The organism is Tunturiibacter psychrotolerans (genome assembly GCF_051013365.1).
Classification (GTDB): Bacteria; Acidobacteriota; Terriglobia; order Terriglobales; family Acidobacteriaceae; genus Edaphobacter; species Edaphobacter psychrotolerans_A.
This window is the reverse complement of the sequence record NZ_CP132941.1, coordinates 5,240,574-5,298,244: the sequence shown is the minus strand read 5'-3', so window position 1 is coordinate 5,298,244 and position 57,671 is coordinate 5,240,574. Positions and strand designations below refer to the sequence as shown.

The 57,671-nt window shown below is 53.2% G+C and carries 46 protein-coding genes (2 of these 46 cut by a window edge); 17 read left to right on the top strand and 29 right to left on the bottom strand.

The genetic code is table 11. The features are described 5' to 3' along the window. From RBB76_RS22650 to RBB76_RS22640, 3 genes are all read right to left on the bottom strand, one after another. Window positions 1-720 carry the 5' end (the start) of a hypothetical protein gene (locus RBB76_RS22650; RefSeq protein ID WP_429630972.1) on the bottom strand. The gene continues 996 nt to the left of window position 1, outside the view, so only the first 720 of its 1,716 coding nucleotides appear in the window; it begins with the start codon at window positions 718-720; the stop codon falls past the left edge of the window. 385 nt (window positions 721-1,105) lie between these two features. Continuing rightward, window positions 1,106-2,401 carry a T6SS phospholipase effector Tle1-like catalytic domain-containing protein gene (locus RBB76_RS22645; protein ID WP_429630974.1) on the bottom strand — a complete coding sequence of 432 codons (1,296 nt, stop codon included), beginning with the start codon at window positions 2,399-2,401 and terminating at the stop codon, window positions 1,106-1,108. Window positions 2,402-2,593: 192 nt separating this feature from the next. After that, window positions 2,594-6,124: a hypothetical protein gene (locus tag RBB76_RS22640; protein WP_429630976.1), complete on the bottom strand. Its 3,531-nt coding sequence runs from the start codon at window positions 6,122-6,124 to the stop codon at window positions 2,594-2,596. Window positions 6,125-6,757: 633 nt separating this feature from the next. On the opposite strand from RBB76_RS22640, the gene RBB76_RS22635 reads away from it, so the two are divergent. From RBB76_RS22635 to RBB76_RS22625, 3 genes are all read left to right on the top strand, one after another. Then, entirely contained in the window at window positions 6,758-7,282 is a 525-nt protein-coding gene (locus RBB76_RS22635; RefSeq protein ID WP_429630977.1) for a hypothetical protein, read from the top strand. Continuing rightward, on the top strand, window positions 7,279-8,649 hold the full coding sequence (locus RBB76_RS22630) for a S1 family peptidase (RefSeq protein ID WP_429630979.1): 1,371 nt from the start codon (window positions 7,279-7,281) through the stop codon (window positions 8,647-8,649). The genes RBB76_RS22635 and RBB76_RS22630 overlap by 4 nt, the downstream gene beginning before the upstream one ends. A 146-nt stretch (window positions 8,650-8,795) precedes the next feature. Beyond that, window positions 8,796-10,319: a trypsin-like peptidase domain-containing protein gene (locus RBB76_RS22625; protein ID WP_429630981.1), complete on the top strand. Its 1,524-nt coding sequence runs from the start codon at window positions 8,796-8,798 to the stop codon at window positions 10,317-10,319. Window positions 10,320-10,861: 542 nt separating this feature from the next. Here the strand turns inward: RBB76_RS22625 and RBB76_RS22620 are convergent. The 13 genes from RBB76_RS22620 to drmD all read right to left on the bottom strand — a co-directional run bounded on the left by RBB76_RS22620 (window position 10,862) and on the right by drmD (window position 30,031). Beyond that, window positions 10,862-11,158: an SOS response-associated peptidase family protein gene (locus tag RBB76_RS22620; protein WP_429630983.1), complete on the bottom strand. Its 297-nt coding sequence runs from the start codon at window positions 11,156-11,158 to the stop codon at window positions 10,862-10,864. 115 nt (window positions 11,159-11,273) lie between these two features. Next, entirely contained in the window at window positions 11,274-11,717 is a 444-nt protein-coding gene (locus RBB76_RS22615; protein ID WP_429630985.1) for a hypothetical protein, read from the bottom strand. Between the two features lie 459 nt (window positions 11,718-12,176). Beyond that, window positions 12,177-12,308 carry a hypothetical protein gene (locus RBB76_RS22610; protein ID WP_433963482.1) on the bottom strand — a complete coding sequence of 44 codons (132 nt, stop codon included), beginning with the start codon at window positions 12,306-12,308 and terminating at the stop codon, window positions 12,177-12,179. Window positions 12,309-12,636: 328 nt separating this feature from the next. Further along, entirely contained in the window at window positions 12,637-12,792 is a 156-nt protein-coding gene (locus tag RBB76_RS22605; protein ID WP_429630989.1) for a hypothetical protein, read from the bottom strand. A gap of 501 nt (window positions 12,793-13,293) precedes the next feature. Beyond that, a complete protein-coding gene (locus RBB76_RS22600; RefSeq protein ID WP_429630991.1) occupies window positions 13,294-13,467 on the bottom strand; it encodes a PEGA domain-containing protein in 174 nt (57 codons plus the stop codon). A 31-nt stretch (window positions 13,468-13,498) separates the two neighbouring features. Next, complete coding sequence (locus tag RBB76_RS22595; RefSeq protein ID WP_429630993.1) at window positions 13,499-13,786, bottom strand: hypothetical protein; 288 nt, start codon at window positions 13,784-13,786, stop codon at window positions 13,499-13,501. A 684-nt stretch (window positions 13,787-14,470) separates the two neighbouring features. Next, complete coding sequence (drmC, locus tag RBB76_RS22590) at window positions 14,471-15,283, bottom strand: DISARM system phospholipase D-like protein DrmC (RefSeq protein WP_429630995.1); 813 nt, start codon at window positions 15,281-15,283, stop codon at window positions 14,471-14,473. Between the two features lie 6 nt (window positions 15,284-15,289). Beyond that, the gene (gene drmB, locus RBB76_RS22585) at window positions 15,290-17,140 is read right to left on the bottom strand and encodes a DrmB family protein (protein WP_429630997.1); all 1,851 of its coding nucleotides are present in this window, start codon (window positions 17,138-17,140) and stop codon (window positions 15,290-15,292) included. Between the two features lie 10 nt (window positions 17,141-17,150). Beyond that, complete coding sequence (gene drmA, locus RBB76_RS22580) at window positions 17,151-20,690, bottom strand: DISARM system helicase DrmA (protein ID WP_429630999.1); 3,540 nt, start codon at window positions 20,688-20,690, stop codon at window positions 17,151-17,153. Between the two features lie 16 nt (window positions 20,691-20,706). Further along, window positions 20,707-22,704, bottom strand: a complete 1,998-nt coding sequence (locus tag RBB76_RS22575) for a DUF262 domain-containing protein (protein ID WP_429631000.1) — start codon at window positions 22,702-22,704, stop codon at window positions 20,707-20,709. A gap of 11 nt (window positions 22,705-22,715) precedes the next feature. Beyond that, window positions 22,716-23,378 (bottom strand): type IIL restriction-modification enzyme MmeI, encoded by a 663-nt coding sequence (locus tag RBB76_RS22570; protein ID WP_429631002.1) that lies wholly within the window; start codon window positions 23,376-23,378, stop codon window positions 22,716-22,718. A gap of 57 nt (window positions 23,379-23,435) precedes the next feature. Beyond that, window positions 23,436-26,873, bottom strand: coding sequence for an Eco57I restriction-modification methylase domain-containing protein (locus RBB76_RS22565; RefSeq protein WP_429631004.1), 3,438 nt, complete (start codon window positions 26,871-26,873; stop codon window positions 23,436-23,438). After that, window positions 26,870-30,031: a DISARM system SNF2-like helicase DrmD gene (drmD, locus tag RBB76_RS22560; RefSeq protein ID WP_429631006.1), complete on the bottom strand. Its 3,162-nt coding sequence runs from the start codon at window positions 30,029-30,031 to the stop codon at window positions 26,870-26,872. Before drmD ends, RBB76_RS22565 begins: the two co-directional genes overlap by 4 nt. 2,181 nt (window positions 30,032-32,212) lie before the next feature. Here drmD and RBB76_RS22555 point away from each other — a divergent pair. From RBB76_RS22555 to RBB76_RS22540, 4 genes are all read left to right on the top strand, one after another. Continuing rightward, window positions 32,213-33,433 carry a hypothetical protein gene (locus tag RBB76_RS22555; protein WP_429631008.1) on the top strand — a complete coding sequence of 407 codons (1,221 nt, stop codon included), beginning with the start codon at window positions 32,213-32,215 and terminating at the stop codon, window positions 33,431-33,433. Further along, window positions 33,433-33,978: a hypothetical protein gene (locus tag RBB76_RS22550; RefSeq protein WP_429631010.1), complete on the top strand. Its 546-nt coding sequence runs from the start codon at window positions 33,433-33,435 to the stop codon at window positions 33,976-33,978. Before RBB76_RS22555 ends, RBB76_RS22550 begins: the two co-directional genes overlap by 1 nt. 122 nt (window positions 33,979-34,100) lie before the next feature. Further along, complete coding sequence (locus RBB76_RS22545) at window positions 34,101-34,676, top strand: tyrosine-type recombinase/integrase (protein WP_429631012.1); 576 nt, start codon at window positions 34,101-34,103, stop codon at window positions 34,674-34,676. A gap of 225 nt (window positions 34,677-34,901) precedes the next feature. After that, the gene (locus RBB76_RS22540) at window positions 34,902-35,477 is read left to right on the top strand and encodes a PEP-CTERM sorting domain-containing protein (RefSeq protein ID WP_429631014.1); all 576 of its coding nucleotides are present in this window, start codon (window positions 34,902-34,904) and stop codon (window positions 35,475-35,477) included. 52 nt (window positions 35,478-35,529) lie between these two features. Here RBB76_RS22540 and RBB76_RS22535 read toward each other — a convergent pair whose 3' ends face one another. The 3 genes from RBB76_RS22535 to RBB76_RS22525 form a co-directional block, all read right to left on the bottom strand. Then, window positions 35,530-36,036: a hypothetical protein gene (locus RBB76_RS22535; RefSeq protein ID WP_429631016.1), complete on the bottom strand. Its 507-nt coding sequence runs from the start codon at window positions 36,034-36,036 to the stop codon at window positions 35,530-35,532. A gap of 327 nt (window positions 36,037-36,363) precedes the next feature. Further along, window positions 36,364-36,531 carry a hypothetical protein gene (locus RBB76_RS22530; protein ID WP_429631018.1) on the bottom strand — a complete coding sequence of 56 codons (168 nt, stop codon included), beginning with the start codon at window positions 36,529-36,531 and terminating at the stop codon, window positions 36,364-36,366. Between the two features lie 10 nt (window positions 36,532-36,541). Then, window positions 36,542-37,618, bottom strand: a complete 1,077-nt coding sequence (locus RBB76_RS22525) for a hypothetical protein (RefSeq protein ID WP_429631020.1) — start codon at window positions 37,616-37,618, stop codon at window positions 36,542-36,544. A gap of 661 nt (window positions 37,619-38,279) precedes the next feature. Between RBB76_RS22525 and RBB76_RS22520 the strand changes: the two genes are divergently transcribed. Then, window positions 38,280-38,543 (top strand): hypothetical protein, encoded by a 264-nt coding sequence (locus tag RBB76_RS22520; protein WP_429631022.1) that lies wholly within the window; start codon window positions 38,280-38,282, stop codon window positions 38,541-38,543. Window positions 38,544-38,693: 150 nt separating this feature from the next. On the opposite strand, the gene RBB76_RS22515 is transcribed toward RBB76_RS22520, so the two are convergent. Beyond that, entirely contained in the window at window positions 38,694-38,876 is a 183-nt protein-coding gene (locus RBB76_RS22515) for a hypothetical protein (protein WP_429631024.1), read from the bottom strand. Between the two features lie 495 nt (window positions 38,877-39,371). Between RBB76_RS22515 and RBB76_RS22510 the strand changes: the two genes are divergently transcribed. Both RBB76_RS22510 and RBB76_RS22505 read left to right on the top strand, forming a co-directional pair. After that, window positions 39,372-39,854 (top strand): hypothetical protein, encoded by a 483-nt coding sequence (locus RBB76_RS22510; RefSeq protein WP_429631026.1) that lies wholly within the window; start codon window positions 39,372-39,374, stop codon window positions 39,852-39,854. Window positions 39,855-39,972: 118 nt separating this feature from the next. Beyond that, window positions 39,973-40,227 (top strand): helix-turn-helix domain-containing protein, encoded by a 255-nt coding sequence (locus tag RBB76_RS22505; RefSeq protein WP_429631028.1) that lies wholly within the window; start codon window positions 39,973-39,975, stop codon window positions 40,225-40,227. Between the two features lie 3 nt (window positions 40,228-40,230). Here the strand turns inward: RBB76_RS22505 and RBB76_RS22500 are convergent, their stop codons facing one another. Next, window positions 40,231-41,430: a tyrosine-type recombinase/integrase gene (locus tag RBB76_RS22500; protein WP_429631030.1), complete on the bottom strand. Its 1,200-nt coding sequence runs from the start codon at window positions 41,428-41,430 to the stop codon at window positions 40,231-40,233. A 253-nt stretch (window positions 41,431-41,683) separates the two neighbouring features. Next, window positions 41,684-43,321 carry an MFS transporter gene (locus RBB76_RS22495; protein ID WP_429631032.1) on the bottom strand — a complete coding sequence of 546 codons (1,638 nt, stop codon included), beginning with the start codon at window positions 43,319-43,321 and terminating at the stop codon, window positions 41,684-41,686. Between the two features lie 555 nt (window positions 43,322-43,876). On the opposite strand from RBB76_RS22495, the gene RBB76_RS22490 reads away from it, so the two are divergent. Beyond that, window positions 43,877-44,893, top strand: a complete 1,017-nt coding sequence (locus RBB76_RS22490; RefSeq protein WP_429631034.1) for a tyrosine-type recombinase/integrase — start codon at window positions 43,877-43,879, stop codon at window positions 44,891-44,893. A gap of 1,089 nt (window positions 44,894-45,982) precedes the next feature. Here RBB76_RS22490 and RBB76_RS22485 read toward each other — a convergent pair. Continuing rightward, a complete protein-coding gene (locus RBB76_RS22485; RefSeq protein ID WP_429631036.1) occupies window positions 45,983-48,016 on the bottom strand; it encodes an AAA family ATPase in 2,034 nt (677 codons plus the stop codon). Further along, window positions 48,013-48,447: a hypothetical protein gene (locus RBB76_RS22480; protein ID WP_429631038.1), complete on the bottom strand. Its 435-nt coding sequence runs from the start codon at window positions 48,445-48,447 to the stop codon at window positions 48,013-48,015. Before RBB76_RS22480 ends, RBB76_RS22485 begins: the two co-directional genes overlap by 4 nt. Before the next feature lie 296 nt (window positions 48,448-48,743). Between RBB76_RS22480 and RBB76_RS22475 the strand changes: the two genes are divergently transcribed. Both RBB76_RS22475 and RBB76_RS22470 read left to right on the top strand, forming a co-directional pair. After that, on the top strand, window positions 48,744-49,175 hold the full coding sequence (locus RBB76_RS22475) for a hypothetical protein (protein WP_429631039.1): 432 nt from the start codon (window positions 48,744-48,746) through the stop codon (window positions 49,173-49,175). Next, on the top strand, window positions 49,175-49,696 hold the full coding sequence (locus tag RBB76_RS22470; protein WP_429631041.1) for a hypothetical protein: 522 nt from the start codon (window positions 49,175-49,177) through the stop codon (window positions 49,694-49,696). The genes RBB76_RS22475 and RBB76_RS22470 overlap by 1 nt, the downstream gene beginning before the upstream one ends. Window positions 49,697-49,749: 53 nt before the next feature. On the opposite strand, the gene RBB76_RS22465 is transcribed toward RBB76_RS22470, so the two are convergent. The 4 genes from RBB76_RS22465 to RBB76_RS22450 all read right to left on the bottom strand — a co-directional run bounded on the left by RBB76_RS22465 (window position 49,750) and on the right by RBB76_RS22450 (window position 53,046). Next, window positions 49,750-50,301, bottom strand: coding sequence for a hypothetical protein (locus RBB76_RS22465; RefSeq protein WP_429631042.1), 552 nt, complete (start codon window positions 50,299-50,301; stop codon window positions 49,750-49,752). Window positions 50,302-50,426: 125 nt separating this feature from the next. After that, complete coding sequence (locus RBB76_RS22460; RefSeq protein WP_429631044.1) at window positions 50,427-51,413, bottom strand: hypothetical protein; 987 nt, start codon at window positions 51,411-51,413, stop codon at window positions 50,427-50,429. Window positions 51,414-51,866: 453 nt separating this feature from the next. Beyond that, entirely contained in the window at window positions 51,867-52,241 is a 375-nt protein-coding gene (locus RBB76_RS22455; protein WP_429631046.1) for a hypothetical protein, read from the bottom strand. After that, window positions 52,207-53,046: a hypothetical protein gene (locus RBB76_RS22450; RefSeq protein ID WP_429631048.1), complete on the bottom strand. Its 840-nt coding sequence runs from the start codon at window positions 53,044-53,046 to the stop codon at window positions 52,207-52,209. The genes RBB76_RS22455 and RBB76_RS22450 overlap by 35 nt, the downstream gene beginning before the upstream one ends. Window positions 53,047-53,759: 713 nt before the next feature. Here RBB76_RS22450 and RBB76_RS22445 point away from each other — a divergent pair. Continuing rightward, entirely contained in the window at window positions 53,760-54,926 is a 1,167-nt protein-coding gene (locus tag RBB76_RS22445) for a tyrosine-type recombinase/integrase (RefSeq protein WP_429631050.1), read from the top strand. A gap of 137 nt (window positions 54,927-55,063) precedes the next feature. Here RBB76_RS22445 and RBB76_RS22440 read toward each other — a convergent pair whose 3' ends face one another. After that, complete coding sequence (locus RBB76_RS22440) at window positions 55,064-55,306, bottom strand: helix-turn-helix domain-containing protein (protein WP_429631052.1); 243 nt, start codon at window positions 55,304-55,306, stop codon at window positions 55,064-55,066. Window positions 55,307-55,958: 652 nt separating this feature from the next. On the opposite strand from RBB76_RS22440, the gene RBB76_RS22435 reads away from it, so the two are divergent. The 3 genes in view from RBB76_RS22435 to RBB76_RS22425 are tightly spaced (at most 4 nt apart) and all read left to right on the top strand, a layout consistent with a single transcriptional unit that may run on beyond the window. Next, window positions 55,959-56,879: an AAA family ATPase gene (locus RBB76_RS22435; RefSeq protein WP_429631054.1), complete on the top strand. Its 921-nt coding sequence runs from the start codon at window positions 55,959-55,961 to the stop codon at window positions 56,877-56,879. Next, window positions 56,876-57,349, top strand: coding sequence for a lytic transglycosylase domain-containing protein (locus RBB76_RS22430; RefSeq protein WP_429631056.1), 474 nt, complete (start codon window positions 56,876-56,878; stop codon window positions 57,347-57,349). Before RBB76_RS22435 ends, RBB76_RS22430 begins: the two co-directional genes overlap by 4 nt. 4 nt (window positions 57,350-57,353) lie before the next feature. Then, a protein-coding gene (locus RBB76_RS22425) for a hypothetical protein (RefSeq protein WP_429631058.1) crosses the window boundary here: on the top strand, window positions 57,354-57,671 show its 5' portion. The gene runs 630 nt beyond the window's last position; the window shows 318 of its 948 coding nt (coding positions 1-318); the start codon lies at window positions 57,354-57,356; its stop codon lies beyond the right edge, outside the window.

Sequence of the window (57,671 nt, the reverse complement as noted above, 5' to 3'; positions counted from 1 at the left end):
CAAAAACTTTGCTCCCGTACACGTCACGGACTTATGGATCGTCGTGCCCAGCATCCGGACCTCGCCATGGCATTCGAAGCCCTCGGCCAGGTAAACATCCCCTTCTATCGTCGCGTTGTCCAAGCTCAGCGCATCATTTTCGGCGTTGAGCTTTGCACCATGGCACTCCAGGTTGCTTTCAATCGTAGCGTTGATAAATCGAATCTCGGCGTCGAACTGTGTCCGATACAGAAGTACTGGACCATGCACGACAACTCCGTCCGCATCTATGCCCTTGGACAGCAAACAATCGGCGATATTCACGGCCCGGGTCTCCGATCCTTCCAACCTGAGCGTGCCCGTCATCGTACAGCGACGAAAGTCCAGAGCCGGAAGCTGAAGGTGCTCACCTAAATCCAGGTCCCCCGTAATCGTCGAAGAATAGACACGAAGCCCCCTCGCGTGGATGTACGGTCGGGCTTCCGGAGCCGTAGCAAGCCAGGACAAAAAGTTCGCTCGTACTTTGGGGCGTGGAGTGTTCTCGTCGTAGGGACCTTCAGGGCGCGTTGCCGTGTCCTCAGGCGACGGTAGATCGAACGGGCTCGCCGTATCATTGAGCACCGCGATTTCGGCAGCAGTCAAAGTTCCGTCGAAATTCTTAAGGCCCAGCTTGGTCAGCTTCTGACACGCAGTCAGACCTTGAGAGTCATGCCGGTTTAGCCACCGGTCGAAAAGAGCCATATGGGATTCTCCTGGAATGCCTTGGGTCTGACACTCTAACCACCAGGGCAGCTTTGTCAAATTCCCGTCAAAAGTGATTGTTGATAAACGGGCGCCTCGGCATTTGCGAGTTTCATATTAGCCGATGCCTCGCGTGTTCGAGGAAGGTAGCGGAAGCTTCGTTCAATTGCGATTCAGCACGTGCTCCCCTCGGGTAGAAAGGGGATGTTTTAAGAACTCCCCTCTTTTACGCTGAGCTCGTCCGGCGTTTGTATTAATGATCTAAACTTCCTCAACGATCTACTTGTCGCCTTCTTCAACCCGGCCGCAATCGTTTTGGCCACCACTACCTTCGTACCCTTCTTCGCGATCGGCTTCGGCTGCTGCCCTCGCGAGCGGAGAGTCCTCAGACTTTTTGAGGGCTTCTCTTATCTGGGCGGTAAACGCCGTACTTCCCCTTTTCAAGTTTGTCGGCAACTTTCGTATGGTAATCGAGGGCCGATAACCTCTTGAAGTCTTCTATGCAGTTGCGATCGAGATTCTTCGGCTCGTAATCGATCTTGGCGAGGCGATGTCGCAAACTAGGATGGAGAAGAGATCCATCGGGGATCTCGCGGCTATGTGGCCACGGGGTGAAGCGCCATCTTTTCTTGCCGTCTTGGTCGAAATACTTGTGAGGAAAAGCCTCAAGCAGAGCCCACTTGATGGTGAGTGATTTGTGTAGCCGGTTTTCACCCTTGGGTGGCCTGTTCATCTGTGCCAATCCAGGGTAGCGAGGTGAAGACTCTCCGAAGATAGCGCTGCGCTTTTCTTCATTTATCTCAAGGCCATCTTCTTCAGCGTCGCTAAGGATCCATCGGAGGGCCTCGAGAGCTGGAGAAGACTCGTCCTGTTTGTAACTCCCGCCAACGTCGGAGTGGACACCAGGGAACCAAGCCTGAACGATGTCCTGCTCCTGATCGTTTGGATTTGAGTAGTTCTCAGTGAGTACCGGGGTAAATGGCGGCCCGAGGGGCTTGCCGAGCAGATTCGCCTGGAAGAAGCAGCGACGTTCGTCGACGGAGACCGCGTGTCGCGCTTTTCGAACGATCGAGTTCTGGCCATCGTAAAGGAGCTTCACGGGGTCGTAGAGGCCGCCGACGGACGAAACGGTATCCCATAACCCCATGAAGTGAATAGGAACTGTACGGGAGAACGTTTCACGGAAGCCATCCGATAGGCTGTCTGTCGCTATTTGTTTTCGGTCACCTTTGTTGAATGCATCCCGACTCCTTGCTGAGTACATGGCAAGTAGGTAAGGAAGGTGACCCTCGTTGCCTTTGCAGAGTAGTCCATAAACGCGGAGAGCGCCCGCTAGAGCGCGAATCGTATAAGCTCCGCGTGAAAATCCGAACAGATAGATGTGATCGCCGTCTGCACAATGGTCCATCAGGAAGCGGTAAGCGTCGGCCATATTGTCGGTGAAGCCTATCCCGAAAGCTAGACCGCCGAACATGGAGACTTTTCTGCCGACCCAGCTTGTGTGTCGCGGGTCTCCCATGGTGCCTACGCCAGGATGATAGTAACAACGCTGTCCCGCGTTGACATTCAGGCACGTGTAGAGTTTGACGACGTTCGAGTTGTCACCACCGTATTTGTTGCCCGTCCCATCACAGCAGATGACTACATTCTTTGGGCTCTTAGCGCGAAGCAGTTGTGCCATAATGCCTCCGAAAATCGTGTCATTCAAAGGGCGAAGCTCGATGCTCTTCCGAGTGGGAAGACTGAGTCCTTCAACTAACCTGATGTGAGGTTGATTTCGATCATCCAAAATCTATTCACATCGAAGATGGTGAGCTCGCTGCAAGAAAGAAGAGAGACCCTTTAGTAAAATAAGATCTTCCCTTCCAGTGGACTAATGAAGAAGCGGCCGGAGAAAAGAATAGGCGAAGTTAGCGATGCTCGGAAACTGAGAGGTTAGAAGCGCAATGAGAGGGAGCCCACCGACGGCTAGTAGATGAAAGAGCAGCTGCCCATAGTTCACTTGTCCGGGCGCACTGCTCTCTAATCGGCTTAGCATCCCATTCCTCTGGAACTGCACCATCATCGCGCCAACTCCAATAAGCAGGGCTACGAGAGTCAATATGAGTAATCCTTGGATCAGACTACGTCCTTCGAAGGCGTAAAACATGACCGAGAGAACTGCGAGCACATAACCGTAAGCGACGAAGCAGATCAGCAAGCCAATATGAAGCATTGCATACCGGACTAAGGCAACCAGTCTTAGCGCCAGGTAGTCATCTAAATCCTCCATGCTTCGGGTTCGGTTCGCTCTAGGACTTAGCAAAGATTCAGCGGCAGAATCCATTAAAATATTCAGAGATCCGCTGAGAGAGTCGATCTGGCCTGGTACCAGTTGACGATGATGAGCATCCTTTTCCACGAAAGCATCAAACTTGTCCTGCGCATCTTTAGCCTCAGAAGAAGCCGCTCCCTTGATTTGATCAATACTCTCAACTGTTTTCCTCAGCACACTAAGAGACTTCTCGGCCCTCACCAGATCCCAGATCTTGATCCTAAGCGTACCGTCGTCACCAATACGCTTGAAAGCGTCGGCCATCGGTGTCATCTCGAGCCAATCGAGAAGCTTTCTAAGGTGGTCCCATATCGACCACGCCTGGTAGCAGGTCATGGCGACAGTAAGAAGAAGCATGCCTACGCCCCAGATCAAAAACCACACATAAAAGCTATTCCCATCGAAACCATTCACGCTATGGCGCAGCAGCAGGGCGACTACCGCTGCAAGTAATAAGCTTGTCCCTTGGACCGAGAGTCTAGTCGGAGTCAACTCGTCGATACAAATCTGGAGCGCGTGCACTCTGGCATGAAAACGCTTATCCTTTAATCCCATTGCGAAGACGAGATGAGCCTTTCGCGAGTTGGCCCAGTCAAGCCGTCTGAGATTTGTACAGCCCCATAGGAAGTAGCCGACGAGGATCACCGTGATCGGTAGGACAGGGGATAACCCGCCACCGAGTTGCGTAAAGCGGTCTAGCAATATGCCACCGGCCGCGCGATCGAAATTCAGGGAGAAAATCATACCTGTTGTCCAGACGGCAAATACACTTGCAATCAACATCTGCGCCACTGCTATTTCCTTCGTTTTTGTCGATCCGAGCTTCTTGTGGCTTCGGATGAACTGAACGAGATAGAAGCATGAAAGGAATATTGTTCCTTCAGTCGCGAAGGCTAGCGGACACAAAAGTACCGACAACCGACCGTCGTTGGTGCCACTGCTACTGTTTTGCGCGTAAAGCAAATTGAAGCCTAGTCGTGCAGCCAGAAGATTCAAGAGCATCAGTTGGTTGTTGATGACAAAGAGAAGATACAAACGATGAGGCTCCCACTCCGGGGACACTCTACCGGGGTAGCTCAACGTCCCGTCTATCCGACGGCGCGATCCATAGAGACATCGGAGATGCCCGGCGTTCAGGCATAACAAACCGAATAAGAAAGCAAGGAAAACGCCCGGAGGATTAGTATGCTCTCGTGGAGTCAGATATTCCGAGGGTTCACTGTGGTCAACCGTTCCATTCGGGTTTGCCGAGCTCTGAGCAACAAAGCATGGAAAGTGAGGCGTTGCCGACACATGCTTATCTTGCGCTATAAGTCTGAAACCACTGCCATCTACTGCCGTGAGTAGAAAGCATGACTCACCCGTCCCTGCAACCTCGGCCTGTGTATTATCCTCTAGTAACGTTTCGACGGTCAGGAATTCACCTGCTTGGCGGCTACTTTCAAACGACAATGGTGGACTCGGGCTTGATTGCCTGCTTGCCGTAGGTCCCCCCGGATCATAGATGTCAGACATGCCCGATATAGTCGGAATGGCACTAACGGCGAGGGTCCCCGTCAGGTCTACGAAGTGTGGACGATCCAGTTCGAGCATGTCTGTGTCAATTGTGACTACCCGAATATCCGGCAACTTGGTATGCAAATACTCCAACAGGTAAATACGATCCAGGGGATTACTCGCGCTAATGACAACTGCTCTGATTCGATGGGCGAGCATTTCTTGCACCGACTCCGTAAGTGAACTTGCGACTTCTGCTGCCTCTTGCTCGGATCCGAATGCTGGTGGTGAATCACGGTCGATTGGCTCAGGAGCAGCGAGTTTAATCGGCATTGAATTGCCTGGAAGATTGATGTACTTTGACCCATTCTTCAGAATCCTTGCGCTCTCTTCATCGCTCAAAGTTCTTAGCGAAGACAGGTCCCGTGGAAAATGCAATTGCAGACCGTACTTACTCTTATGCTCCTCATTTCCATCCGCATTGGCTACTGGGTTGAACTGCCCGTTACCGAACGCGCTCTCATCTTCACTAAGCTCGGCAACAAAATGAGAAGAGTAACCTAGACTCCCCAGAAACCCGAGTGCTGCCTCATTCGCTTCGTCTGAACGAAGCGTTAGCGTACGGAGGCGACAGAGTGACAGATCTGAACAGAATCTCTGGAATTCGCCAATATAGTCCTGTCCAGAAGCATCAGGTGATACTAAATTGGCGACGAGAGGATGAGACACATTCTTGTGCTCGTCGCTGATCCTCTTGAGAACATCCTGAATCGGTTTGAAAGATGCAGAAAAATGGGGTCCGGCTATGTCCAGCTTCCGTTCGGCGCTTGACCCGGAATCAAATTGGTTCAACTGCTCCGCATAATAGAGAGCATGAGCTAATTGAATTCGGTTAGCTCCTGAGGTCGGGGTCTCACCAACCATCAAAACGAAAAGACGATCCGTTGTATTTTGCCCGTCTTCCTTACGAAAGCAAAGTATCCCCGGCTCTTGGTGTCTTCTTATCTCAGCTTCACTGTCGTTGGCTTTATCAGGAGTCCAATCGTTCGGTCTCCATGGAAACCAATAGCGCGTGTAGAGGTAGTGTTTGGCCGCAGCCGCACTCTGGATCGCTACGATGTCGCGATCGAAGTCTAGACGCATCTGGGTCGCATTTGGATCTGGCACCATTGCGATCACAACGCGCAGCCGGTCTCCGTCTGGTACGCACTCCGACAAATCTCCAACCATGTGTTTGCGAACATTGAACTTTTCTGTTTCCGGCTCATTCTTTTTCGAGCGGATCTGGCGCGTAATCTCGACGGTTCCTTCCTCCGCTTCTTCAGGGACGTGATGGCCTTTGATCCCCCGCTCTTGAGCAGGATCTTCTCCATGGTCGAACTCCGTCGACGCATACTCCTGGCAAAAAGCGTACCAGGGGCCGTCTTGATTGGATGTAATGTCAGCATGGGAACCGACTGACGCGACGACAGGCGGGTTTCCTCTAGGTACGTCTGCGGTTTGATGGGTAGTGGGTAATCCAACGGCTAAAAACGTCGCGGCTAACGCCGCTCCGCCGAAACCAGCAACGACTGGACCACGCCTATCGTCCATTGAAGTGCCTCGATACCGCATTAGTGCTGGATCGAGAGCATCCGTTACATAAAAATGTAACTTAGTCCCCACTAACGGCTGTACCGCCACGCGTGAATGTAACGGAGGATAACTGTCTCTTTTTCGAGCCCCTCTTGAGAGAGAATGGCCTTTAGTCGAATCCAAATCATGTTCACGCACCGGAGTGTTTTTCATTTTGAATCAGAAACTTTAGAGAAAGAAGGGGGGGACGCGAAAAACGGGGAACCGAATCGTAAATATCCACTAGGTAGTTATCAAGAGAGAAGAGAAAAGGTTTCCATACGAATCGAGCCCACCCGGGGTAAAACCGACATTTGGTTTTGGTCCGGAAGAACGACCGTCCCTGCCTCGTCCCCGCTTGGATGAAATTTGCTCCCTTGCAGCGGTATGCGTAGTGGCACTTTGGGTATCCACCTATATCAGTCTGGAAAGGTCCGCGTATTCGCTCACACGAACTAGGCCGGTCAACGGGCCCCCTTAAAATCTTGCATTCTTACACCTGATCGCGTATGTTTGCGCCGATAGCTCCCAAATCTAATAGCTGTGACGGTTGCCATGTTCCTCGTCGTTGGTTTCTTCACCTTGGGATTACTAGTCGGAGCTCTTACTGGCATGACCGCTGAGAGCGTGGTGTCTCAGCTCATCGGATTACTGTTCGCCGTGATGGGCGGCTCTATCTTGGTCACTCTCAAGAATCTTTCGGCCGACGAACGCCGAACAGCCGGCGGTTTGCTGACAGCGTTGTGTTTAGGCACTTTGATCGGAGCCACCTCTGGAATTCTTGCTGTTCAGTACCGATGGCTAAGCCCTGAGATCATCACCAGCTCAAAATCAAACACCGATGAAAGCAAACCCGCGCCCCCCGTTGTGAGCGGGCCCGTTGCCAGCGTTGGCAACAACACTCCTGCCAGAGTTGTTCAATCTGAGCCCACTGATAAGCCAATCGGTCAAAATACTAATCAGGCAGCGTCTGTCGGGCCCGCGCGAACCGGACCGTGCAACGAACCAAGCCCGTATCTGCGCGACAAGCTTTTGTCGGCTGCCACAGCTATCGACGTCAAGCGCTCCGCCAATCTGATTTCTGATACGGATGCTTACAAGCAACTTCGTTCGCAACTTCAGACGGAACTGAAATGATAAATCTGCGATGGTGTGGCTCCTTCTTCGTTTTAGCTTTTCTCGTATCGACGTCGTCCGGTGCTCAAACACCTGTGACATCCTTGGTCGCAATCTTTTCGACTCTTCCCGATACACGTATCGGTGTTGGGACTGGCTCCTTCATTAGCAGCGACGGCAAAGTCCTAACTGCATTTCATGTGGTGGACAACGCCAAATCTCTCGAAATCACATACGCGGGCAAACCTTATACCTCCATTACTGTCTTGGGGGTCGACCCGGATCACGATCTCGCACTTCTAAAGGTCAACGATTTCGACTTGCATCCCGCCTACCTAGATCTCGCTACAAGCGCGCCGAGCTTTATCGGTGGAGAGAGTGTTACCATCTACGGCCATTCAGCCCAAGTCTTCAATCAAACAATTCCCGGTACGGTCTCTCGCAACTTAGTGCTATCTCAGGAGATAAGAGATCCCAAGAGCAGCCAGCACATCTTTGCTCTCGAAAATATCCCACTGCTTCCACTTAACACGGTCATATTCGGGGGCCTCAGCGGAGGCCCGGTCTTGCGCGACGGAAAGGTCATCGGCATCGTCTCCGGTAGCTTGACCGAAGGAGGCTCCATCGCTTGGGCTATGCCTGTCACACAAGGATCGGTCGATGCGATGAAACAAATCGGTCGTCCCGCCGGCGCTTTCGATTGGCCCGCCTTTCGTTTGATGGCTACTAATGTACACACTCTCAGAGCGGAGATTACACTGAGCGGCAGTCTCGCGAGAGCCCTCGATCAGTACATTTCTATAACATCCGTGCTATCCACTCAGGAGGCCGAAATGAGAAGAGCTTGTAGGTTGGCTCGTCTTGGTGTTGAGACCTCTCTCGCGAAGACGGAAGATTTGTTGAGAAAAAGCCCAAACATACTTCTAGGTAGTATCCCCAATGACGTTCAGATCGATTTTATTATGCCATTCGCCTCCACAATTCCGGCGTGTTCCACCGCCATCAACAGCCTGCCTCCGCTTCTGGTCACTGCAAATCAGGCATTAGAGAGCATCGGAGACCCGCTTGGAGATTTTATCGAGAGATTGCCGCTTACCAAGCGTAATGAAGAACTCACCACTGAGGCTAGGTCAAATCTCAGTCGGAGTATCGCTGAAGCGCTGCGGGCAAGTGCTCAGTTTAAGATGAAAGTGCTGTCAATGCCTCGGTACGCCGATGATGCTCCCCTGTCTGGAATTCGTGACTACTTTCAGCAAGAAGCAAAGGTTCTTCAAATATTCTCCGCAGACACCGGCGCAAGCGGGATGACGGAAGCAGTTTCAAAGTATGTTGAATTCGATCGAATTATTGAAACCCTCTTTCAGGCCGACTTACCAAATACTCAGTAAGGTGGCGCTATATGGTCCAGTATTGCTTCTGCGGAGCGACTGTTCAGCGGACTCACAGGAAAATCCGTCTTCCAGCAGTAATATCACTGCTTCTTTTATGCACCATCGGCGGCCTAGCGCAAGCTCTGAGGCCGATCGATGCTATCGTGGCAATTTTCTGTACAGTCTCGGAAAATCGGCTAAGCCTCGGAAGTGGTTCCTTTATAGACGATCACGGCACTATCTTGACCGCCTATCATGTCGTTGTCAACGCACGCACTATCGAAGTCAATTTCGACAAGCAGACATACACCGACATCACCGTCTTAGCGGTCGATCCGAAACGAGACCTCGCCATAATCAAAGTCAATAGCCCGGTACAGAACTTACAACACTTACAGGTCGCATCCGCTTCACCGACTTTCACAGGCGGTGAACCGGTGACCCTTTACGGTCACTCTGCGGAACTTTTCAACCAAACGGTCACAGCAAGCGTTTCCCGGCCGCCCCTTAAATCACAGGCTCTCAGAGACCCGATAACCAGCGCACCTATCTTTGCCTTACCCGAAGTAACCATCTTCCCCATCACCACAATCATTTTCAACGGTCTAAGCGGTGGGCCTATGATGTGGAACTCCCAATTGGTCGGTATCGTCTCTGGAAGTCTCACAGAAGGCGGCTCCATCGCGTGGGCGATCCCGGTAACAGAAGAATCGCTATCAACTCTGCAATCCATCAACGCTTCCCCAGGCAAATTCGCATGGCCTCCGTTTGAGCTAATGGCTGGGCAATGGAATAATTTGCGCGCAGAAATTACGGTCAGCGGAAGGCTCGTCCGCGCCATTGAGCGGTTTAGCGAGCTGATGACTGCGGTCATGTCAAGTGAGCGAACCGTCAAAGAGTCCTGCATACCAATGCGAAAGTTGATGGAAATATCCATTTCAACATTGAAGACCGTAGTGAATGACAATCCGGACGCACTCCTCAAAGATCTACCGGGCTCAACCATACAGACCATCCTAGCCCCTATCACAGATCAGAGCCGTTCCGCTTGCATGGAAGGAGTCGCAAAGTTTGGTAACTACGCCCAGCCGTTGGGGTCCGCATTTGAGGAGGAGGTCGGCAGCGCCGTAGAATTCGTTCATTCCCTCACTCCCAGCACGACAAACTACAAGATCATAAAAACAATGCTGGACAAGAGTGTAGCGCAGCAGAAAGAAATGGCCACCTATATGCCACTTTTTCCTGATGGTCTGGTGCAGGCTTCCCCGAATGTTCAGCTTAACGCAGATTCGAAAGCAGCCGTACTCCTCGATGTCTACCAGAAGCTTTGGCCCATCATCAGTTACATTACATCGCCAGAGGGCGCAGGACACATCGAGGGTGCTCTATTAGTCCTCCTACATTACGGAGATACGCTCGAAATTCTCCTTCAGGCTGAGGAACCCACCACTACTGTCACCATCTCGAAGGAGGAACTACTCTCCGCATTACGAAAGAAAACAGAATCCATCTCCGACAGTTCTGAGCGTGTAACTACAGCCCACTCCATCGACGAACTTGAAAAGACATACGGTTCTGACTCTTTCTTGACGGCATATCAGGCCTTTGTATCGGAGGCCTCCAAGAACATCACTTTGTTCGCTCCTTTCTTTCCTGCATTGAATCAAATGCTCATGGGGAAGCTGTAATCTCCTGGCTGTTGTGAAGTCTAACGGTTTCCGCATCGACGCGGAATCGTGCATCTTTGCCCAAGTTTTGAAGAGAGCTCTGGGGTCAAGGCGCTGCCGCTGCTATACAGCCAGGCGCTCAGAGTCCCGTAGCGGCCCATCATTTGAGGGCGGGAAAGATTGATGCCGCGCCTCCTGTTCTGAATATGTAAGCACTGAACCACCTCATCGTACTCACGTAACCATCTCTACATAAGGTGGCAGATGTGTCTGAACGCCGGCGTCGATTTGATCTTTAGTCGGCTAAAGATCCAGTTTGTCGTTAACTAGTTGCTCAGCCATGTTGGTCGCGTTAGCTGTAACGAAGCTCTTTAGGTTTACCCACCAAATCCGCCGGTTAGAATGAGAACTCCGCCAGCGACGTATCACACGAATGTGAGAGCAATCTGAACATTTAGGGAAGTGATTGGAGGCGGTGGAATGGGTAGTATCGGGCCTATAGGCGGTGGGATCGTTCTCATAACCGTCCAGCAAACAACATTCTTCTTATGCTCAGCCCAGGATCAGGCGCTGTTTACATCTCTGGACCGTTTGTTTCTGACATTCCCGACAAGCCTATTCTCCGGTGTCATCTTCATTCCATCTGACTCATACGGACGCAGGAGATCAATCGGTGGTCGAGACTCATCGTAGTCATTCAGCCACCGATCGTAATCATGCGGATGCAGGATGACTGGCATACGGCCATGAATAGGTTCCGTGAGCTCATTGGCCCCCGTGGTGACGATCGAGAACGTATCGAGTGGAGGGTGTACGCTTCCCCTTCCGAGGAAAAATCCCCTCCCGTTTAGAGGGAACACTGATGGTAGTTGAAGCCGCGGCTTCTAACAAAGCTACTTATCCGAACACCTGCGTCAGTGAATCTGCAATGTGGATTGGAAGGAAAGGTTAACTCCAGTAGAAATCAACCATAACCTAGTCAGGAAGCTGCGATACCTCGTACTGCTCTGATTGCAGATAGGCCAAGTGCGCCGCTTCAGCACGCTGGAATATTTGCCAACTGTCCTCTAACGACGCTTTTCGATCATACTTAAGACGCGTCCTTGCGATAGTCAGATCTCTTCTCTCAGGGCCGTTGAACCGATTTGTAATCATTTCCTTTAGTAGTTCGTCCATCAGGGTGAGGAGGGTTTTGCGATCACGCCATCGAGTGTAGGCCGGTACACCCATCTGGAAGAGCTTTTGGGCGCTGACAAAAGCGGTTGGCACGAGCACCGCTCCGGAATCAGATGGAAAATGATGCATAGTCAACCATCCGTTGAGCATTGTGCCTAACACCAATCCCACACCACCGATGCCGACGGTTGACACTTGCAGTAGTTGTGGGGTCGTAGATGGAACAGTATCAGGAGGAGGCATCGTGTCTCTCCTCTTTTGGCTCTCCGAGTAGGCCAAAATTGAACCGTTCCTGAATTTCAGGCGGGGCGATTGAATCTACCGTCGGTCTATAGAGCATCTGTGCCGCTACACGATAGAGACACAAGAGCGCGATTGAGATTCCGAATATCGCTATAAAAAGCAAACTATGTCTGTTCAGATGATGAGCCAGAAACTTGACTAGGGAATAGAAGTAGCAAGACGCGACAAGACCAGTTGAAAGAATGTCGGCCTGCTCTCCCTTTTTCGACGCGCTTGGATCCAGAATGTACATTAGCCACTCCAGCAGGACTTCTCGAGATCGAACTTGTATCAGATGACGCCTGAATGTCGTCAATGTCAACTAATTCTGTGTGCGGAGGAAACGAAAAGCCTACGCGTTAGCGTAGGCCGGATCCTTTTAATGATGTTCAACGTAGAGCAGAGACTAACCGTTGGCGGCTACTTGATGGTGACGGCGAAGACTAGGGTGCAGGCGTTCAGAGTGTTGTAGTCGGCAGGGAACGTGATCGTCCCGTCAGCGGTCGAGAGCATGTCGTCCCGGAGCACATCGTCGCTCAAGAACTCTGCCACATTGATCTCAAGAGCAAGGACGAAGAGAAGGGAGACACGCTGTTTTTGAAGTGGGTGGCCGAGGCTAAGAGAACTAGCATGCTTCAATTACCATCAGTGAGGTGGGGTGGATCCGTGATGAGCATAGTGGAGAAGCTCGAGGAGATCGCCAAGTGGCCGCCACGACTCTAACTTCAATAACAGCTAAACGTGAATAAGGGGCATCCTTGTTGAGAGATGCCCTATTCTGTTTTGGCTATGGGTTCATCCGTGTGATTACGCTATCCAGAGCAGCCCCGCATATTCCATTCGCCTCGGTATAAGATTGTCAGTCCATCGACGACTCCGATCATTCGATCACGATCTTCTTTGGAGACTCAGCAAACATGAGCGGCAAGTCCTCTTGAAGCCGCATCAGCTTTGAACCCGCATTCGTATTGCTTTCGAGGATATGCCGAGCCTCTACCTTCTCGAGGCGGTTAAGGGTTGCCCCTGAGATTCGCATGCTCGGAGACTTCACACGGCCCGGTCTGCTTTTCATATGCGGCTGTTTTGTGCCGTCACACTTAGTTCGGTGTAATGACTGGTTCAACGCAGTTAGATTCATGCCGCAATTGGAACATTTCCACATGTTGGTGAGCCCCCACCACAGCCTAACTCACTAACACCAGAAACCTATCAACTACCAGCAGGGGTAGAGCCGCGAATCTCTACCCTGCCCTTTGCATGAATGATCTTACGTCTTCCTCGACGATCGCTTCGCCGCCTTCTTCAACCCGGCCGCAATCGCCTTGGCGACCACTACCTTAGTACCTTTCTTCGCGATTGCTTTGGCTGCCGCTTTCGTGATCGGAAAGATGTTAAGGCGTCATTATGTCGCGGAATTCAATCGATGATCCATCCTGCGGGTTTTGAAAGCGCAGGCTTCTTCCAAGCGCCGTTCACTATCTTTTGCAGTTGATCAAGATCTTGTGTATCCCGAGGCACGGGCCACCTCCCCATAGACTTATTGCGTGCCTGGGGTTTTCGTCAGCACGGCGTTTATGTTGATGTCGTTCCCAGGCGAGATAGTGACCGTTCTCTGCCAAACGGCATAGCCGGTTTGCTCGACCAGGATTACGTGTGCCCCCTCGGTCAACTGGAGCTTCGACGGTGTGCTGCCGGAAAACTTGCCGTCCACAGTGATGTGTCCGCGCCATCTGGAGTCGACTTTACTGTGACAGAAGCTGCGGAAATTGAAGGAGCGACGACAGCGGTAGCTGTTGTCGCGGGTATCGACGCGCGGGGTCCGTCGTCAATCCCACAGCTTTCCGAGCGCGCTCGAGCTCTTCCTCGGTGAAGTGAGCTTCGACTATCTCTACGCGACCACCGGCGTTCTGGATCGTGCGAACATCGTTATCAGTCAGCCGGCCATGAAACTTGACGTTTTCCGGAAGCTTTCCGCCTTCAAACTGGAATTGCTTACCCCGGATTCCGAAACTATAGAGATGGCTGGTCACTTCGTCTGCTGGGCCCATACGCTTTAGGATGACGCACGGCTGATTCGCGTGCGCGGGCGATGTCGCTTGGCTGAACGAAATGCTCGAAGAACAAAGGGATGAACAGAACAATAAACCAAGCGTGCGTAATGCGGGAACTGGTCGTGACATTGTCCCCCCAGCTAAATGTGTTCGGACAATAATAAGCGGGTAGGGGCATTTCAACAACATTCGAGACGTGGTCGAGCTCTCGGCCCAGGTTTGAACCAAGAGGAGATGGCCTTAGGCTTCGACCGCTCCATGCGTCTGGCCCAGGCACGATGCCGAGATAACAGTCGCCGGGTGCATAAGTGAATGGCCTATGTGCCAATCCAAACTATGTTTAAACCCCGGAGTGTTTTTCATCCTGAGCTAGAAACGATAGCGAAAAGGGGGGCCGGGGGGTACGTGAAAAACGGGAAGTCAGATAGTGGTTGCCTACTAGGTCTTTGATAAGAGAAACAGACTACGATTTGATATGAATCGAGCCCACCCTGTGTAAAACCGGAGCATACTTGTGCTTACAAACGCCTTGATTCAATCACGAAAGACAACCAAAACATAATCGTTGTTCACGCCTACGGCACGGAAGCCGCCACATCTCGTAATGCTGATGTCTTCGCTCGATCTGCTTTCAAACCTCGCTTCTCGAACTCACAAACTGGCTCACATCCTGTGAAGCTTTGGATATTCCCACAGCTTCAAGGTACCATCCGCACACAAACCGTCAAAGTGTCCTGTGAGTCTGTGAAGAATCTGGTCACCGGTAAAGAGAGAGCCAAGTTCAAAGTTGCGATTGAAGGCGTCATCCGTGAGATTAGCGCTGGAGAGAACTGCCTGATCGTCAATGACTGCCACTTTCGCATGCAGCTTACCGGGTTTGCCATGAGCGTTCCGTTCTCTTTTGTCCAGAGGCCAGTAATATACCTGCGCGCCCTGGCGGATGATCTTAGGAAAGGCATTCAGCGCGTCCATCGAAAGCTGCCCCTGTGATGCTTCCTCAAACTCGAGAATAAGTCGCACGCGAACTCCTCTGCCAATTGCTTTTGCCAGGCCGTCTGAAAGTCGGGTAATTTTATGGGCGGCAAACGTAACCAGTAATATCTCTCGTTTCGCGAAATCTATTAGGTCATAGAGGACTTGGTCAATTCGTCGAGCAGGGATTTCACTCGAGGGGGAGGGTCCGGTCCACAGTAGTTCGACAAATTGCTCTTGCTGCTGCTGCGCAAGAACCGAAACAGATACCTCGATCAACACACTTAGCGAGTTCCAGGACATGTGGTTTTCAGCTAGGCGAATAACGCTTGCCAGACAATGGGCTGCGTCTCCATTGTTGGTAGCAGGCAAAGTTGCTATCAGACTTCTTGCACCTATCGAACTGTCGGTCTTGGACATAGTTAGACAAACGGTCTGTAGCCACGGGTGGTGAGCTCTGCGGATCAGATCGACGATGCTTTCTTTCAGGCTTGAGGGGATCATTCGTCTTTAGTCAAAGAAACAGGTGTTGCCGCCGGAGAAAGTCTTCACGAGGACTGACCGATCCAAATAGCGGTTGCCGCGTTCACAGGACGTTTCTGGTGCAAATTGACATGCATGACAGCATGCGCCATGAATACCTCGACCTGTAGTATCCGGGCGATGCTCCGCACATAAAGGATCGGAAGCACACAGACGCAGACTCTCCAACGCCTGTTGGAGGTGACGTCCCAGTGTCAGCGGATCGCCGAGCTCCACCAGACCGCCAAGAGTCCCTTCACTATCCGGTGCGGCGGTGTAGAGCAGAATACCAGCCATGGAGCCGCCTGCCTCACCGGGCTGACGGGAGTATAGACGCTCTCTCACGCTGGCTGCTGTATAGCCGCAGTCCAGGACAATTTGGCGCATCAAGGCGTGGGCCAGGGAATGAAGTAGAACAAAACGAATTCCTGGAAAGTTCTCGTCAAAGGGCTCAAGCTTGCGCAACTTACGCCACGCTTTGTGAGAATCCAAAAACTCCTTCTGGAGGCGAAGCAGCTCTGGCTTGCCTGCCCAATCGATGAGTTCTTTCTCGCGTATCCGTAGAAATATCCCCTCTCCACGGACCTCGGATGCTGGCAGCCATGTTGGGCTCTCCCGACGTAACGGAGTCAGTCGTCCGTCCCTGAGCATGGTTGCTTCCTCGAAGTCGGCATTGGATTCAATTCGTGTGAAACCCAGAAGAGCCCGCACCTCACGAATGCGTTCCACCAGAACAGTATCCTCGAATAGCTCCTCAAAGCCTTTGGGTGGTGCCACTCGTCGCAACTTAAAATCTCTGCTCTCCGCAGCTGAATCCGGCGCCGAGAACATCTGCCATTCAGGTAACTTTAAGTCTTCGGCAGCTGAGTCTTCTTTTCCACTTCCGTTACGCTTTGCTTGAATCGCGTCCCATATGTCCGTTTCCGTGAACTCACTAAAAAGTGGGATCAACGACTGGAACTTCTTAAGCTTCTTGCTGATGAGATGTACCTCATCGATGGTATCCAGGTCTTCGAGCTCGCCCCATTGTTCTTCCACGAGTTTACCGAGTTTGTCAGCCGCCCTCGGAATGGACAAAGCAGAAAGGGCTGTTGGGAACCAGCTATTGGAAGAACCAAGTAGGATCGCTTTGGCACGCTCACTGCACCCTTGAGGTTCAATCAGTCGCAAGTGCGGGTGGTGACCTGGACAGACGAACCATGTACTTGGGTCGGAATCGAAAGCGTCTGCCATGCGCCGTTCGGCATCGCAGGAGTGACACTTGACGACAATGTCGGAAGCATCGCCTGACGCTCCGTACTCCCGAAGGGTCAGTGTTGCAGGCTTGCAAGGAACATTTCCCTTGTGCACGAAGTTCAACCATGGGAAATCTGTCAGGTGACCTTCTCTACAAGCGAGGAGAAAACGAACAGACATTACCGCCGGCGGCTTTCCGCCTTTGCTCTTTAGGCATCCCCCATGTACGTATTCCGTCCTGTCCGGACGGTAAGAGTCCTGCACTAGCTTGAAGACCCCCGATTGCACAGTGGCGAGGGTGTCGCACAGTGAACAACGCATCCATCGCGGAAATGGCGCCACGGGAACGCCGATGGCGGGTGCGGCTGGATCATTGCCCGCGCCATCGAGCTTGGTAGGCGGCAGGTAAAGCCGGGACATTTGAGGACCAAGGCGTTTCTGTATCGCAGCAATTAGACGGTCTTCTTGGATGTCGCTGCAATAACGCGTATCCCAGTCATCAAGGCCCATTACTAAAGCTGACATATTGGGTAGGTCGATCAGCGAACCAACCCCGAACGTGTAGATCAGCTGACTGGGACGGATTTCGCCAAGTTCGTTCATCTTGTCATCCTTATTCTGCGTACAAACCCGTGGACCGCTGATCGAGGACTAGATCTACGGTGCCTTCGACATCCCTCAGGGAATCCAGACATGTGAACATCTCCCACCCCCTGGGGGCGGCATGCTCGAGTAGGCCTACCGTAGAACCGCCTTCTGGCTGGTAGCCGAGGCGGTGATCCGTCTGATTATGAACCCGGTTCAGCCACTCATCGCGGCGCCGGTCGAGCATATTGTGCATACGCTGTCCTACCGTCCGGTCGTGGGCCGCATTTTCAGCCCGTTTCTCCAGTTGAGCGAAGACCGAGGACATGAGCGAATCATTGTCCTGTAGCTGGCCCGCTTTGAGGTTCCCATTGAGTCTCTCTTCAGAAAGCCGCATTAGCGCGACCATTACGCCGGTCAAGCCGCGATCGAGAGCTCGAGCTGAGAATGGCGTTACGGAGAGAGCCTCGACATGCTTGTAAAAGGTCTCGTGGTAATGCTCGAAACGTTCGTAATGAGACAAATCGCGCGGCCTCGCCCAGTTGAACACTGTGCTGACCAGTCCGGGGCCAGCAGCGGAGCGTCCGACTCGGCTGGTAGCCTGAATGTATTCCGACGTATTTTTCGGTTGTCCCGCAACTAGCATCAGCCCAAGTCGCTCAATATCAACCCCTACCGAAATCATATTTGTCGCAAGGACAACGTCATAAGGAACCGGTGAGCTCGGCCGCTTCCCTTCCTTTCGCTCCACCGCGCGCTGGGCTTCCAACGCTGTGTCAAAGACTGACTCTAGTCGCTCCAATATCTTTGGAATATCCGTGCCCGATTTGCGAGAGGTCAGCTCCTCCAGAGAGCGAATCCTCCGCTTAGCTAGGCCTCGCTGGTCGGCATCGCGTAAGCGGGCCTTAATATCGTCGTCCACTAGTCGCCGAGTGCCTGCCAATTCCCTAATCGAGTTGAAATACCCAGTCAGAGTCATCCATGGATCCGCCAACTGGTCGTATTTCTCGAAGAGGACCTGAGCGGCGGCCATATGGGCTACATAACTACGGATCATCGCCACTGGGTACCGGCGGCCAAAGGCACAGATGCCAAGGTAACGCCGCCCCGGATACTCCGACCCAACCGTGCGCTGCAAGGCGAAGAAACTATCTCGAATACTAGTTCCCTGCGGTGGGAACACGTCCAGCTTTCTTACAAACAGCTTTTGCACCTGGTCGGGAGCGCGACGGATGGTCGCTGTGGAAGCCACAACCTTGGGACGCACCCTCTTGCCGTTCACCTCCCACGAGCACAATTCGTCTACGGCCAACTCATAGAGCGCAACCATCGATCCAAGCGGCCCGCTGATGAGGTGCAATTCATCCTGAATAATCAAATCGGGTGGCCGCAACAGACCGTGTTGTAGGTTTCTAACAGAGGGTAGACCATTTCGAGCCGGATGCGATTTTCCATCCTCGATCTCCGGAGAAAGGAATCCGTGCCGCGGGCAGACCTCATTGACCTTGCCGAAGAGCATCTGAATCTCTCCCTTCCAAGGCATCTGGGCAAACTTGTCCACCGTGGCAATCAGAAGTGATGGTGGCCGACGATAGATCTCTTCATCGACCACCATTACCGGCAATCCCTCTTTGGGAGCCTTTGCTTCGGAAAACTCGCAGTTCCCCAGATCATCGCCGCAGTAGGTGACACAACGGCCAATGTCGCTTGGTGCTTCATAAACCCGAAGATGCTGTTCCTTGATTTCACAGCCGCACCAAGGACAGGACGTAATTTGATGAGGCGTGCCGCCCATCGAAGGTCTACCACCCACCCGGCCCTGGCGCAACGAATTGGCGGCACCTTCCAAGGTATTTGGTGAGGTCTTGTTGCCTACCCACAGCCCGAGCCGGAACGGAGTCTCTCCCCATTTCCCTACATCGGCCCTACGGATAGTTTCGCAAGCGCACATGAGTGCTGTAGCGCGCTGAAACTGCTGTAGGGTCAAAAGACGCAAGGTGTACCGCATCAAGACAGCTATTCCATGGTTCCCACTTCGGCCAGCCACCGTCCCTTGCAGGCGACGCAATGCCAAAGTGTAGGCGGTTAACCCGAGATAGGCTTCTGTCTTTCCACCGCCAGTCGCGAACCACAACAGATCCGCAACCGCGTCAGTCTCATGGCTGCGATCCGGATGGTGCAGATCAGTCAGGCTCGGCAGATTTAGCAGAATGAAGGCCAACTGGAACAAGCGCCAGCTGCGGTTCTTCGCCACATCTAGCGATTCCACTCCTTCCTCACTCTTCATTTCCTTCTTCCTCACCTTTCGAGAGAATGTGGAATGGATTCGCTGCTGCCACATCGCTTGATTGGCGAAGCGGAATGCCTCCTCTGTCTGGGGGTTGGCATCAATCAAGTCAATCCCCGCCCTGATGCGATGAAGGGCACGGGTACAAGCGCTCACAGATCGCTGCGCGGCCTCCTCATGACCGGCCAGTTTCTCGCTCGGCAGGGTCAGCTTATTCTGCTCAGCCTTGATCCAAATACGATAAGCGGTCTCGATATGTCGCAGGGTTGTTATCAGTTCAGCCTTGGGCAGTTCTGCCCACACCTTCATGTCCATGGTCAGGCCGATGAGGTTCACATCCTCAGTCTCTGAACGCGCGGTCTGCTGGGATACCTCAAACTGAGGAATCCACTCCGTCTCAACTTGAACTGCCCTTTCGGCCGCTGGTTCTGGTAGGGTGGCGTGCACTGAGATGCCATGTCCTACCACAAACTCACGCTGGTGACGATAAAGCATCTCCAGTGTCTCGGTCTCTTCACGAGTCAGCGGGTCCATCTTGGAAAGGTCGGCCGTGACGCCTTTGCGCTGGACAAAGATCGGTTGGTGATCGATGCCCCGCACCCGCAGCTTGGGTTGGAATACCCAGACTTCATCTTTGGGCTCGCCACGACGTGTACGTTCTGGCTGCTGATTGACGAGGAACAGGGTCACAACCCAGCCATCAGGTGTCAACCGCATCCGACCTTGCAACAGAACCAGTGGATGATCAGGATGCATAACCTGCGGCGCGATGACTTTGTCCGTGAGAGGCAGAGGTACGGGCGTAACGATCACCGGTTTCCGTTTCCAGACATTGGCCGGGTTACCGTCCTTCTGCTGCTGGCTGGCGCTCTTGACTCGCAGATACTGTCCCCATTGTCCCTCTACAACGATTTCCTTCGTCTCTGCGGCCACGACAAAACTCATGCCCATCGAAGACGGGAAATATGTGCTGCCCGCCGGCACTCCGGCCTCTGCATTGCCTTCTTCACCCTCGTCAGCCTCGCCCACTGCCAGCTCATCCAGCTCTCCGCTTGGGATCTCGCTATCCTTTGGCGCCAACATGCCTACCAAATAGCGACCGTAGACATGGTCCTCAAATGCATTCAGTTCTTCTTCTACGCCGCCAGCTGGTCCAAGGAGGTCGCGGACGACCATATCGGTTAATTCATCACGAATCGCTGACGGTGTCGGAACATCTAGTGCGCTCTGAGTATCAACTCGCTCGGATACAGATGGATCAACTACAGGTGGAGTCATCATGCAAAGGCCTCTTCCTTCATATCTGGGACCAGACAATCTTCACAGCCTCAAAGAAAAGACGTTGGCGTTGTTCAACCTTGTCTCGTGGAAAGGCGCCTGTTTCATCTGCCTCAACTGCCGCGTCCTTCAATGATTCTGGAAGCACGTCGAGGTCAACCGCGGCTATATGGCCAGCGAGAAGCTGGTTCCATATCACATCGCTCATTGCATAATCAGTTAGCTTGTCCCGGTAGACATCATTACCACTACTGAGGTTTTGCAAGTCTTTCAAGAGCAACACCATTCCCATCAAGTTCCTTGTCTGCTCAAATAGGGACTCGTCGAACAAACCCGTTGCGCCGTCTGTGAACAGCGCTTTATTCTCCTCGTTGTAGGCATAGATGTGTTCGAGATGCATCCCAAACCGCTTCCGGTTTGATCTGTTGAAGCGCTCTTCAATATCGGAAAATGCGCCTTGGCAATAACTGGGTTTATCAAGCAATTGGCTTAGCCAACGATCGATGCGCATGAGCAGATACTTACTGAAGTTCGTTTGATTGTTCCGAGCCCCTCTCATGCGTTCGTATGTGAAGATGTCCGACACGCTACCTGCGAAGTCTTTCTCTAGTCTTTCCTCGTCTTTAAGCATGTTCACGATTAGTTCATCAAATATCTGCCGGCACTGAGCATTACATTTGTTCCGAAGGTCTCTATTGAGCCCATAAATCACTGTCTGAAACTTGTTGCTCTCATATAGCCCAAGAATGCGGAGGATGACATGCAGCTGGTCAAACTTCGCGGATATAGTTTGGATCTTTTCTTCCCTCTCCGGGTCGTTGAACCGGATTGCCGACATGATCAGGAGGTATTGCTGATTTTGCTCTATCAGCTTGTTGTAGAAAAGATGTTCGCGGTCAGGGTTATAGTCGGCCCTTAATTCTTGATAGAGTCTTGCAAAGTACTGGATTTCATTCGTGATCAGTGCGTAAAGAGTTGCCTGATTTCTGAAGTCGCCAAAGTGATCACGAAGCTCTGGGCGACGGTAGATCTCATAGTGGTAATCACTCTCGAAGGCCTTGTAGTCGTCGACGCTGTTGGCGAATTTGGCTCGGAAGTAGACACGAAAGAAATCGTCGAGATCGATGCTGACTTCACCGGCATTCTTGAGTTCAGTGCGATAGTAGAGATTCTGAAGATCGACCCAAATCTTATTTGACTCCTCCTTTTCCGTTGGAGGCAGGTTTCCTATCAGCTTGCCTTTGAGGATCTCGTATGGTTTCAGGCCAAGTCCCCGGTCGTTTACGACCTCGAAGATCATAGCCACGTTGTCCTGTCTCTCTATACGAATCTCGACGATCGACACGCGATCAAGCACATAGGTGATGTAGTAGGTCAGCTTGCCGAGATCATAGCCGCTTGGGTCGGACTCTAGTCGGAAGAACGAATCGAAGTAACTACTTATGGTGCCGAAGTTCTCTTTCAATCGCTTTTGCGTCTCATCCACTGGGACGAAGGCGGTCTCCTCCACGAGAGACCGCAGCTGTGTCTCGCGATTCAAGTTATATATCTTGAAGCGTGTCGCCCCTCCGAAATCATCTTCCTCAAAGATCAGCGGTCGGAGTGCCCCCGGCCTAAAGGTCTTGCCTTGGGTCCCTTCGACGTCATCTACCTGCTGAAGAATTTGATAGAGTTTGATTAGCATCAGCAAGATCGTCGTGAGCCGCTGCTGGCCGTCTACGATGGTTGTTGAAGCGGGAGATGTATGCGTCAGGTAGGTATTCAGGAAGTACGGGTCGAAGTTCTCCAGTACGTCCTGCTGAATCTGCTGAGGGGATGTTCGCCTGCGCTTGCCCAGCTCGAAACGCACTTCGAGGTCGTTGAGCAGAGTCTTCACCTGCTCGTCAGTCCACTTATATTCGCGCTGATATATGTCGATGTAGTATGAGCGCTGCGCATTGAACACTGTGCGAATGAACTGATCGTGAGGCGTTATCAGCTTTTGGATCGTTGTCTGAGAAGTGCTAACCTCTGGCATAAAATCTCTTTCTATACGAATAGTGATGACGCGGGATCCATGCTATCTTTTTCAGGCTTCCGTTTTTGCTTTCGAGCTGATCTGGATAGGCTATTGAATGCAGCTGCTTCTTCCGATTCTTCTTCCGCATGGCGTTGATGGTTGAGGGTTAGCAGCCGGTCGAGCACTTCACGGCGGGCTGCTTCCGAAATGGTGTAGCGCATGCCGTGTTTGGTCTCACGGAAGGCGTGGCCAAAATCGAAATTGTTCCAGTGGTAGGCGGCAGCAACCGCGTTATCCATTTCAAGATGAAGGCTGCGTAACTCAAAGATGTCGAGCCCCTTCTCCAGTGGGTCGTGGAAGCGATTGTACGTTTTCGTCAGTCCTTCGAAGCGGCTTTGCATTATGGATTGACGGCAAGTGTAGTAGCGCTGACCGACGGACTCAAGGCCAGCAAAAGATTCTGGGAACGGAAATGTCTCGAAGCAATCCGATGGTGTGTAGACGGGCCGAGTTTCGAGCGAAGATCCGTAGGAATGAACCCACTCCGTGTGCACAACCGATTGCAGAACGGAAAAATGTGAATTTGTGGCGATTGGGAATACGACCAACTTGTGCCCGTACACGATTGACCCATCCTTAAATACGAATGAGTGGTATTTGCTCGTTTGCGTGACGACGATAAGTCGCTTCAATTGGTTAATAGCAGCGTAAAGGTCGGGACGCTTGTCGGCGTAGATCCACCATTTTAACTAGAGCGGGTAGCGAAGCTGGTACTCCCCCTCATCGGTCTTGCGTGTCCGTTCCGGCTTAACCTTCTCTTCCACAATTGCCAGTAGATCCGGGTAATCTGCGGCTACCGGGTCGGGATAATCCGCTGGTACGATGCCTTCCCGCAGCCATGCTTTCAGCTGTTGAGGATCGGCCCCCAGCCAACGGCCCACGCCCAGTCGGTTCAACGGCCAATCGTGAAAATTGATGACCCATCGACTGGCAGATTGATCAGGGCGGCTGTTCAGATCTTCGCCATTCAAAAACGGATCGAGACAGTCGGCATTCTTGGCGCTCTTGGCGATCAGTGTCTGCGCCTCCTCCGGCGTTAACATGAAGCCCATGCCCAGCACGTATGAGCCTATAAATGATTTATTGCCATTTGCCAACAGCCTGAATGGTTTGCCCTGCACACGACCTGGGGGGGCGAGGGAGGTTGTAATGCCAATTACCGGCAGGTCGTCGAGCACATAGGCACCCTGCCAATCACCGCGCCGTAGCCAGACATGCGCCACTTCGAGGGCCGCCAATCCCGGCCAAGGGCGGCTGGGGTTGGCGCGGATAAGGCAAAAACCCGCCTCTTCCAATTGATCCAATCCCACTTCGCGGGTATCGCCTTGAGCGATTGTGTTGGTCGCGAGCAGCCCAGCCATGCCACCATCGCGAAGCATTTGTCCGACGCGCAAGAAGAAAAACGCGCACAGGTCGGCGTGGCCTTTCACTGCGTTGCCGATGATCGCCGCGATGTATTCGCGATATTCCTCACCCAGAGCGCCACGGATCTTCTTCCCTCCAACGAATGGCGGGTTACCAACAAAGGCGTCAAACCCACCACGTCCCATGATTTCCGGAAAAGCCAACGGCCAGTGGAGGGTCTTGCGTCCACCTATTTGCTCTTTGGCAAGTCCGCGTAGCTCTTCCAGCCCTTTGGACCAATAAGCCATCATGCGGTCTGCGGCGATTTCGAGGACCTCGTCGTATTTCTTACCCTTGAGCCCTTTTAATTCCGTCGCTACCAGCGCGTCTGCCACGGCCTTTAGTTTTCCCACTGCTTCTTCCGCCTCAACATATAGCGCAATCTTCGCAACGATCTGTTCCGGCGTGTCAGATGGCATGGCCTCCAGCATCTCTCGCTTCTTCTTTGCTTCTTCAACATAACGCCAGAGATTCATAGTGCTGAAAGCAATTTGCTTGCCGCCTTCCAGGCGCAGGCTGAACTTCTCCAATTGCTCAAAACTACTCAAACCTAGAAGTGAATCACCACACTTGAAGGCATGATCAAGGAAAGTGAATGGGCGTTTGGCATCCAGCGTAGTGAGCCAGAGGGACAGCTTCGCCATCTCTACAGCCATAGGATTGATGTCAACGCCGTAGAGGCAGCGATCAGCAGCAATGCGCCGTGCAATGGCGAGGCGCTCGGAGGCATCCTGCGGGACGAGCCTTTCGCTCGGCACAGCTTGAGAGAAGTCTCCTTCGGGAGTAATCAGTATCTCCTCAGGATGCTTCTTCTCTTCGTTCTCCCATGCTTCTGTCAGTCGTTCGGCCAGATAGCGGCAAGCTTGCACGAGAAACGCACCTGACCCCATCGCCATGTCGCAGACCTTCAGATCAAGAATTTCCTTCGGCATTTTAAGCAGCCACTTATCCCGCGGCCAGCCCTCCGCGGGTCCTTGATAAACTAGCGGTTCCAGCGTGTACTGAACGATCGGTTGCGTGAGAGATGGCGGAGTGTAGTGCGTACCAGTGCTGCGCCGCGCAGTACCGGCGGTGACATAGACACATCCTGGGAGCACTATCAACGGACGCTCGAAGGAGTCTTCTCGGATCACGCCAGCAAAGGGGCGAATCCGCTGAAGTAATTCCTCGTCGTGAGCACAAGCAATGAGCAACTTATGCTCATCACCCAGATTACCGATTTCTAAGGCCCGCTTGATGGCAGAGGCGGAACGTCCAGTTTCGTCCTTTAGTAATTCAATCAGTTCGTCTTGACCTTGCGCCAGCTTTGCTTCCAGCGTGGTCAAGGGGATCTCGGCTTCTTTCTTTCGAGTACCCTCAATACCTAGCACGGTTTCGTGAGCGCGCTTCGCAACATGGTCCAGCAAACCCTCGTATACGTGGCCAATTTGTTCAACGCCAAGTGCAAGGAATGAGATCCGCCGGGTTTCAGATGGCCCGCCGCCCGGCATCTTGATACGCAATCTTTGAAGCGAAGTAAGGAGGTGCAACGCCACCCGGTTGTTGACCGCGAGGGGCTCCGCCTGCGTTGAGACCCAGTTTGTGCCTATGCTCCGACCCTCGAGGAATGGAAAGCGATCAGGATCGAATAGAGAGCCGCCATAAGCCGGTATCAGCAAATCCTGGTGATGCACGCCAGCATGCACTGCACGAAACGTCGCCAGGAGACGTGCCCAGGCATCGCAGCGCCGCTCGAGCACCTGCGGTCCATGAAGGTCGGCAACTTCTTGCAACTGTTCGAGCAGAGTTGAAACGGCGTAGTTGTCGTCGTAAAGCGGTTTGCCAAGAAGCAGCAGACCGCGCTCTTCGGCGGAGAACAGGAAGACTAGCCGCATCATCACGGTCAGTGCGGACTCGTAAATTGCAGTATCCGAAACGCCTTTGAGGAGCGTTCGATTGGCATCCTGGTCCAAAGTGTCGAATGCTTGCACCAACACTTCGACCGCCTCACGCACCTGATAGCCGAGCTGGTCGGTTACTTCCTGCTGATCTTGGGAGCTCTCCTTCAGCATCCCCAGCAACCTGTCGTCAGAGGCAACCCCGAAGAAGCGGCGCACACCGAGCAGAGAGTGGAAGGCACGTAGGGTGATCGGCTCGTCAAGCCACAATGCTCCATACCAGGAGGCGTAACCAGTAGTCTCGCCCCGCGGAGCGAAGACCAGCATCCAATGTTCGCCGTTGGTGACGAGACCGAGTGCCACGCCGCTGGTGTGCAGCAGTTCCATCATTCGCGTTCCAGGGTTAGCCTTCCAGTGCTTACCGATCACGGGGCGGTCGAGAGCCTGTTCAGCGGGGTAGCTGCTTATCAGCAACTGGGCTTGACCAGCCGCTTCACTCCCGGCGGGAGAGACAAGCGCGAAGTCTGGCCGCAGGGTTTCCCCCATCTCCGCCACATTCGCTTCCAGCCCGGCAGGGAGCGCTTGGTTTTCGACGATCAGAGCCGCGGGGTAGCCGAGTAGAGCGGTGAGCACATGCAGAACCCAGGCGCGCTGGCGACCAGGGGCAGTGAGCTTTTCCTGCCAGTCCTCGTAGGCAGCCCGCAGGGCCTTCGCTTGCGCCGGATCACGGGGATCGAGACCTTGGGGGAATACCCTAAGAAGCACCGGCAACGAGACGAACGGGCCGGAGACTTCGATGAGGGAGAGCCAGTCGGCGTGGTGTCGCGAGGTGCTGATGCCGCTCATGCTCGACCTCCGGTGATTTCGAGTACTGCCCTCCGCGGGATAAGCCAAGTTACCGCCACTGGGAACAGCCTGGCACTCGGGTCGCGGAATCGGGAACGAATGTGCGCGGATTCGCGTTCAATCTCATCCGGAATCTCCATGAATCGACGCCTCAAGGCAGACAGATCGCGTTCGCGCTGCTGCTTACCAATTTCATCGCCCCCCAGATCAAGCATGAGCTGAGGATTGTCCTTACTTTCCAGCTCCCCCTGAATGGCGCGTTGTAATTCGGTCATTACGATCTTGAGCTTGTTCCCTTCCTTCTCTGCCAATTCTTCGAGATTCTTCTCCAAATTCTTAGTGCGTTCGGCGCGGCGAGCTTCGAGAGATGCCAGGAGAGCATCGTGTTGCTTGGGCCACAGTGCCTGAAAACGGGCTTCGATGGCGGCAGGTACGGGTGTATCAGTGGCAGCAGCTAGCGCAGCCTTGGTCTCACTGACATTAAGCCGGCTGAAACGGCCTTCGATCAGCGCTCCTCCGGCGGCAATGATCTCTTCATGCAATCGATGGTTGTCACCGCCAAGAACGACGATGCGGCCGTGTGCGATCACGACTGGGTGACTGAGTGCGGAGTCGTCAACCACGCAGGCGGAGACGCGGGACAGGTGTTTGGCTTGCGTACCAAGGGACCATATCTCCGCCCGTAGCAACCGTAGGCACATCTGCACTAGACGGTGATTAAGATGGGCAAGAACAACATCATCGCGGCCCGCGGCCAGCGCGGGGTCGAAGACGATGGGGCGCATGGACTTTGTGTGCGGATGTGCCAAGCCTTCGGCACACTGAGCCCAGGTGCCGGAGAGTGCAGGCAGACGGAAAACCGGGCAGGATTTGCGCACACCGGTGGGGTCGGGCCAGATACTCTTCATTTCGACGGGGATCAATGCGGGTTGCTCGGCCAATTCCATGCCGACACGCACGACGTTCTCGATGTGTTCGGGGGTAAGGTTCAACTCATGTTGGGTCTCGTGCAGCTGCGAAGCCAGCCTCTCCAGTTGCTCGCGCAACTTTCGATCAAACTTGAGCATACGACGAACTGGTTCGGCATCCAGCTCGGCACGGGTCGTATCGAGTCGGTTGCGTCGGCCCAACATTGCTTCTTCGACTTGGCTGGCGATGACCGGACCGACTTTACCCAAATCTTCTCGTATTGTTTCTAGCTTGAGCGCAGCGCGCATGAGGAATTCCAGATCCCCTTCCAGGTCGCCGACCTTGCCAGTCGTACTCGCCGAACCGAAGCCGCGGCCCACGAAATGGTGGATGAGCACTTCATTCGACTTCTGGCCGTGGCGGTCCACGCGTCCATTGCGCTGCTCCATACGATTGGGGTTCCAGGGGATCTCGATGTGGATGAGCCTCGAGCAGTGGTTTTGGAGGTTCACTCCCTCAGATGCTGCATCGGTAGCTAGCAGAATACGTACGGTCGACTGTTTGGGGGGCGTCTGGAAGGCAGCCTTAATGCGCTCGCGCTGATCCTTAACCATCCCGCCGTAGATCATTTCCAGCCGACCTTCTTCCGCGAATCTCTCGCGGGCCAAAAGGTCGTAGAGCCATTTCTGGGTAGCACGGTATTCGGTAAACAGAATCACTCGCTCTTCGTTCCACTCACCGCCGGGCTTGAGAGTCTGCTTCAGCCAATCAATCAACGTTTGCGCCTTGCAATCAGCTCTCAGACTGGTCTTGGCAGCGTATTCACTGAGCTGCTTGAGTAGACTTCGTTCTTCGGCAGAGACCGGCGAAAGTGCTTGGCTCGCCGATCCCATCACTTCACCCATCTGGGCTTCATATTCCTCGTCGTCGTCGTAATCGTCGCCGTAATCAGCAATGTCCCGTGGATAGCTGGCGGCCGCGTTCCTGGCGCCAACCGTATTGATGTGTTTTTCCAGCGTGATGCCAAAGGCAGCCGGAGACGAGAAGAGGCGCTTCTTCAGTAACTTGAGGACAAACTCCGCAGCAAGCCGCTCACCTTCGGAAGCGGCGCTCTTGAGGCGCAATTCAGAATACCGTTGCAGGTTGGAATGGGCTAGGCGTTCCTCGTCTGTGTACGGCACCTCCAAGTGCTTCACGACTCGCTCAGCAAATCGCCGACTGCCGTCCCAGCGCAGCTTGAGTTCAGACTTCATGCGGCGGACCATCACCGCATCAAGCTGGGAGCGGTCGGGCGTTACGGCACGGGCAAAACGCTGTCTGTCGAGCAGCTCGAGCAAGGCGGCAAAGCTCTCCCTATAACCGTTGTGCGGGGTGGCGGAGAGGAACAGTTTGTGCTCAAAGTGGGGTGCCAGAGACCGGATGGCGTCGGTACGCATGGAGTCCGTCGCATACTTGCCTCGGCCAGACGGTGCTACGTTGTGGGCTTCATCCACGATCAACATGTCGTAAGCCCGTGGATAGGCGGGCTGATCGCCGGCCGGCAAGGTTTCCCGGAAAGTGCGCAGTTGCCTTTCGCGCTTGAGGAAGTCAATGGAGGTGACGAGCCGCGGAAAGTGGGACCAGGGATTTACATGGATGCCGCGTTTACGTCGCAATTGGCTGATACTTTCGCTGTCAATGATGCGGAACTCAAGGCCGAACTTATCTCGCATCTCTTCTTTCCATTGGAGTTGCAAGGAAGATGGGCAGATGATCAACACAGAGCGCACCCGGTGTCGCAGGATCAGCTCCTGCACCACTAGGCCAGCTTCGATAGTCTTTCCCAGACCAACGTCGTCGGCGATCAGCAGATTGACTCGTGGCATTGAGAGCGCGCGCACGACCGGGTCAAGTTGATACTCGTCAACTTCAATTCCACTTCGGAACGGCGATTGAAGGGCGCGATCATCAGCCTGAGAAACGGCCCCCCAACGCACCGCATCAAGAAATGCCTGCAACCGCTCGGGGGGGTCGAATGACACCGGCCCAGGCAGCGTGGACTTCTCACGTACCGCAGTCCCCGGTTCTACCTCCCAAACGACCTGAAGTTCCTCACCCAGACCATCATCCTCGACCGATGAAAGCTTGATTAAATGTGAGGGACCCTTAGAGCCCGGGGTGAGGCCCATGGCCGAAGGGATGATTTCGGTGACGACAAAGGGACGTTTTCGAACGACAACTAACTGGCCAATTTCCGGACGAAACTTCATTATTAGAGATCCCACTCGTAGCTCTTTATTGCCGGAGGCAGCTACCCAGAGTCTCAAGCATCTTTAGGGTCGGCAGCGGTCGGCAAGGGATTCAGCTGATCTGTCGATACCTTCTGTGTTCTGTTCGACACCGACATCGCGTAGTGTAACAGTCGTTCCTTTGATGTTTCGAAACATGGGTGTTTAAAGCTGGGTCCATAAACGATTCCCGAGACCAAGGTAGCGCCGCTGCCGGCAACCAGGGCCCAAAACCGTCCAGTCAGCGCCAACGAGGCCCTGGGGCCCGAGATCGCTTTTACACACTTCTGAGCGTCGGGCACTTGGACTACGAAGATCTATGCACTCAGAACGAACTGGCGTTTCATGGCCTGAGCCGCGGCCTGCCGTCCAACGGCTACTACACCCGCCCCCGGAGAGAACTAACAGCCTCGAGTGCATTTTTTGCATGGTTAAGAGCTGGGCACGGATGGGGTAGGCTTGGCGCCTACCTTGAAACAGATTAGGAACAACAGTACAACTGCGTAAATAGATCTCACATTATTTTGGCTACCGCGCAAGACTTCTCTACTATTCGATTCATGGGCCGAAATCCCATACCACTCCAGACAATACTCGACCAAAATCCGTGGAGCCGCTTGACGGTTATCTGGGAAGCCAGCACGGGTGCCAATCACCTCCGCCGCGTCCGAACAAGATGTGTCTGCACCGGGGTTGAAAAAGACTTCGATCTCGTTGAACTGACAAGAAAGCGACGTTTTCGAAGATCCTGCGCATGCTTGAAAAAGGAAGCTTATGCCTGACAATCTAGCTTGAAATGATCTCGCTTTCGGTCGATCCCCACTTTGAGATCCGGGAGGCAGCGCAAGCCAACAATAAAGACTCTTCGCAGCGTAATCTCGTGAAGAGGTTCGGTTTCAACAAATATCTAATCGGGTCCATTTGTTGCTACCGTTGGACGTCTGGTGCGAACCTTTCTATCCACGTGCGCTGAGGAGGAATGGGCAACACTCGCTCAACAAACGAGAACCGCTATGGCCAACAATAAGTTGGAATACTTCGGATTTGGGCAAAATCCTCGCTCTGCGGCAGACAAACTTTTCTTGTTTCAGACTGTGGGAAGAGCGGCACAGCTCCGCCAGGATTACTACATGATGAACCTCTTCAAAGAAACCGAGTTCGGGCAATGTGTGACCTCATTGAGTGGGTAACTGACACTCACCAGTCGACCCTCGACAAAAGGCATTTAATAAGGCGGCAGGAGCTCTAAGAGCGACGGAAGAAGTTGCAGTTCAGAAAAGCCAAGGAAAGACAATCGAACAACAAAAATGGGATCGAGTACAGATGCTTTTAGATCTCCGTCTCAAGTCTAAGCAAAACCGAGGACGTTAGAGTGAGGCTGTCGTTCCCCGTACGCACAATCGATCCCAATCCCCGCTCCGAAGAACTTGGGAATTGCAGGGCAGGTTAAGTCTCACTACGTCCGCTGTCCTCGCTTCGGTCTCGGATTGCGCTGGGACATCAAGGACGACGGCCGCCTCGCGCGTATAGATGGAATCCCTTTTCCCGCAGCGATGCACCCAGTCGCACTTTGGATTCACGATGCAGATCCGGAGGTCCGGCTGACTGTTCATCAGAACTACTCCGGCCCGGCGGCGAATCAGCGTTGCATCTTATCGAGTGGCCGATTATCAACCACCGACCACTTGGATGGGGTCGGTCGATCATAGGCCGGGAGAGCGTGAAACAGCCTCTTTTGTACATTTCGTGGGTACTTAGGCGACACTTCAGTTCCTAAGTCGCTTTGGAAGATCCCATAGTATAGCTACTTTTGTTCTACCGGTTTAAAGGTTCTATCCATTTGTCTTCGAACATAAGCGGACTACCTCCGGTCAGAGTGTTCCAAAGTATCAGGTACCGTCCACGCATAAATGGTTATGGAGTCCTTGGTGCGTCGATACGTCTCGATCCTTTTGACATTGCGGCCTGGGTGCGTGCGCGGACCGCGAAGCCCACTGTGGTCCTGGAAACACCGTCAAACATGAGTTTGATCGTCGTTGGCAAATTCTCAAATGTAGTTGCGCGAATTCCTTTGGTGTCTTCCACTTTCATGAGTACGCGTTAGAATTGGGAACTACATCACCTATGACAAAAACAAACATCAAGCCCGTCGTCCCGGACGATTTGCTCAAAAAGATCGCCATCCCCGAAGCCGTTATAGACGGATTCGTCAGCACGTTTCAGCCAAGCGAGAGCGCAGAAGTGTTCCACGTGTTCGCCGATCCGAGAACACTTGCTCTTTATTCGGAGTGTCATGTACGGGCAGACAAACTCGTCTCGCTATCCACGACCGATGTTCCTCTAGATCCCGAAGACCAGCCCGACTACCGCGCTAACAGAGACATTGTCGCCGATCACACGGCCTTTGTTGCTATGAAAAACGATGCGAAGCTACGACGGAGCTTCAGCAATATCGTGACCGAATTTACGACCGAATTTGACGCGGAACACCCTCTTAAGATAATTGGGGGACAGCACAGGTTTGAGGCAATAAAAGAAGCTCTCGCTGAGGGCATCAACGAGATTCACGGAATCAAAGTCTATTTTGGTCTTAGTCCCGAACAACGCCTCGATGCTCAGTTGATTTCAAACACCGTCATAGCCGTTCCGACCGATCTGTATGACCGCATGCAGGAGACGATGCGTGGCCCTGAACTCCGTGACTGGTGCCAAAGAGTAAATCTCCTCGGACCATCCCAAGACTTCGCGGATAAACGGCAGCGAGGCGCTCAAATTACCGTCAGCGCCGCTCGAACGTTCATTTTGAATTACTTCCGTGGACAGTCTGTCGCTCAGAGTGAGTTCGACAAAACTGACACTTCACCCAAGATTTGCAAGAGCGGCGGAACAGATAATGATTGGGAGCAGCTTAGGAGTAACAGCAAGATTTGGAAGGACGCTAAGCTAGAAACGGCTGCGAAGGAATTCGCAGCTTTTGTGGAGGCGCAGCGTACCGCCTTCGAGGGCAAAAAGAAGGGTGCGCTTGATTTTCAAGAGAAAGCGTTGAACTATGCAGTGCTGTCTGCGTGGGCTTACACGGCCGGTATTCTCTCGACCAACCCGACTCGCCTAACAAAGCATTTTGCGCTGAAAGATCAAGCCGGAAGGGATCCGCTGAACGCAACCGCCCTCGCCAAGGGCCGACACGGTACCGACGCGGAAAACTACCGCGGTTTAGGTTACCGGACAGATGCTAAGGAACGCGGCCGGTTTGTAGAGTTGTTCTGTTTGCAAGCTGAAAAAGGCGACGGCATCACAGCAGCACTCGTGGACCTCGCTATGAAGAAGTACCACGCAAAGCAAGCTGTCCTCGAAGTTCAGAGCGCTGAGAAGAAGGTCGGTTGATGGCAGCTCTTTCGAGTTTTGGCTCCGATCTTCTGGAAGAGGCCAAGCACTTTCTAGAAATGGCTCGAGGCGCAAAGGACTCAGATGGTCGGAAGGCCTTCTTGCATGCCGCGCTTATGCTTGGGTTTGCCGCATTCGAGGCACACCTGAACGCCATAGCTGATGATTTCCTCTCGCGCGCAGATTTGAGCCCGCATGAACGCGGCCTGCTCGCTGAGCAGGCGGTCGATCTAGTCGATGGAGAATATAAGGCGAAAAACGTCCTCAAGATTCATCGTATCGAGGATCGGGTACTGTTTCTCTGTCGCCGCTTCTCTACGAGCCGCGTTGACCGTAAGGCGCCGTACTGGAGCAACTTCTTAGAAGCTTCGCACCTGCGGAATCGCCTGACCCATCCAAAAAGCGAACTGCCCGTAATCGGAGACAGAGCAGTCGAACGAGCTCTTCATGCAATTATTGAATTGCTCAACTTTATGTACACGAGCATCTACAAGAAGAAACTGCCGGCATACAACCGCGGACTGTCTTCTAAGTTAACCTTCTGATTGCACTGCCCTCAATTAGCGTCTCCTCCCCTCTCGTCTCCTTCGATCAGAAGAATGGCATTCTTTGATAGAAGCCCGGCAAAGCCGCACACTGAGTGCTGGGAGATACATCGCCATGGGAAATGCCGCAGAAGTATTCCCTCTTTGCAGCCTGTCGAGATGAATATGACAGGGTGGTGTTCAATCTCCTACTGCAAACAGGTCTGAGGATGAGTGAGGCTATGTATCTCGATTGGAAGCATGTTGACTTTGATTCCAAGATCCTCAAGGTTCGTGAGGAGAGGAAATCGGGTAAAAAGATCAAAGATCGGGCTGAACGATCTGTACCCATACCCAACGATCTGATCGAGCTGTTGAAGACTTGGAAAGACAAACATCCCACAATGAAACTGGCAATCGGCACCGAGAACGACACGCCAAATAAGAAACTGTTGCGAACCCTCAAACGGGTGACGACTGCTGCCAAGCTGCATTGTGGGCAATGCGACGGCTGTAAAAGTAAGAGCAAAGAGTGTAGCCTTTGGTATCTTCACAAGTTCCGCGCTACATACACAACCACTCTCCTCCGTAACGGAGTCGATATCGGAACGGTAATGGAATACACAGGCCATTCAGATATGACAACCACTATGCGTTACCTCAGACCGGCTGAGTCTGAGATGATGCAATCGAAGATCAGCTCTATTTCCTGGGTTTAGGGGTTAAAGCCCAAAGCAGCCTGATACTCTTTCCCTCAGTTCCCTCCCCAAGCAATGAAGCCCCTTGAGTCGCCTCTCAGGGGCTTTGCGATTTGAAGACCTTCTATTGCGACGACGCAAAGATATGCACACGTCGAACAGTGCTCTCCCCATCGGCCTAATAATTTCTCTTGCACTGATTCCCGTGGGCTGTCACTGTAGGGGAATTCCGCTCAAGAGGTGTTTATGCGATTAAGGTTTGCTCTGTTCCTGTCTCTTCTTGCCTTGCCCCTGCCAATGCTGGCCGATACCGTTTACACGTACAAAGGTTATAACTTCAATGAGTTATATGGCGACTCTGGCGATCTCACCACCAAGGACCACGTGAGCGGGACGGTCACTTTTACTCAGCCTTTGGGAGATAACTCCACTGTTGTGGTTACGCCTATTGCCTTTAGCTTTTCAGACGGCGTGAGCACGATTACAAACCTAACTGCGGTGCCGGGACTTTACCTAAACGTCAGCCTCGAAACGAACTCGCTTGGCGAGGTTGCGTATTGGGAAATCTTTATGCAGAACGAAGTTTCCCCCGATCCAGGGTATGCATACATCTATACAGAGAACTCAGGTGAGGGAGCATTGGACCCGGCAGTGGATGGCGGTGCGCTTGAAGGAGGAGGGGCCTACACATATCACGCACCGGGGAAATGGACTGAGAGTTCAGTGTCGACAGTTCCCGAACCCTCCGCCGTCATGCTGCTTGGAACCGGTATGCTCGGATTAGTCGGGATGGTTCGGCGTAAACCTTCCGCGAACTGCTAGAGTTGGATGAGTTGAAGGTCCTCCCCAAGCAATGAAGCCCCTGCGTCCCGTCTCAGGGGCCTTTCACTTCAAGCTTTGCTATCGTCTTTCCCAGCGCAGCCCTCGTTCGTTCAAAACTGGTCAGTTCTCTAAAGAGTCGCAACAGAGGATAGAAATGGATCGATACCGTCGCGACGATACTAAAGCAAAGGATGAACGGCAGTGATGCTAGCAACGCCAGCGTCTCTTCCGGAGAACCTTCGCGACCTACGGAAAGGCTGTGCTTCAATGTGTAGCTCATCACAAGACAACATGTACCTGTATAGATGTAGAACCAAAAGAAGGCATTTGCCACTATTCTGACAATCTCTAGAACAAGTTCATATGCATTGTTGTGGACTCTGTTCAGCGTCTCTAGACGTTTTCGAGCAGACTTCAGAGAAATATGTTTGTAGCCAACAGGAACTTTAGCAAATACCCAATCCCTGAGTGGCGTGAGAAGCGATGTGATGAAGAACGTTATTAAGATTGTCCCGAGATGATCGTGCAGCCAGCCAGTGATGACAGGTTTTAATGGCATTGCGACAGCTTACCAAACGGGTCGTTGCCACAGAACACTAACTCATCTACAGTTGTTCCACTATGGCATGTGAAGAGGGATACAACCTAGAGAAGAAGTTCAACGAGAGTGTCAGGGCACGTGTCGCAGCTGAGGAAAACCTTCAGACTAGTCGTGAGCTGTTCACAGACAAATGGGACGATTTCAAGGCAGCTGAGGAGCGATGGACTGACGCGGTTCACAAGAAATACCAGCATATTGCCAACTGTCCGAACTGTTACGCCAATCCTCCATCTTAAGGGTTCCCCTCAGTCCTCCCCAAGCGGTGAAAAGCCCCTGAGAATGAACTCAGTCGCCAGTGTCCTCACATAGCTTCTTCAGTACTGAAGGTGGCAGAGACATGAGCAACTTTGCGAGCCCAACACCATTGATCTTGTCGGGGTGAAAGTAGGTTTCGCGTGCTGCCTTCTTAGGTGTGACCTTCGATGGCTTCATAATGATCAGCTTACTTGGCATGTGAATCCTTCTATGCAGCGAGAGCGTATGTTGAGATCCCGGCGACTATGTCCTGGCTACCCATGGGTGGGAAGAAGTACTTGCCGCTCATCTTGGCTGCTGGTGCTCTCTTTCGCTTGACCAACGGGGTGTCAATCGAAGAGATCCTGTTCTTGTAGCGCCTGCGACGTCCAGCTCGACCGCTCTCCGTCTGGTTGATGACTTCGATGAACTGTATGACTGAGGATCCGAAGATTGATGCGGCGAACTCTTCAGGTAGTGCGCGTACGACATCAACCGCCCATCCGAAATAACTGTACTCGCCGCAGGTAGAGTACTCACCTATGGTCAGCTCGCCCCAGTAGCGGCCTTCCTCGTACCAGTCCCAAGGCTGAGCCTCGAGACCGCCTGTGGCCTGTTCTACTGCATCGCGGATCATTGATCTACCTTCTTTGATGATGGTCTTGATCGCCGACTTACGCGACTCAGGCATCGCAACCCAAGCTGCAGTCGCCTCCGCCTTCTCGGCGGCTTTACGCTTGCGGGCGATTCCGCATATGGTCATCGTTTCCGCATGATTGAGTTCAAACTTTGCCATCGCAGCCTTGACACCGCGGACGTTTGCCAGCAGATAGATTTCATTCTGGATATTTATTGGCTTTCGTGTCAGACGTGAGTACTTGTCCTTGCAGGCGTGGTCGAGAGTGGATTTTGTAATCCCCCACTTCGAAAGAGTGGCTGTTATTCCAATGGAGGTTCGGTCGTCGTAGATCTTGCGCAGATCTCTGGCGGATATCTTGTTCACCTGACGAGCCTGGTAGTCTCTGTTCTCTTTATCCTCCAGGCACCAGCATGACTTCACATCACCATCGCGTAGTTCGGTGAATCGGCAGAGCCCGAATCCGGTTTTGCAGAAGGCACATGCGAAACAAACCATCGAATCTCTTTTGATCTTTGGACTTACCACGAATGCATCGACACGAGGTCTGACCCAGCTCGGCACCTGAAACAGGGCAACGCCACCCACATACTGGGTCGCCTGAGCGATGGCGTTCTCTATCTCCTGATTCCTCTTGAAGGGCTTGCTCGATTTGCCGACGTTTGCCATTGGGTAGATACTCTCTCGGAAGGTCCACTGAACCAAAATGTCCCGGTCCTTCTGTTTATCTGGTTGATCAAGAACTCGACCCTCCATAAAGCTGCCTGGCTCGTAATCTGAGAACCAAGATCCCTGATGCTCAACCCCCTGAGTGGGAATCCGGCCTCCAGCCGGTTCCCAGCTCGCAAACCATCAGGAAGCCGATCTCCTGGTTTGGTATGGAAACTTGAGGGAGGATGCGGCAGAATACTGAAGCCTTATTCGCACCCGCACCAAATTAGATGCTTTTTGCGATTCACAGAAGCAGCCTATTTTCGAAAATACTCTCCACTAACGTCTTGAGTACTTCCGCGCTCAGGACAGAGACCAGTCCAACCCCTGGCTCGTATCTCATGACTCAACTTAAACAGATCTCAATCTCAAGTAGGGGAGTCCGCTTACGGCGAATCCCAGTTCATGAGTTCCCTCGGGCAGGGCTACACCTACTTGGGGTCAAGCGCTGGCTGTCAGGGATAACTTGGCGCAAACATACGTGGCTCATCAGACTATTTGTGGTTCGAAGAACCCGAATCCGCCGCTCAATCTTCACGCAGATGTCGGTTGCCATCCCTAAACCATGTCTGTATGCTGCGGCGTACACGTAAGCTGTGGCTTACATCGAGAAGAAGGAATGCGCCTCATCAAAAGCCTGTACTTCTGGCTGGTACTAGGAACCGTCGCGTTCGTAGCATTTGCGGCTTGGTCGTCATCAATCCATGTGTCCCAGCACGACCAGGAGGCAAGAGAAGAAGAGGGCGAGTCCAGCGATCGGGTGCCACCGTTTGCGGCTGGATTTGCGACAGCCGCAATCGTTGGCGGTTTTTGGTTCGGGGTGTACCACCAGATGCATCCCAAGTCACGAGACGTAAGGGACACATATAAAGATGAGGACTGACGTACGAGTCTTGTGGCACGATTTCTGAGTAACCTTAGCGTTTGATGAATCAGGTATGTTTATGCCTAAGTTCCTCTATACGTCTCTATATCGACAGGCGACAGTTGGAGGGATTCCGCTGGTGGCGGATCCCCAAGTAGACCAACTCAACTACCACATATGCTCATCGGTTCCACTGTCACGCACCGTCACGCTGACGCCCGGGAACTGAATCACCTTCCCGCTGCACGTCGGCTGCTGAACCGCCGTCATGCGGTGGATCAAATCTACGCGCCTAGCGTCGAGTTCGTTGATCGTCTGATCTATTACCTGAAGCTCATCACTCAGTGTCATCTGGTAGTTCTCCCAATAGCTCAATGGTACTAGGGATACGAGACGTTTTATAAACTTTGAATGCCTGATGTCTTGCTGAGTACCAGGATGGGTGTCCGCCTAGAGCGGAACACCTCTACACAAAGTTCATCGAAGCTGCATGCCCAACGAGAATGCCAGTTGTCACACTCGATACCTGTCTCGTCTATTAAGTTGGTAGGTTGCTACCAACCACGCTACCAAGTTGGTAGGCCATGAGAATTGCCACGCAGATCGCTGGATGCCCTTCCGTCTGGTTCTGTAGGAATCTAGATTTCTAGATAGACTTCTAGGAATCAACCAAGTCGTACTGAATCGCTACTCGCAAGCTCGATACTCTGATGCGCGGTGAGATTTATAACTTGTTATATAACTTGCTAACGAGCTCGCTAGCAAGCTCTCCAGACATCCATCTGGAGAGATGCCCACCCGGCGCGAATGCCGTGCTTATCTCAATCAGAGCACCAGGAGATGGAAATGAAACTTCGCCACACCGCCGCGATCGTTCTAGTCCTTTGGACCACGGGAGCAGGTTTCGCTCAAACGAAGCAGAAACCGTCGACGACCCGAGCTTCTCTCAGTGGTCCTTTCCGAACCAAGGCCTGGCGGGCGATGGACGCGATCTTCGATGCTTTCGGGGACTCTGTAAACGGTAAAGAAGTGACAGATTCAACGATGAAGTCCATAAAGGATACCTTCAATGAAGCGAAGTATGTCGCTCAGACTTTCACCGACAAGCATCTTCTCGAAATCCTCTCGACCTCCATTGGCAGTCTTACTTGGCAGCGATCCCGAGACAGGGGGAGTGTGGAGTGGAAGATAGAGCGGGATCGAGGAATGCAGTGCCATATTGAGGCAGTCCACTACATTTCCCCAGATGATCTCAGTCCGGAGGGCATCGAAACAGCTCTCGAGGGGACCTGCACAAAAGCCACCAAGGAATGGGGCGAACCCTACTAGCCGTAGATACGTGCAGAAGGTCTCATGCACCTTCAAGACCTGCCATTCCTTGCTGATCGACCTCATACTTTGGCAGAGGTGTCTGTATAGACACAATAGAGACAGAGGACTCCAAACCATGAGCAAGATCACACCCTTCTGCCGGACTTTCCCCGATGCCAGTGACCACCATGAGCCCTGCTCGGTCGCCACGACGATCGAGCGTCACCGTGGGATGCTTACCACCAAGGAGCTTGCGCCCCTGCTAGGTGAATCAGTAAAGACCCTCTACAACCGTGTGAAGCGCGGGGGGCAGCCTGCGGTGCTGATAGGCGGCGCTGTCAAGTTCGACCCCTACGAGACCGCCGCCTGGTTGCGTTCGCGGTCGGCCTAGCGGTCAGCGCCACTTGATCGAGTCAACCTTGGCTTGCATCACCTCAGTACCAGCAGGACGCAAGTACCTCATCACTGATGCGATATCCGCATGACCTGACAAAGCCATGGTTGTGCGGAGATCGAGACCGTTACGAAGCAAAGTCGTTATGTAGTTTGCCCGGAACTTGTGCAGGAACCAGAGCTCGCACTCCTTACTGGAGATGCACCCGTCACAGGTGCCACAATTGAGTCCAGCCTTCTTAGCCAAGGTCTTTAGGCGACGAAGCAGATGACCGTCTGGCTCGTCCACGTCCCCTCCGCGCTTGCCGAACACTAGCCGGTGGTCAGGGCTCTTCTCTCGGTACTCGCGCAGCTCCTTTACGAGTTCGGCAGTTAGGGGCATCTCGCGCTCTTCTGAATCTTTAATCTTGTGCTGGTAGCGGGGCTTCGACCTGACTTGCAATGTCCTGCGCTCGAAGCTAATGTCGGTCCACTCAAGGTGGGCCGCTTCCCTTTCCCGGAGGCCGGTCTTGAGCAGAAGGTCGAAGAACAACCTATCGTAGTCGGTCGTCAACGCTTTGAAGAAAGACTTCAACTCCTTCGGCTCGTAGATCTCCGGCATCGTCTTCTCAAACTTCGGCGACTTCCCTGCCACCGCCTTCACGTCGAGCCCCAGATAGATGATGAACGCGCGAAGGTTCATGTGTCGGTTGTAGACAGTCCGGTCGGACAGACCCCGCTTACGCATTGCTCCGTGAAACTTGATGACGTCTTCATGGGTGAGTTCATCTGCGTAGGTCTTCTTACAAGTCGTCAGAAAGTCTTCTAGAGTCCTCCGGTAGATCTCAGCAGCCTCCGTCGACTTACGATCGAGCGCAGCCTGGACGAACACCGGATAGGAATCCCGTAAAGGGATTCGCATCGCATCTTTGACTACCTGCACTCCCGCGTCACCCGCGACGGCCACGGCTGTCGCTACCTTCTGCGCACTCTTGAAGGCGGCTAACGCATCGGTGGCGTTGCCTTCAACCCTAGTCCACTTTGTCTTCGAGCCCTCGAATGATCGGAGTTCGTAATGGCCGGTAGGATAGGCAACTTCGAAGCCGCCGACGATGACGATGTCAGGCTTCACTTTGCCATTCGCTGACATACATGCCGGGTAGCGCTTCCAGCCTTCAGGTGTCTTGCACTTGCGATAGAGCGTCAGCTTTTTGTTCGCCATCGATCGTTGTATATCCCCTGAGGAGATGGTACCACTACCGTACCACAAGGGAACAATAGCTATTTTTGTTGGATATTTTAAGAATTTAAGAGAATCCCTGTCTCTCCGCCATTACATCCGCTAAGCCCCCAAGAACTAACTAAATGCAGCAATACCAGCGAATTGGCTGAGCTAGACCTAGTCTGCACCCTACAAGCTGTCAAAAGAGCAGAAGGTCTCCCATTTGAGACACTCGGGGAGCCTTTCTCAGACGCTACGTTTCTTTCGAGTGTGTATAGATCAGGTGACGCGAGACTGTATCTTTGGCGAGATAACTTAGCATACGACGCTCCAACTCCGTGTCCGCTCGGGTGAGCCGCTCATGCTGACGCAGATGTTCCGCCCACGAATTCACCAGCATCACCTCCAGATAGCGGTCCGCGACTTCGATGTCGTGAAAAACTCCCCAGCTATACGCACCGTCCCGACGTCGTATCCGACCATACTGATGGATCGCGTCCACGAATTCCGCATTTCGCTCCGGAATAACAGAGTATTCGATCGTAACCAGCACGGGTCCCTGCTCTAAGTCATTGTCCCCAACTACAACAGGCATACGCCAGTGATTCCAGGGACTCAGGTCCGTGGGCGCGTCAGGAAACTTTGCGAAAAGCGCGAGCAGAGTAGTCGCGATTGTTCCAATCCCGGCTGAGACGAGAGCAATCCCAACGCCCGCTCTCTGGGCGACAGCGCCCCACACCACGCTACCAAGAGAGAAGCTTCCCTGAAAAACCAAGATGAAGACCGCAAGCACTCGCGCGCGCACCCACTCTGGCGCCAGGTTTTGAACCAAAGTGTTGATCAGAGAAATAAAAAGGATCCATGCCGCACCGCCAATCAGCATGACGGGAGCGAGCGTACTCAATCGGTGAAGACCACTGACGATTGCAATCGCAGCCCCGAGGATCACTACCCCCGATGAGAGAATCACCTCCGTCGACCATCTGGCGCGAGCTGGTTGCATAAGCAAAGCACCTAAAACTGCGCCAAGCCCAAAGCATCCCAGCAAGAGTCCATAGCCTATCGCGCTCTTATTGACGCTGTGAGCAACTGTTGGCAGTAACGCAAAGAGTGCGCTTGCGAAAAATGTGACCACGCCCGTCCGAACCACGACGGTGAGAACTGCGGGCGAGTAGCGGACATAGCGAATCGCGGCAACCGTGGCTCCCGTGAACGTCTCTGGTGGCGTGGTCAGCTTGCGCACAGGTCTCTTCCACTTCGCAACAACCAGAATGACCCCGAAAAACGCTACGAAGTTTGCCACAAATGCCGCGGCGACGCCGGCGACGGCTATAACGACACCCGCAAGCGCGGGTCCAACGGCGCGGGCAAGATTGAACTCGATCCCATTCAGTGCTGACGCTGCCGCGAGGTCCTCCTTAGGCACCAATTCAGGCAGGATTGCGCGCCATGATGGGGTTTCGAATGCATCCCCCGCCGACAGCGCAAACGTCAATACCAGCAACGCCCAGGGGGACATAAATCCGCCGATGGTTAGCACGCAGAGGACGAGTGCCACGCCCGCCATCCATACTTCGGCGGCGAGAATCAGCTTGCGGCGGTCCACAATATCTCCAGCAGCACCGGCGGGGAGTGATAGCAGAAAATATGGCAGAGACGAAGCGGTTTGCGTGAGCGCGACGTAAATCGGCCCGGCGTGGAGTGACACCATCAGCCACGCTGCTCCAACAGTCTGCATGAACGCGCCAATATCGGAGACGACATTCGCAGCCAACATATCGCGGAAGGTAGGCACGCGCAACGGTCGCCACAAACTCGACGCCCCTTGAAGGGCCGACCTCTTTTCAGCGATATCTGTCAATTGGCTGTGCCTCGGTTTGTTATTAACCATTGGTCCTGGCCAGGACGGCTACTCCAGCCCTACGATACAACTGGCTACACATAAACGCATCAGACCACGTACGTCTGAGCCCTCTTGCCATAAGTTGTTGATAGTTTGGTAGCGCCAACGGGGATCGAACCCGTACTCTCAGCCTTGAAAGGGCCAAAAGTTTGCAATTCTGAAGCGTGTATAAAATTTATAGAATTCACAAAAGTCCTATGCCTATTGACGATTTGCCGTACACCTTCCACCAGCTTCCACTGACTCTTGTGGGTTTCTGCTCATTCTTATTCGACATTTTGCTCGACATTTTCTAAGACAGGCCTCACACTCGAAAGCATGAGAACGGCAGAGCATTCAGCACGCGAATTAGGCAGTCGATCATCCCGCGCAAAACTCCCAATTCAGGCACGGCCATACTTCGCACATGTCGCAGATGGGCTATCGCTTGGCTACAGACGCGGTGTTCGCGGTGGTTCCTGGGTCGCGAGAAGTTTCCACTCCGAACACGGTTATCGGTATTCGCCACTCGGCAAGTCGAATGACTTCGTAGAGAGCGTCGGAATGAGCTTCCAACAGGCTCAGGACGCAGCTCGCGCTTGGTACGGGCAGTTGGCGGCTCATGACGCTGGCGACGCTGTGAGCGGTCCATATACCGTCGCTCAGCTCATGGAGGACTATCTCAAAGATCGTCAGTCGAAGAAACGCAAGGACTTGAGCCATACGCGTTACACAATGAATGCTCACATCCTGCCAAAGTTAGGTCATATTGACGTGTCGAAGCTGACTCGGAACAAGCTAGAAACATGGCGCGATTCCCTTGCCGCAACCGACCTAGACCCGGAAGTAATGCGCAAGCGTCAAGCTACCGCCAACCGTATTTTTACGATTCTGAAGGCCGCACTAAACTTCGGATACAAACATCGAGAGAATCGAATCGCTACTAGAGCCGCTTGGGAGAAGATCAGCCCATTCAGGCAGGTTGACGCACCAAAGATTCGCCATATCTCGGTGGAGGAATGCAAACGACTCATCGCAGCGTGTCCACCAGACTTTAGAAAGCTCGTTCGAGCCGCGCTTTACACAGGTTGCCGGTATAGCGAGATAACGTCGCTCCGAGTCAGCGCATTTGACTCTGCTGCAAACACGATTCACATTGCGATGAGCAAGAGTGGCAAAGCTCGAAACATCGCCTTGACTGACGAAGGCACATCGTTCTTTGAGAGCGTTGCGGACGGCAAAGCCGATGATGACTACCTCTTCACTCATGATGAAGGAAGAAAAGGTGGTAAACCTTGGGGTCATTCGCAGCAAACATACTGGATGAACGAGGTTTGCAAAGAAGCCAAGATTGAACCGGCGGTCAGCTTCCACATTTTGCGTCACACTTACGCGTCGCAGCTTGCAATGAACAAGACACCGATGCCAGTTATTGCAGCGCAACTCGGCCATGCTGATACTCGGATGACAGAGCGACACTATGCGCATCTCGGTCAATCGTATGTTGCCGACGTAGTGAGAGCGAATCTGCCTAGCTTCGGATTCGAGAGCAAGCCAACGTTGGTGCAGAAGTCGGCGTGAGTAATCAAATCGTCGCAGCAGGCTTCCCATTGAATCACCACGGCTTGCATCGAAAGGTGCGAGCCTTTTTTATGTGCCAGCGTTGCGTCGATTTCGATAGCTGTGCCAGTCTGCTCAGACGAAGGCGCTCAGCCTCTCTACTCCATCATTTATGATGATCTTCGATAAATAAAAGACTTAGTATGATCATCTTCTATTTGATGACTACCTTCGAAGATGATCACTTTCCGAAGATCATCAGTGAATAAGAGCTGACAAATTGATCACGTTCGAGTCTTCAATCGTCGACAATCGAGCGTTTAGAGTGGGATATGGAGCATGATTAAGAGTGAGTGAAGCGGTCAAAGTCCAAGTTACAGGAGCCGGAAGGGGCCTCATAGCATGTTTCGTCGTCTCGCTGGTTCTCTTGGCGATGGGTGGCATCCTTGGCTGGTTTGACAGAACTACTGAACTGACTCCCAGTCATGACGAAGTTCTGCAATTCTGTTTCATAATCGGCGGTTTGGGAGGGCTGGTTTGTGGCGGCCTATCAATTCGCGAGTCTAGAGGGATGGCCGCTTGGCGTCGCGTAGCAATCGGGTGCTGTCTTGCTGTGGTGGGGTTTCTTGCGGTGTTTCTATTGAGTTCACGGAGTGCAGACCTCATCACGGCGCGTCTAGATTTCCCGGCTGCGAAAACCAGAACTTATCCCGGACTATTGATCATCTGGAGAGCCTATCAAACGCATGGCAAAGGACGAAGCTGGAACATTCAGACAACACCGATATGGTCCAACCTCGATGTAACTCAGGCAGACTACGAATTCATGTTAGCGCACCGAAGTCCCCAGGATCAGGGGCGCAATCCGGATGAAATTTCAAGTCACGGCTTTTTTTGCGCACGGGTGACCCTACAGCAGTCCGGCGATGCGCTTCGTGTTCTGAACGCTGGTAATCAGAAGCTACCTGCGGGAACAGTCGTTGTTTGTCCAACCACACCGTCTCAGCCGACTTTCCCTACTGGTCCTTGATCTGTCCGGCTGAGTCGGTTTCTGGTGAGTTATGAGCGACTGCCTGTATCGCCAAAGTCTTCTTTTCGGCAATTTAGTTGCTATTGTCGAAGCAAGTCCGCCCGCGCCGATGCCAACTGTACTGGCAGAAGCCATTCCCAACCGCCAACGAAGTCGCGTTTGCTCTTTACACTTTGAACGTTCATCGCTTCCTTTGCGCGCTGAAGGGTAACGGATGTGATACCCACGTTCCGAGCTTGAGCTTTGACCTCCACTACGGGCACGGGACCGTTGACGAGGGCATTGTTGAGAAAGTTCTTAGCTTCTTCTATTTTCTTGCCCTGGCGCTCTGTTTCCACACCTTCTGCATCGGCCAAGATAGAACGCGACGATCCTTCCAACGGCTCACCCCACACTACGCGAGTCGCTACGATGCCTTGCTTGAGCGAGAGTGCTTCGATTGAATAGCTGTATCCACCCGTATCAACTGAATTGTTCGATTTGGCGCGGGTAAATACGCGGCGGTCAGACTCTTCTTCTTTCGCTGCGACCAACACCATACGAGCCAATGCTGCGAAGGCTTGAGAGCCGATGACACGCTCTGCCGAGTTCTTACCCGCGGTACCCTTTGCAAAGTGAGTGATTCCCAGGACAGCGCAATTGCACTCGGCGGCGAAATCTACGATGGTTTGCAAGCTGCGCCTCACGTCGTTCGCTTTATGCATGTCGCCTGTAACCGCTGTGACGATTGGATCAATGATGAGAAGGGATATCCCACCGATGCGGCTAACGGCCTCGCGCAAACCTTCCATGTCTCGCGATGCATCGAACGAATCCGGCAAGCCGTTTTCATCCACCGTCCCACTGATGACACCATACCGGCTATCATTGGCCCCCACTGCCATAAGTCGCGGCTTGATAGTATCTGCTGGATCGTCCTCGCTACTCCATATCAAGACGTTTCCGACAGCATTGCATCGCGAGCCGTCCGGCCAGTTACCCCCGTTGGTGATGGTCGCGGCAAGGCTAAAGGCGATTGTCGATTTACCAGTCCCACCGGCACCAGCAAGTAACGTCAACTTGCCCGATGGCAGGTAGCCGTCCCATAACCAATGAATGGGACGCTCTACGATGTTTGAGCCTTGTAGCAATGTGACAGAACGCTTGATACTTGCTGGTGCTGACTGCGTCGCCTGTTTGCGTTTGTACGCTTCGATACCGTTCCGAATCATCGGTACGATGTCGGAGTAGTCCGTATCACCGGGCATACTCAGCAGCGGACGCGGCTTTAGTTGGCCTGCTGTAAGCCCCGATGTGATGGTTTGCTTGGCGGCGGCTTCACCGTCCTTCGCGACATAGCCATTCGCTACTGATGCCAGATATAGTGCGTTGGCGACTTCGTTTAGATCGATCCAAGCTGACATCGTGCCGATGGAATGGGCAGCATCATTCAAAGCTTTGTTTCGTCCTGAACCTTCGCCCATCGCTCGCAACTTGGCTACTTCGTCGGCTAGCGCAGCCGCCGCACACTTCCGTTCTCTTTCGCCTACCTGCGAAGCGTTCATCGTCACGGTCGATGACGGTGACGCCTGTACCCTCTTCACCCGCAGGAAGCTAGCCAGGGCTTCAGGAAGAGCCGGGATGGCCTCCCATGAGCCGTAGACGTGCCGATAGCCGCGTCCGTCCGGCAGAGTAGCACCAGGAGCGATGACGTAGCCACCCCTGCAACGAACGTCGATCCCATCCGGCAGAGAGCCGCGAGAGTTGCCATAAGGCGTCCCTGTCCTGAAATAGAAGTGGACTCCGCTCGACGGTGTCTCCACGGCAAAGAAGGTGCTCTGATCGATGCCTTGCTCGACGCAAAGAGCATGGAAGGCCCCTACGCCATCCGTTCCACCCGGCTTGCGGTCGGCGTCAATCACCAGCAAGCCGTGAGCACCGACAGGCAGTCCAGGCAATGCTTCAGGGTATGCTCCCCACTTCGTCGCGATGGCGAACGGGCTTGCGGTCGCATTTTGTTCCCAAGCTTCGATCTTTGGCGTTTTATCTGTGTTGCAAGGAAAAACATGCAGACCGCGACTTGCGAGCGATAATGCGACATCTTGATTCGAAGTAGATGCGATTGCAAAACTCAATGGATTGTCCCGCTTCCGCTCGAAAGAGCTTGTCTGTTCTTAGCTGCGACGCGACGCTCAAACGCCAACCACTCATGTGCATCCATTCCTTCTCGCCTTGCGATATCGACCAATACGAGTCCCAATGCGGCATCATCTTTGATAAACGACCAGAACTTCCGACCGCGATACACCGGCACGATTGAATGAACGCCATTAGACAACCGGGTTACGAGTACCCAGAGCGTTGGCACCTGTAGAAATTCCCCCGGTGGCATATCCAAGTCAAACTCGCCCATTCCCGCTTCCCTTATGAGCGACTGACGTTTCGGGTAGTCACTAAAGAACTGCGAGTCTCGTTCGTAATCATTGGCGCGGTTTGAGAGTGGCGACTCGATGCGGTGAGCCTTCATCGAGAGTAGCGGAGGGGTGAGTTCGTAGATCGATGGCATAGTTACAGGCCTTTCTTCGCTTCGGCGGTTGACTTGAGTGGAGATTCGGGTAGAGACGACGCCCAAGCGTCGAGTGATGCCACGTCTACGAGCCTTCGTCGCCCTGCTTTGACTGAGCGAATAGAGCCGTCGGCAAATCGCTCGTACAGGTAGGACTGCCCGATACTCACGCGATTCAATGCCTGAGCGACTGTGCAAAATTTAGGTTCCATATATGCCTCCGAAAAAGGTATATACCTATTGACTTGATGCGTCAAGAGGTATATACCTTTCTAGGAAGGATGAGGAAAAGCCCAATGACTGCTGATAAAAATTACGCTCCCCGTACCGACGAGAAGAGGGAGATGTGGTCCATGAAGATCAGCCCACGCCTAAAGTACCTCGCTGAAATGGCAGCTAGAGAGAGGCATTGCACATTGTCGAGCTTTGTAGAGCAGGCAATTACCAGAGCACTCACGCCAGAAGCGATGAGCGACGATGAACCAGGGATTGACCCCGCAAGCGCTCAGACACCCCTATGGAACGAAGGGTTTTGGGACGATGACGAAGCAGCTCGCTTTTTCATGAAAGCAACTTTTCGCCATGATTTGCTGACGATCCCCGAGCAGAGGCTCTGGACCCTATTCAACATGAGTAATGGCGAACGCAAAATAACCCTTCAGGCGTTTAGAGAGTTCTGGAGTAACCCATCAATCAATACATCGCACCTTACTGAAGGGAGTGAATAATGCCCGAGTCGGTCCAGACAACCATCGAAGGTATGACAGCGGAACTTGAAACGCTTCGTCGCGTCAATGGCGAGCTTCTCGCGAAGTCAGCAACGCGCAAGGGTCGCATAGGCGAATTAGAAACGTCCGTCACCGAATTGCAAAGCAAGCTATCGGAGGCGCAAAACGCTCTACGTCAAACGATCATCGAAGCCCCACTGAAAGCAATGGCGTCGGATATGAGCAACGCTCCTGAGTTATGGCTTGAGCAGTTCAATAAAGCGTATCGGCTTGAGGAAGTCAACGGCAAGCTTACACTGCAAACCACTGATGGGACGACGGTATTGAAAGGCGATGTGCCGGTTCCATTTGAGCGTAATGCTTTGGTTGCGTTACTGACGACTGGCGATGATGCACAAGCCAGGATGTTCAAGTCCATCACCGTTGTAAGCAGAGCATCCGGCGCGTCGGGTCAGCATCGCAGTGGCAATCGAACTTCAAAGCCTGGGAGAGAACCTAAGCCGCAATTTGGTTTGCGATAGAACTTATCGACATACGTTCAAAGATGGGTGGCGGTTGCCGCCCATGTGCTTTGCTATGCGTTCCCTTTCCAGGCTGGAGCGTCGGTGTACTGAGGCAGAGGCGGTGCTGGGTGGCTCGCTGGCACAAGAGGAGCATACGACGGCGGTGCTGGCACATCAGCCTCAATGACCTTTGGAGGGCTTGCCGCATCAAGCACCAAGGCACGTTGCTGTTCTGCCGTTCGAGCTTCCCATTCCTCATCGGTGCCATGATCGCGGACAACCATCACCGACGGCACAACGGCCACTCCAACCTTGATGTTGGTGTTTGAGGAATCTGTCTCTCTAAATCCATGCATCGTTTTGAGGAGAAACATAGCATTCGCGTTTGTGCCTTTGTTCGCTACAGCAGCTTGCATCAACAATGCTACGAGAGCTTGTCTGTGCGCATCACGTCCGACTTCAAACGCTTCCTGCAATACTTCATCTTCCTCACACCAGCGTTTGAAAGCCTCTCTACCAACACCAAGTTTCTTTGCGATGCCTATGATTGCGTGACCCTGCGTTGCAAGCTCCTCGATGAGTGCGGCAGCGTTCTTAGGTGGATATTTGCGGGGTGCGCCCATGCTGAATCCTCATAAAAGTTGAGGGAGTGGCTTGTTTTCCACTCCCTCGCTCGTTGTTTCGGTGAATGACGAGGGACACGTTGCCCGAAAACGTGTCCCTCTATCCCGATGGCGCGGGAATCTCGTTATTTTGAGACCAGAAAGGCCAGCGGAACGGCCTTACGGTCGAGAACAGCTCGCGTCCAGTTCGCAGCAAGTGCAAGCTCCGCACGAGTCGGACTGTCACCGGCTACCGATGCGCCGGTGAAGGTGAAGCCAAGCGGATGCAGCGCCGAATTCATCCGGCTATGAAGGACGCTCTGACCACCGCCATTGCCAGCACCAGGGATACGGAATACTTCGGCCCCATAGCCAGTCCTCGGAGGCGTGACGGCGAAGCCAACGGCACCAGGCCCCATCAGGATCGTGGTGTAGACACCCGCTGCCGGACTCAGGTTGTCATCCAGGATGACAGCCAAGCCACGGAACGTCTTGATGGGAAGCCCCTGCGATTGAGGAATGAACTGGATCAAATCGTTTTGCAACGCTTCGCCGTAGATTGCGCTATGCATTGCGATGGCCTTCACATCGTCCAGACGATCACCCAACGTTAGAGCGGTTTCGATGACAGCAGACGCGGAGAAGTTTGCAGCAGTACCAGCGGCACCGCTGATATCGTTCACCATGTCACTGCCGTTGTTATTCACGTTTGAGTAGAGGACGCCTTGCAGAGATGCGATAAGCCGACGCTCCCAAGTTCGATCCCAATACGCGGACACACGATCTTGAACGCGAGCTAGTGCGTCGTCGCCCGACAGCTCGCTTGCGAGGCTCATGTCTGACCACGACTGATGAAGGAAGGATTTGCGAACTACTTGCTTCGACGCCGTGATCTTCAGCGGCACGCTTTGAACGGTTGGATCGTCCGACGTGATATCGGGATCGTTCTCACCAGCGTCACCCCAAAACGGTACTGTGAATTGTTCGGCACCGGCCTGAAGCTGCGACGCCATCTCGCCGTTCTGAACGAGCACGCCGCTTTGAAATAATGCGGTCGATACGAGAGAATTCTCGATTTGGTAGGCACTAAATGCTGCCGGGACGATAATGTCTGCGATTTGTGTAACTGGCATGGGCCAAACCTCGAATCAAAGTGAGTTGCTTGATTGATCGGGTTTGATCGACTGACCATTCCAGCTCGCGACTGCGAGGGCGTTCCACTGGTGCGTAGCGCGACTGCGCTTCAGAGACATTAACAAAGAGTCTGTCTCAATGCAATCATTTTGAATGAAGTATGCGTGTATCTAGTGGGCCTCAATCCAATCTAGGAACTTGAGTCGAACCAGCCACTATTTGCTTTGGTGTCTCAGGAAAGTGAAATTTAATCATCGCGCGAAATGCGGCTAAAAGGATGAGGTCGATTGCTCCAGAGACTAAACTCGCGCTCTTGTCTTGGTGAGTGAAGATGCACCATAGAAATGCGATGAGAAACACCGCGAGGAAGAACAAACTGAATAAACAGAGTACCCACGCCATCAGGATTTTGCTTAGTCTCTCATAAAGCTCAACGTTTTCCGGGGGGATTTTCATTGGCTAAGTTCACGCTCAAACGCATAAAACTCCAGCTTTTTTAAGAGTTTTGTCTTCAATGTCTGTTCTTCGTATTCTCCATCAACCTCCTGCCAGCACCGTACGAACTCTGGCAGCTGCGCATCGTCGGCAAGTGAGAGAGCAACGCTACCATCCGGACATATGACCTGGACATGCTTTTTGAGCAACCCGCGACGGGCGGCGGTTTCACAGACCATCTTAGCGATCCAGGTGGACGTACCGAGCAGAGCTCTGACATTTTCGACATAGATTCGGTCGGGGTTTAATCCAGCCAGCTTTTCCAGGTGAGCGGAGGATGGCGGAACTAAACTCGCACTAATTTTTACCCAGAATTGCTTGAACGATGCCATCTGAATCACCTAACCCTTCGGTATAGCTCGTAAAGATTATCTTGCCCGAGGTTGGATCGCATTGGAAATATGAAAGCGAACTTTCTAACTTGGGATGGATACGGAGGAGAGAGTTCATAAGAGGCACTTTGAGCATCTCTTCGTATAGATCCGGCATGTATTGTTTGATGCCACGCTCATCATCCATAGTAGACTCATCGGTTGACAGCGCTCGCTTAAATTTCGACCTTACGATGTCAACGTAGTCGTCCTTCCATAATCCTTTGATGCCCTTATTTAGATCGGCAGTTTGACACCCTAACGACAGAATGCTGGAAACCACGTCCCTTTCGTCGATCTCTCGCTTCGCGGCGATGACAGGCCTGTCAGAAAACGGCACAGGCTTGCGTTCAAGCGTTATGAAGCTGACGACAGTAGTTTTCTTTTTCATCGCAACCCTTATCGGCCAGAGATAAGAGACCGGGATTGCCTGATACGGATTACCGATATGCACAAGGTAATCGACAGTAGCCATATGAAGAACGCTTGCGTCACCATCGGTGGCGAACGGGTCAGAGTTAGGAAAAGCGTCTGCGATGTCCACCCCCTCACCGGGGATAAAAGTGTAGACGTGCTGTTTGCAGCGATTGAATTCGTGAACTACGAATGCCGTGATGAGTTCGAAATCCCCTTCAACTGCTACAGCCGCACATATCTCGGCCTTCGTTCCTTTATGCCCTGGCCAAGTCAACCGTAGGGATGTAACGGGAAAAAGTTCAAGGAGGCGGCGGACCTGATCTTGCTCAGCTAGTGCCAGTGTTGCCATTCAACGTACTCTCCTCAACTTTTGAACGGTTAGGCGTGCCACTGTTCGGGCCGAAGCCAGTGTAGAGCATATTAGGCCGAGCGCAAGTACCTGAAAGTGCAACTCCCAGCTGCAAGCATCGCTTCGGCTTTATGCCGCGCCGAGATGCGGCATTAAGCAGCGTTATAAGGGCAAGACCGACTTTTGCGGTCATACCCAAGCCGGACTGAGCAGGCACCAGCAGAATTTCGCCGCATCGATACCAGGGGGTGGGGGTGTATCTCTGCGCTCGCATCGGCGCGGCCTGTTACGAGCTAAAGACGACGCCTCACAACTCGCTTATTCGACATGTAACTAGACATGTCGTAAATGCCGCCTCGACTCAGAATTGCATTTCACGATTAAGTGTTTGATTTGATTCAGGAAGGTTTGGTAGCGCCAACGGGGATCGAACCCGTACTCTCAGCCTTGAAAGGGCTGAGAGTTAATGTATTACACTGTCATTCGCATTCGCTCCTATGCAACTTCATTCATCTCAGTGCGTCGTAAGTATCATTATTTGCAATCACCTACAAAGAACGCGCCTTGGATCGACATTCCACGAACTCAAGCAGCGAAGCGCACTGCATCGCACTTTGGAACATCCCTAAGTATCCATTTTGTATCCATTCTACCTTTTGCTATAACGGCAAGAGGCAACGCGCTCGAGCGTCTTGCGCACACGGAGGTCAACCATGCCACGCGCTTACCGCCCAGTTTCGGGCGTATACGAACACACCTCAGGGAGTGGAATCTGGTACATCCGATATCGAATTGGAGGCAAGCTTGTTCGAAAGAAGATCGGCACCCGACAGCAGGCGCTGGATCAGCTCGACAAAGTCAGATTTCTCCGAGCCTCCGGGGAAGGGATCGTCGCGAAATCGGCGAAACAACTCACGCGCTCAAAAAAGGAGCTTGCCGAGCTGGGTGAGAGCAACATCACGGTTGGCCAGTTGGCCGACGAATATCTGGCTCATATTCAGGACGAAAACAACCCAAACCGGCCGGAAGACCAGCAAAGCCCTCAGCAGCGGCTCCGGATCGTCAAAGCGGCATTTGGGGATCGACCTGCCGCCACGATCAAGCCTTACGAGGTTACCGACTGGTTGAAGAGCCTGAAATTAGGACCTGCCACTCTCAATCGGTACAAATCCAACTTCTCGGCGATCTATCGCTACGCAAAAGAGCGAGCCAAACTCACGGTTAACCCGGTCAGGGACGTTCCTCAATTCAAGGTCGTCCTTCCTGCCCCCCGGTTCCTGAAGCAGGAGCAGGAACAGAAGTTACGGGCTGTTCTGCAAAAATGGATCAAGGATTGCCCAGACCACCGTCGAATCACCAAACTCCACTTGCAGTGCCATCCTCTGGAACTGACGATAGCGATCGGCACAGGATTTCGAAAACGGAACCAATATCGTCTCAGATGGCCCTACTGCAACTTCGATGACAGAAGCATTACCCTACCGAAAACAAAGAACGGAAAGCCGCACACGATACCGATGATTGATGACGTTTACGATGCTTTGGTCGAACTCAAGCGAATTCAGGATGAGATCCAGCAAATAAAGGACAAAGCCCGAAGCGAAGGTGAGCCTGAGCCGGTTCGGATGGTTGCAAACGGAAGGGTCTTTAATATCTCCGAAAATCGAACCTGGTGGAAGGACGCTCTGGCTGAAGCAGGGATCGAGGATCTTACCTGGCACGATCTGCGTCATACCTTTTGCTCACGTCTGGCGCAAGCCGGCAAAGGCTTAAAGGTCATTCAGGAGGCTGCAGGACACAAGACTATTGCGATGTCCGCAAGGTATGCACACCTCGACCAGACGACGCTGCGGAATGCGATGTCGGTGCTAAACAGTTAGTGTCGCTTCCCTCGTGATTTCGATGGGTGTCGGGACGTGTGCTGTACGAATCAAACCGACACCAGGACATTCTGTCAGAAAGGGCTTTTGGGATTCGGAGGAGTCAACGAGTTCCCTGCCGGACGGGCTTGGTCGATTTAGCCTGCAAGTCTTCCCGGATAGTTGCCCTGGGCAAAGCGCTGTAGTTCCTGAGTGGGAATCAATACTCTGGAACCGATATGGCGCACGGAAAGCAAACCATTGGCAATTAGATAATCGAGTGCGCGTTTGCTAATAGAAAGCTGTGAAGCTGCCTCTTGGCGGCTCACGAGCAGCTTCACTTCTGAACGGCTAGGCTCTTTCCTAGGACGGGGGCTTTGAATTTCAAGACCGGGAACCATCAAGATCTCCTCTTAGGTGCCATCGACGCGGCCATTTTCCTGCTGATATCGAGTTGCGTAGGCGACGGTACCTCCGATGCCGATTTAGGTCAAATTGAGGAGTGATCTAAAGATGAAAACGTGGAGCGATCACTCGCCGATAGGCCAATAGCATCAACGAGGGCCCCAACTCGAACTTCGACCTGAGACTGTACATCCCATCCATCGCCCATTCGCTTTTGAGACGAAGTTTGAGTTTCGCATCAGAGCTGACAAAAGCACGAAGGGCTATCCGCCACATAGACGCTTACATCGCTCTTCTGGCCATCAAGACCAGTAATTTGACCGAATACTTGAATCGCCCCATGCTAGCAACTCGTTGAGAGGTGTTGCTTTATGCGGGAGCGGCTCAGGTGGTTTGCATGCGCAGTTCCATTGACAACGCTAAATACAGCAGTTGCCAAGGATTACATCCTTGCGGTCGGAGAAGCTGATCCCGCTACGGTCCGGATAAAGGGGGCGTTGTTTGCGCTGCTTGTCTTGTGGGTGGTGGCATCGGTCCCCATACTGTCGTTCTACGTCTGCCGGGACGTCCGGCAAACCATTCTCCACCCGAGAATGTCCCTCTCCCTCGAAGGAATGAAGCTGCTCAGTAATTTGAGGACAACCGGCCATGTTTGATTCCCTCGACGACCTCTCCGTCAAACTCAGAGCCACCGGGTATTTCATCGATCCGACCATGATGCAGGTGGTCTTTCTGGCTGCAAAGCTCCAGAAGCCTCTCATACTCGAAGGACCAGCGGGGAGTGGCAAAACACAATTGGCCCTCTCCGTAGCGGCTGCAGCCGGCACGCATGTGGAACGTCTCCAGTGCTACAACGGCGTCAGCGAGGACAAGGCCATCGGACGCTTCGATGAAGGTCTCCAGCGGCTCTACATGGAGTTCTCGAAGGGCCAGCACGAAAGCTGGCAGACCGTGCAGGCGAGCCTCAAAAGCCGAGATTTCTTCCGTCCGGGGCCTCTGATGCGGGCTCTCGAGTGTGAGCGACCGTGCGTACTCCTGATTGACGAACTCGACAAGGTGGACGACGGCTTCGAGGCGATGCTGCTAGAAATCCTCTCCGCATGGCAACTTTCCATCCCTGAATTCGGCACGGTGGAAGCCCGAAGTATCCCCTTCGTGGTTCTCACCAGCAACGAGGAGCGACGCCTTGGCGATCCGATTCGCAGGCGCAGCCTGTATGTCCGCGTCGAACATCCGACGCCGCAACGCGAAGCCGACATCATTGCAAGCCGCACGCCTAAGGCGGATGCAGACTTTCATCGCGAGATGGCCGGCATCGCCCTGTCGTTCCGGAACTATTCGCTCGAGAAGCCACCTTCTGTCTCCGAGATGATCGACTTCGCCAATGCCCTGCAACTGCTTGGTACGAACCACGTGACCGCTGAGCATCGGGATGTTCTGTTGCCCTTTCTCGCAAAAACGGAAAAGGATCGTCGGCATCTGCTCTTGCGAGAAGGGTTCAAGAGCCTCCTCGACGACGGTGCCCGGTTTGCGGAGAAGATGGCGCATCTGGGAGGGACAGAGTTATGAAATGGCTGCTGTCCCTCATGTTGCTGATACTACCCGGGATCGCTCGAGCAGAAATAACCCCCTCCATAGCGGAGCGATGCGTGCAGAGCTATGCGATGCGGTACAGAGTGCCTCCTGAGTTGATCGCCGCTCTGATCGACGTTGAATCGCGCTGGAATCCCCATGCGGTGTCGAACAAGGGCGCAATGGGACTGATGCAACTCATGCCTGCGACCGCGAGACGCTTCGGCGCATTCGAGCCGTTCGATATCGAGCAAAACATCGCGGCGGGGACAAGATATGTGACGACGTTGATGTGGGAATTCCACGGTGACCTGCGGCTGGTCGCCGCCGCCTACTACGCCGGTGACCGATGGGTAGGACAGCAGCAGCTCAACTATCGCAACCCCGATGTTTTGGCTTACGTGCAGGCGGTTCGGCGGCAATACCTGATACGCAAGTATGCGGCTGCGAGGCCGCCAAGGAGATGACACCATGAAACTTCGTTGGCTGGTTCCTATTGCTTTCCTACTTCCGCTGAGGTCCTTTGCGTCTAACCCGCCGGTCGGCGCACGCGTAGCCACCGTCACCATCAACCCCAACGAGGTAACGCCTCTCCATTTGCGGCCCGAGTTTGAGTCGATCATTCGTATGCCAGAGGAGATCACGTCTGTGATCCTGGGAAGCCCTGGCTCCTTTAAGGCCGAGCACAACGAGGGAGAACCGGAGTACGTCTACATCAAGCCAATTACCAAACAGCCTGCCCAGTCGAATCTTCTGATCGCGACCAAGTCGGGCCAGCATGTCACGTTG

Bases quoted from the DNA above. Each gene is read 5' to 3' on its own strand.
- RBB76_RS22645 (WP_429630974.1), bottom strand. From the start codon at position 2,401: ATGGCACAACTGCTTCGCGCTAAGAGCCCAAAGAATGTAGTCATCTGC.
- RBB76_RS22640 (WP_429630976.1), bottom strand. From the start codon at position 6,124: ATGGACGATAGGCGTGGTCCAGTCGTTGCTGGTTTCGGCGGAGCGGCG.
- RBB76_RS22635 (WP_429630977.1), top strand. From the start codon at position 6,758: ATGACCGCTGAGAGCGTGGTGTCTCAGCTCATCGGATTACTGTTCGCC.
- RBB76_RS22630 (WP_429630979.1), top strand. From the start codon at position 7,279: ATGATAAATCTGCGATGGTGTGGCTCCTTCTTCGTTTTAGCTTTTCTC.
- RBB76_RS22615 (WP_429630985.1), bottom strand. From the start codon at position 11,717: ATGCCTCCTCCTGATACTGTTCCATCTACGACCCCACAACTACTGCAA.
- RBB76_RS22605 (WP_429630989.1), bottom strand. From the start codon at position 12,792: ATGCGAATCTCAGGGGCAACCCTTAACCGCCTCGAGAAGGTAGAGGCT.
- drmC (WP_429630995.1), bottom strand. From the start codon at position 15,283: ATGATCCCCTCAAGCCTGAAAGAAAGCATCGTCGATCTGATCCGCAGA.
- drmB (WP_429630997.1), bottom strand. From the start codon at position 17,140: ATGAACGAACTTGGCGAAATCCGTCCCAGTCAGCTGATCTACACGTTC.
- drmA (WP_429630999.1), bottom strand. From the start codon at position 20,690: ATGATGACTCCACCTGTAGTTGATCCATCTGTATCCGAGCGAGTTGAT.
- RBB76_RS22575 (WP_429631000.1), bottom strand. From the start codon at position 22,704: ATGCCAGAGGTTAGCACTTCTCAGACAACGATCCAAAAGCTGATAACG.
- RBB76_RS22565 (WP_429631004.1), bottom strand. From the start codon at position 26,873: ATGAGCGGCATCAGCACCTCGCGACACCACGCCGACTGGCTCTCCCTC.
- drmD (WP_429631006.1), bottom strand. From the start codon at position 30,031: ATGAAGTTTCGTCCGGAAATTGGCCAGTTAGTTGTCGTTCGAAAACGT.
- RBB76_RS22550 (WP_429631010.1), top strand. From the start codon at position 33,433: ATGGCAGCTCTTTCGAGTTTTGGCTCCGATCTTCTGGAAGAGGCCAAG.
- RBB76_RS22545 (WP_429631012.1), top strand. From the start codon at position 34,101: ATGCCGCAGAAGTATTCCCTCTTTGCAGCCTGTCGAGATGAATATGAC.
- RBB76_RS22540 (WP_429631014.1), top strand. From the start codon at position 34,902: ATGCGATTAAGGTTTGCTCTGTTCCTGTCTCTTCTTGCCTTGCCCCTG.
- RBB76_RS22535 (WP_429631016.1), bottom strand. From the start codon at position 36,036: ATGCCATTAAAACCTGTCATCACTGGCTGGCTGCACGATCATCTCGGG.
- RBB76_RS22530 (WP_429631018.1), bottom strand. From the start codon at position 36,531: ATGCCAAGTAAGCTGATCATTATGAAGCCATCGAAGGTCACACCTAAG.
- RBB76_RS22525 (WP_429631020.1), bottom strand. From the start codon at position 37,618: ATGGCAAACGTCGGCAAATCGAGCAAGCCCTTCAAGAGGAATCAGGAG.
- RBB76_RS22520 (WP_429631022.1), top strand. From the start codon at position 38,280: ATGCGCCTCATCAAAAGCCTGTACTTCTGGCTGGTACTAGGAACCGTC.
- RBB76_RS22515 (WP_429631024.1), bottom strand. From the start codon at position 38,876: ATGACACTGAGTGATGAGCTTCAGGTAATAGATCAGACGATCAACGAA.
- RBB76_RS22510 (WP_429631026.1), top strand. From the start codon at position 39,372: ATGAAACTTCGCCACACCGCCGCGATCGTTCTAGTCCTTTGGACCACG.
- RBB76_RS22505 (WP_429631028.1), top strand. From the start codon at position 39,973: ATGAGCAAGATCACACCCTTCTGCCGGACTTTCCCCGATGCCAGTGAC.
- RBB76_RS22500 (WP_429631030.1), bottom strand. From the start codon at position 41,430: ATGGCGAACAAAAAGCTGACGCTCTATCGCAAGTGCAAGACACCTGAA.
- RBB76_RS22495 (WP_429631032.1), bottom strand. From the start codon at position 43,321: ATGGTTAATAACAAACCGAGGCACAGCCAATTGACAGATATCGCTGAA.
- RBB76_RS22490 (WP_429631034.1), top strand. From the start codon at position 43,877: ATGAGCTTCCAACAGGCTCAGGACGCAGCTCGCGCTTGGTACGGGCAG.
- RBB76_RS22480 (WP_429631038.1), bottom strand. From the start codon at position 48,447: ATGCCATCGATCTACGAACTCACCCCTCCGCTACTCTCGATGAAGGCT.
- RBB76_RS22475 (WP_429631039.1), top strand. From the start codon at position 48,744: ATGACTGCTGATAAAAATTACGCTCCCCGTACCGACGAGAAGAGGGAG.
- RBB76_RS22470 (WP_429631041.1), top strand. From the start codon at position 49,175: ATGCCCGAGTCGGTCCAGACAACCATCGAAGGTATGACAGCGGAACTT.
- RBB76_RS22465 (WP_429631042.1), bottom strand. From the start codon at position 50,301: ATGGGCGCACCCCGCAAATATCCACCTAAGAACGCTGCCGCACTCATC.
- RBB76_RS22460 (WP_429631044.1), bottom strand. From the start codon at position 51,413: ATGCCAGTTACACAAATCGCAGACATTATCGTCCCGGCAGCATTTAGT.
- RBB76_RS22455 (WP_429631046.1), bottom strand. From the start codon at position 52,241: ATGGCATCGTTCAAGCAATTCTGGGTAAAAATTAGTGCGAGTTTAGTT.
- RBB76_RS22450 (WP_429631048.1), bottom strand. From the start codon at position 53,046: ATGGCAACACTGGCACTAGCTGAGCAAGATCAGGTCCGCCGCCTCCTT.
- RBB76_RS22445 (WP_429631050.1), top strand. From the start codon at position 53,760: ATGCCACGCGCTTACCGCCCAGTTTCGGGCGTATACGAACACACCTCA.
- RBB76_RS22440 (WP_429631052.1), bottom strand. From the start codon at position 55,306: ATGGTTCCCGGTCTTGAAATTCAAAGCCCCCGTCCTAGGAAAGAGCCT.
- RBB76_RS22435 (WP_429631054.1), top strand. From the start codon at position 55,959: ATGTTTGATTCCCTCGACGACCTCTCCGTCAAACTCAGAGCCACCGGG.
- RBB76_RS22430 (WP_429631056.1), top strand. From the start codon at position 56,876: ATGAAATGGCTGCTGTCCCTCATGTTGCTGATACTACCCGGGATCGCT.